This window comes from Cupriavidus basilensis (assembly GCF_029335485.1).
GTDB lineage: Bacteria > Pseudomonadota > Gammaproteobacteria > Burkholderiales > Burkholderiaceae > Cupriavidus > Cupriavidus basilensis_E.
In genome coordinates this window covers 1-57,671 of sequence record NZ_JARJLM010000464.1, presented here as the reverse complement: position 1 = coordinate 57,671, position 57,671 = coordinate 1, and the positions used below count along the sequence as shown (strand labels likewise).

The 57,671-nt window shown below is 60.5% G+C and carries 45 protein-coding genes and 9 pseudogenes (1 of these 54 running past the window's edge); 42 read left to right on the top strand and 12 right to left on the bottom strand.

Going from position 1 to position 57,671, the window contains the following annotated elements:
- From P3W85_RS28425 to P3W85_RS28415, 3 genes and pseudogenes are all read left to right on the top strand, one after another.
- Window positions 1-11,356, top strand: the 3' portion of a protein-coding gene (locus P3W85_RS28425) for a carbohydrate-binding domain-containing protein (RefSeq protein ID WP_276267203.1). Its footprint begins 4,679 nt before the window's first position; 11,356 of the gene's 16,035 nt are visible here — the last part of the coding sequence; its start codon lies beyond the left edge, outside the window; it ends in the stop codon at window positions 11,354-11,356.
- 5 nt (window positions 11,357-11,361) lie between these two features.
- Complete coding sequence (locus tag P3W85_RS28420) at window positions 11,362-11,847, top strand: hypothetical protein (RefSeq protein WP_276267202.1); 486 nt, start codon at window positions 11,362-11,364, stop codon at window positions 11,845-11,847.
- A 228-nt stretch (window positions 11,848-12,075) separates the two neighbouring features.
- Window positions 12,076-13,100 (top strand): annotated as a pseudogene (locus tag P3W85_RS28415) (IS630 family transposase).
- A gap of 102 nt (window positions 13,101-13,202) precedes the next feature.
- Here P3W85_RS28415 and P3W85_RS45365 read toward each other — a convergent pair.
- Together P3W85_RS45365 and P3W85_RS28410 are read right to left on the bottom strand one after the other, a co-directional pair.
- Complete coding sequence (locus tag P3W85_RS45365) at window positions 13,203-13,505, bottom strand: hypothetical protein (RefSeq protein ID WP_346430296.1); 303 nt, start codon at window positions 13,503-13,505, stop codon at window positions 13,203-13,205.
- Window positions 13,506-14,125: 620 nt separating this feature from the next.
- Window positions 14,126-15,247, bottom strand: coding sequence for a tetratricopeptide repeat protein (locus P3W85_RS28410; RefSeq protein WP_276267201.1), 1,122 nt, complete (start codon window positions 15,245-15,247; stop codon window positions 14,126-14,128).
- 233 nt (window positions 15,248-15,480) lie between these two features.
- Between P3W85_RS28410 and P3W85_RS28405 the strand changes: the two genes are divergently transcribed.
- The 29 genes and pseudogenes from P3W85_RS28405 to P3W85_RS28265 all read left to right on the top strand — a co-directional run.
- Complete coding sequence (locus P3W85_RS28405) at window positions 15,481-15,747, top strand: flagellar biosynthetic protein FliQ (protein WP_276267200.1); 267 nt, start codon at window positions 15,481-15,483, stop codon at window positions 15,745-15,747.
- Between the two features lie 9 nt (window positions 15,748-15,756).
- Window positions 15,757-16,512, top strand: coding sequence for a flagellar biosynthetic protein FliR (locus P3W85_RS28400; RefSeq protein WP_276267199.1), 756 nt, complete (start codon window positions 15,757-15,759; stop codon window positions 16,510-16,512).
- A 3-nt stretch (window positions 16,513-16,515) separates the two neighbouring features.
- Window positions 16,516-17,580, top strand: a complete 1,065-nt coding sequence (locus P3W85_RS28395; protein ID WP_276267198.1) for an EscU/YscU/HrcU family type III secretion system export apparatus switch protein — start codon at window positions 16,516-16,518, stop codon at window positions 17,578-17,580.
- An 18-nt stretch (window positions 17,581-17,598) separates the two neighbouring features.
- Entirely contained in the window at window positions 17,599-19,671 is a 2,073-nt protein-coding gene (locus P3W85_RS28390; RefSeq protein ID WP_276267197.1) for a flagellar biosynthesis protein FlhA, read from the top strand.
- A gap of 78 nt (window positions 19,672-19,749) precedes the next feature.
- A complete protein-coding gene (locus P3W85_RS28385) occupies window positions 19,750-19,890 on the top strand; it encodes a hypothetical protein (RefSeq protein WP_276267196.1) in 141 nt (46 codons plus the stop codon).
- 258 nt (window positions 19,891-20,148) lie between these two features.
- Window positions 20,149-20,892 (top strand): flagellar hook-basal body protein, encoded by a 744-nt coding sequence (locus P3W85_RS28380; RefSeq protein ID WP_276267195.1) that lies wholly within the window; start codon window positions 20,149-20,151, stop codon window positions 20,890-20,892.
- On the top strand, window positions 20,889-21,668 hold the full coding sequence (locus P3W85_RS28375; RefSeq protein WP_276267194.1) for a flagellar hook-basal body protein: 780 nt from the start codon (window positions 20,889-20,891) through the stop codon (window positions 21,666-21,668). Before P3W85_RS28380 ends, P3W85_RS28375 begins: the two co-directional genes overlap by 4 nt.
- Before the next feature lie 43 nt (window positions 21,669-21,711).
- Window positions 21,712-22,395 (top strand): hypothetical protein, encoded by a 684-nt coding sequence (locus tag P3W85_RS28370; protein WP_276267193.1) that lies wholly within the window; start codon window positions 21,712-21,714, stop codon window positions 22,393-22,395.
- The gene (locus P3W85_RS28365; RefSeq protein ID WP_276267192.1) at window positions 22,392-22,985 is read left to right on the top strand and encodes a flagellar basal body L-ring protein FlgH; all 594 of its coding nucleotides are present in this window, start codon (window positions 22,392-22,394) and stop codon (window positions 22,983-22,985) included. Before P3W85_RS28370 ends, P3W85_RS28365 begins: the two co-directional genes overlap by 4 nt.
- Window positions 22,986-22,990: 5 nt before the next feature.
- The gene (locus tag P3W85_RS28360; RefSeq protein WP_276267191.1) at window positions 22,991-24,100 is read left to right on the top strand and encodes a flagellar basal body P-ring protein FlgI; all 1,110 of its coding nucleotides are present in this window, start codon (window positions 22,991-22,993) and stop codon (window positions 24,098-24,100) included.
- 5 nt (window positions 24,101-24,105) lie between these two features.
- The gene (locus P3W85_RS28355; protein ID WP_276267190.1) at window positions 24,106-24,468 is read left to right on the top strand and encodes a hypothetical protein; all 363 of its coding nucleotides are present in this window, start codon (window positions 24,106-24,108) and stop codon (window positions 24,466-24,468) included.
- Window positions 24,465-24,902, top strand: coding sequence for a flagellar basal body rod protein FlgC (flgC, locus tag P3W85_RS28350; RefSeq protein ID WP_276267189.1), 438 nt, complete (start codon window positions 24,465-24,467; stop codon window positions 24,900-24,902). Before P3W85_RS28355 ends, flgC begins: the two co-directional genes overlap by 4 nt.
- Window positions 24,899-25,234 (top strand): flagellar hook-basal body complex protein FliE, encoded by a 336-nt coding sequence (gene fliE, locus P3W85_RS28345; RefSeq protein ID WP_276267188.1) that lies wholly within the window; start codon window positions 24,899-24,901, stop codon window positions 25,232-25,234. The genes flgC and fliE overlap by 4 nt, the downstream gene beginning before the upstream one ends.
- Before the next feature lie 12 nt (window positions 25,235-25,246).
- The gene (gene fliF, locus P3W85_RS28340) at window positions 25,247-26,686 is read left to right on the top strand and encodes a flagellar basal-body MS-ring/collar protein FliF (protein WP_276267187.1); all 1,440 of its coding nucleotides are present in this window, start codon (window positions 25,247-25,249) and stop codon (window positions 26,684-26,686) included.
- Window positions 26,683-27,219 carry a hypothetical protein gene (locus P3W85_RS28335; RefSeq protein ID WP_276267186.1) on the top strand — a complete coding sequence of 179 codons (537 nt, stop codon included), beginning with the start codon at window positions 26,683-26,685 and terminating at the stop codon, window positions 27,217-27,219. Before fliF ends, P3W85_RS28335 begins: the two co-directional genes overlap by 4 nt.
- On the top strand, window positions 27,216-28,040 hold the full coding sequence (locus P3W85_RS28330; RefSeq protein ID WP_276267185.1) for a hypothetical protein: 825 nt from the start codon (window positions 27,216-27,218) through the stop codon (window positions 28,038-28,040). Before P3W85_RS28335 ends, P3W85_RS28330 begins: the two co-directional genes overlap by 4 nt.
- Complete coding sequence (locus P3W85_RS28325; protein WP_276267184.1) at window positions 28,037-29,392, top strand: FliI/YscN family ATPase; 1,356 nt, start codon at window positions 28,037-28,039, stop codon at window positions 29,390-29,392. Before P3W85_RS28330 ends, P3W85_RS28325 begins: the two co-directional genes overlap by 4 nt.
- Window positions 29,389-29,841 (top strand): hypothetical protein, encoded by a 453-nt coding sequence (locus P3W85_RS28320; RefSeq protein ID WP_276267183.1) that lies wholly within the window; start codon window positions 29,389-29,391, stop codon window positions 29,839-29,841. The genes P3W85_RS28325 and P3W85_RS28320 overlap by 4 nt, the downstream gene beginning before the upstream one ends.
- The gene (locus tag P3W85_RS28315; RefSeq protein WP_276267182.1) at window positions 29,838-30,488 is read left to right on the top strand and encodes a hypothetical protein; all 651 of its coding nucleotides are present in this window, start codon (window positions 29,838-29,840) and stop codon (window positions 30,486-30,488) included. The genes P3W85_RS28320 and P3W85_RS28315 overlap by 4 nt, the downstream gene beginning before the upstream one ends.
- Before the next feature lie 13 nt (window positions 30,489-30,501).
- Window positions 30,502-30,909, top strand: coding sequence for a flagellar hook assembly protein FlgD (locus tag P3W85_RS28310; protein WP_276267181.1), 408 nt, complete (start codon window positions 30,502-30,504; stop codon window positions 30,907-30,909).
- A 17-nt stretch (window positions 30,910-30,926) separates the two neighbouring features.
- Window positions 30,927-32,123, top strand: a complete 1,197-nt coding sequence (locus P3W85_RS28305) for a flagellar hook-basal body complex protein (protein ID WP_276267180.1) — start codon at window positions 30,927-30,929, stop codon at window positions 32,121-32,123.
- A 41-nt stretch (window positions 32,124-32,164) separates the two neighbouring features.
- The gene (locus P3W85_RS28300) at window positions 32,165-32,947 is read left to right on the top strand and encodes a FliM/FliN family flagellar motor switch protein (protein WP_276267179.1); all 783 of its coding nucleotides are present in this window, start codon (window positions 32,165-32,167) and stop codon (window positions 32,945-32,947) included.
- The gene (locus P3W85_RS28295) at window positions 32,944-33,288 is read left to right on the top strand and encodes a FliM/FliN family flagellar motor switch protein (protein WP_276267178.1); all 345 of its coding nucleotides are present in this window, start codon (window positions 32,944-32,946) and stop codon (window positions 33,286-33,288) included. The genes P3W85_RS28300 and P3W85_RS28295 overlap by 4 nt, the downstream gene beginning before the upstream one ends.
- A gap of 19 nt (window positions 33,289-33,307) precedes the next feature.
- Window positions 33,308-33,580: a hypothetical protein gene (locus P3W85_RS28290; protein ID WP_276267177.1), complete on the top strand. Its 273-nt coding sequence runs from the start codon at window positions 33,308-33,310 to the stop codon at window positions 33,578-33,580.
- 4 nt (window positions 33,581-33,584) lie between these two features.
- Window positions 33,585-34,376 carry a flagellar type III secretion system pore protein FliP gene (fliP, locus tag P3W85_RS28285; RefSeq protein WP_276267176.1) on the top strand — a complete coding sequence of 264 codons (792 nt, stop codon included), beginning with the start codon at window positions 33,585-33,587 and terminating at the stop codon, window positions 34,374-34,376.
- Window positions 34,373-35,140, top strand: a complete 768-nt coding sequence (locus P3W85_RS28280; RefSeq protein ID WP_276267175.1) for a sigma-70 family RNA polymerase sigma factor — start codon at window positions 34,373-34,375, stop codon at window positions 35,138-35,140. The genes fliP and P3W85_RS28280 overlap by 4 nt, the downstream gene beginning before the upstream one ends.
- A complete protein-coding gene (locus tag P3W85_RS28275; RefSeq protein ID WP_276267174.1) occupies window positions 35,097-35,720 on the top strand; it encodes a tetratricopeptide repeat protein in 624 nt (207 codons plus the stop codon). Before P3W85_RS28280 ends, P3W85_RS28275 begins: the two co-directional genes overlap by 44 nt.
- Window positions 35,721-35,729: 9 nt before the next feature.
- Complete coding sequence (locus tag P3W85_RS28270; protein ID WP_276267173.1) at window positions 35,730-36,095, top strand: hypothetical protein; 366 nt, start codon at window positions 35,730-35,732, stop codon at window positions 36,093-36,095.
- An 82-nt stretch (window positions 36,096-36,177) separates the two neighbouring features.
- Window positions 36,178-36,528 (top strand): annotated as a pseudogene (locus P3W85_RS28265) (L-serine ammonia-lyase, iron-sulfur-dependent, subunit alpha); the annotation flags it as partial.
- A gap of 405 nt (window positions 36,529-36,933) precedes the next feature.
- Here the strand turns inward: P3W85_RS28265 and P3W85_RS28260 are convergent.
- The 3 genes from P3W85_RS28260 to P3W85_RS28250 form a co-directional block, all read right to left on the bottom strand.
- Window positions 36,934-37,059: a hypothetical protein gene (locus P3W85_RS28260; protein WP_276267172.1), complete on the bottom strand. Its 126-nt coding sequence runs from the start codon at window positions 37,057-37,059 to the stop codon at window positions 36,934-36,936.
- Between the two features lie 291 nt (window positions 37,060-37,350).
- Window positions 37,351-37,671, bottom strand: a complete 321-nt coding sequence (locus tag P3W85_RS28255; RefSeq protein ID WP_276267171.1) for a hypothetical protein — start codon at window positions 37,669-37,671, stop codon at window positions 37,351-37,353.
- A gap of 129 nt (window positions 37,672-37,800) precedes the next feature.
- Window positions 37,801-38,073, bottom strand: coding sequence for a hypothetical protein (locus tag P3W85_RS28250; RefSeq protein ID WP_276267170.1), 273 nt, complete (start codon window positions 38,071-38,073; stop codon window positions 37,801-37,803).
- A gap of 192 nt (window positions 38,074-38,265) precedes the next feature.
- On the opposite strand from P3W85_RS28250, the pseudogene P3W85_RS28245 reads away from it, so the two are divergent.
- Window positions 38,266-38,860 (top strand): annotated as a pseudogene (locus P3W85_RS28245) (hypothetical protein); the annotation flags it as partial.
- Between the two features lie 2,007 nt (window positions 38,861-40,867).
- Here the strand turns inward: P3W85_RS28245 and P3W85_RS28240 are convergent.
- Window positions 40,868-41,320, bottom strand: a pseudogene (locus P3W85_RS28240) (transposase); the annotation flags it as partial.
- 158 nt (window positions 41,321-41,478) lie between these two features.
- Here P3W85_RS28240 and P3W85_RS28235 point away from each other — a divergent pair.
- Window positions 41,479-41,745 (top strand): annotated as a pseudogene (locus P3W85_RS28235) (helix-turn-helix domain-containing protein); the annotation flags it as partial.
- A 168-nt stretch (window positions 41,746-41,913) separates the two neighbouring features.
- Here the strand turns inward: P3W85_RS28235 and P3W85_RS28230 are convergent.
- Window positions 41,914-43,347: an IS4 family transposase gene (locus P3W85_RS28230; protein WP_276267169.1), complete on the bottom strand. Its 1,434-nt coding sequence runs from the start codon at window positions 43,345-43,347 to the stop codon at window positions 41,914-41,916.
- A gap of 100 nt (window positions 43,348-43,447) precedes the next feature.
- On the opposite strand from P3W85_RS28230, the pseudogene P3W85_RS28225 reads away from it, so the two are divergent.
- Window positions 43,448-44,773, top strand: a pseudogene (locus P3W85_RS28225) (IS4 family transposase).
- 729 nt (window positions 44,774-45,502) lie between these two features.
- On the opposite strand, the gene P3W85_RS28220 reads toward P3W85_RS28225, so the two are convergent.
- The 4 genes from P3W85_RS28220 to P3W85_RS28200 form a co-directional block, all read right to left on the bottom strand.
- Entirely contained in the window at window positions 45,503-46,678 is a 1,176-nt protein-coding gene (locus P3W85_RS28220; RefSeq protein ID WP_276267168.1) for an integrase domain-containing protein, read from the bottom strand.
- Between the two features lie 21 nt (window positions 46,679-46,699).
- Window positions 46,700-47,335, bottom strand: coding sequence for a hypothetical protein (locus tag P3W85_RS28215; protein ID WP_276267167.1), 636 nt, complete (start codon window positions 47,333-47,335; stop codon window positions 46,700-46,702).
- A gap of 124 nt (window positions 47,336-47,459) precedes the next feature.
- Window positions 47,460-48,254 carry an RRXRR domain-containing protein gene (locus P3W85_RS45625; protein ID WP_430869632.1) on the bottom strand — a complete coding sequence of 265 codons (795 nt, stop codon included), beginning with the start codon at window positions 48,252-48,254 and terminating at the stop codon, window positions 47,460-47,462.
- Window positions 48,255-48,472: 218 nt separating this feature from the next.
- Window positions 48,473-49,222, bottom strand: a complete 750-nt coding sequence (locus P3W85_RS28200; protein WP_276267166.1) for a BRO-N domain-containing protein — start codon at window positions 49,220-49,222, stop codon at window positions 48,473-48,475.
- Between the two features lie 1,116 nt (window positions 49,223-50,338).
- Here P3W85_RS28200 and P3W85_RS28195 point away from each other — a divergent pair.
- From P3W85_RS28195 to P3W85_RS28185, 3 genes and pseudogenes are all read left to right on the top strand, one after another.
- Window positions 50,339-50,934 (top strand): annotated as a pseudogene (locus P3W85_RS28195) (IS5 family transposase); the annotation flags it as partial.
- A gap of 13 nt (window positions 50,935-50,947) precedes the next feature.
- The gene (locus P3W85_RS28190) at window positions 50,948-51,187 is read left to right on the top strand and encodes a hypothetical protein (RefSeq protein WP_276267165.1); all 240 of its coding nucleotides are present in this window, start codon (window positions 50,948-50,950) and stop codon (window positions 51,185-51,187) included.
- 54 nt (window positions 51,188-51,241) lie between these two features.
- Entirely contained in the window at window positions 51,242-51,718 is a 477-nt protein-coding gene (locus P3W85_RS28185) for a hypothetical protein (RefSeq protein WP_276267164.1), read from the top strand.
- Between the two features lie 1,305 nt (window positions 51,719-53,023).
- On the opposite strand, the pseudogene P3W85_RS28180 reads toward P3W85_RS28185, so the two are convergent.
- Window positions 53,024-53,829 (bottom strand): annotated as a pseudogene (locus P3W85_RS28180) (IS5 family transposase); the annotation flags it as partial.
- A gap of 85 nt (window positions 53,830-53,914) precedes the next feature.
- Here P3W85_RS28180 and P3W85_RS28175 point away from each other — a divergent pair.
- The 4 genes and pseudogenes from P3W85_RS28175 to P3W85_RS28160 all read left to right on the top strand — a co-directional run.
- A pseudogene (locus P3W85_RS28175) lies at window positions 53,915-54,773 on the top strand (transposase); the annotation flags it as partial.
- 13 nt (window positions 54,774-54,786) lie between these two features.
- Window positions 54,787-55,122, top strand: a complete 336-nt coding sequence (locus P3W85_RS28170; RefSeq protein ID WP_276267163.1) for a helix-turn-helix transcriptional regulator — start codon at window positions 54,787-54,789, stop codon at window positions 55,120-55,122.
- A gap of 319 nt (window positions 55,123-55,441) precedes the next feature.
- On the top strand, window positions 55,442-55,813 hold the full coding sequence (locus P3W85_RS28165) for a hypothetical protein (protein ID WP_276267162.1): 372 nt from the start codon (window positions 55,442-55,444) through the stop codon (window positions 55,811-55,813).
- Between the two features lie 387 nt (window positions 55,814-56,200).
- A complete protein-coding gene (locus P3W85_RS28160) occupies window positions 56,201-57,517 on the top strand; it encodes an FG-GAP repeat domain-containing protein (protein WP_276267161.1) in 1,317 nt (438 codons plus the stop codon).
- Window positions 57,518-57,671 lie beyond the last annotated feature (154 nt).

Below are 57,671 nucleotides of genomic sequence, written 5' to 3'. Positions count from 1 at the left end.
GTTCGGCACGGTCGAAGCGAAGATAACGCAATACGTCTACGACAAGGCGAACCGTCGCACGCTCATGCAGGTGGACCCTGCCGGGCTGAACCTGAAGACGGCATACGCGTACGACAAGGCGGGCAACGTGGCGTCGATGACCGATGCGAACGGGAATCAGACGCGCTACTTCTACAATGCGGAGAGCCGGCTCATCTACACGGTGGACGGGTTGGGCAATACCATCCGCCGCGACTACGACGACGAAGGGCGGCTAGCGGGGACCTTGGCGTACGCACGGCAGATCGCGCTCACGGGGCTGACGGATGCAACGCCGCGCACGGAGATCGAGGCACGTACGGCACCGCTGGCGGCGGATGCGGGCAACCGACTGACACGGTACGCGTACGACGGCAACGGGCGGCTGCGCTACACGGTCGATCCCGGAAACTACGTGACCGAGCAGCGCTATGATGCGGCCGGTAATGTGACGCAGGTCGTGCGATATGCCAGGCCGATCAGTGCGCCCACTGTGGGCAGCATCGACAGCAGGACGATTACGCTGACCGGCAGTTCCGATCGTCTGGGCGGCGCCCAGCCAAGCCCGATCGATACGAACAAGACCTACATCATCAGGGCGCGGCTACGGCAGGTGACTGGAGAAGGCAGCATTTACATTGGCGTCGGCACCCGGGATGCCAACGGCAAGGAGATTGTCAATAGCACGGGTGCCAGTTTCTCGTACACCGCTGCCAGCAATGTGAGACTCACCGCATCCATGGGTTGGCAGACCTTCGAGGCGCAAATCACGGGCGAATATACGCCAGCGGCCGGCGTGTACGATGCCAAGAAGTTCTTTGCTGGCTCGAAGAGCGCTGCCCCGCTGCTGCTTTACAACTACTACAACAATGGGGGTGAGGACAGCAGTCGGACAGTGGAAGTGGACTATCTGGAGCTAGTGGATGCCGCAACCGGTCAGGTGCTGAACGCCAACAGCAACATGGCGGACGGTACCGCGTCATGGACAGACTACCGGAACGCACCGATCAAGGCCAATGCTGCGGACGCTGTACTGACGGTCGCCCAACTTCAGTCTTTGTTGCACGCTGATGGTACGCAGGATGCAACCGAGCGCAGGGTCTACGACGCAGCCAACCGGGTTTCATACAGTGTCGATGCGAAGGGCTACGTCACTAACTACACCTACGATGGCAACGGCAACGTCATCAAGACGATTCGCTATGCCAAGGCTGTCAGTGTGCCGGCGGACGATACCCGGCAGGGCAAGACGATTGCGCTGAGTGGCAACACCGACCGGCTAGTCGGGGCCCAACCCGCCCCAATCGATACAAGCAAGACCTACATCGTCCGGGCGCGGGTAAGGCAAGTTACCGGCGAAGGCAGTATCTACATTGGTGTCAGCACTCGGGATGCTAGCGGCAAGGAAATTGTCAATAGCGCGGGTGGCAACTTTTCCTATGCCGCCGCGAGCAATGTGCGACTCACGCCATCGATGGGTTGGCAGACCTTCGAGGCAAGAATTACTGGTGAATACACGCCAGCGGCCGGCGTGTACGACGCCAAGAAATTCTTCGCCGGCTCGCAGAGCGCTGTTCCGCTGCTGCTCTACAACTACGGCAGCAATGGAGGTGCGGACAGCAGCCGGACGGTGGAAGTGGACTATCTGGAACTGGTGGATGCCGCGAACGGCCAGGTACTCAACGCCAACGGCAACATGGAAGGCGGCGCCACGTCCTGGACAGACATCCAGAATGTACCGATCAAGGCCAATGCCGCCGATACGGAGCTGACCGCAGCGGCGCTGCAGGGGCTGTTGCACGTCGACGCCGCCAATGATGTGGTCGAGCGCAATCTCTACGACAAGGCCAGCCGCAAGGTGTTCAGCGTGGACGGCATGAGCTACGTTACGCAGATTACCTACGATGGCGTGGGTCGGCAGAGCAAGGTCATCCGTTACGCCACGACGACGACGGTGACCGACAGCACCACCACCGCAGCGCTGCAGACTACGCTGCCTGCGGCCATGCCGCCGGCAACTGCCGCCGTGACCGAGACTCGCTACGACCGCGCCGGCCGCGTCTTCGAGACGGTCGATGCGGGGGCAATCGTTACCCGCCATATGCTCGATGCGCTGGGTCAGGCTACGCAGGTCATCCGGGCTTATGGCACCACCGACCAGACCACGACTGCACGAGCCTACGACAAGGTCGGCCGCCTACTGAGCGAGACGCGCGCGTACGGCACGGCGGCGGCCGCCACTACCCTGTACCGGTATCGCTTCGAAGCCACTGGCGTAGTCAAGGAAACCATCGATCCGCGCGGCGCCGAACTGGTCACGAGTGATTCGGATTGGGCCAAGGCCGTGCGTAGCGACATCCTGAAGAAAGAAACCACGGTCGCCACATTGACTGCCGCCGACAAGGAGACGTTGCTCAAGGCTTTTGCGACGATCACCAGCTACGACAAGATCGGGCGGGTAAGCAGTGTCAAGGACCCGCTGGGCGGCGAGACGCTGACCGAGTACGACGCCTTTGGCAATGCGGTCAAGGTAACGGATCCGCGTCGCAATGTTGGGCTCTTCTACTTCGACGCGCTCAACCGCAACATCGTGCAAGTGGACCCGGAAGGGTACGTGACGCAGACTGAGTACAACGCCACGGGCAAGCCGGTAATGGTGAGGCGATTTGCCAGCAAGATCAACGGTACCGTGACCACCAACGTATTGCCGGAAGTCCTCGCGAAGGCCCCGGATTCTCCCGCTGGGCGGGTCTACGTGCTAGGCAATGATGCCCTGGACGCGAAAACCGCTTTCCAGTACGACAAGTTGGGTCGACTGACGTTGACGACCGATGCAGAAGGCGGCACCGAGGCGATTACCTACGACGCCTTCAGCAACAAGGCGACTTTCAAGAACAAGCTGGAAGGGGTGACAGCCTATCAGTACGACAAGCGTGGGCTGCTGATCCGGGAAACGCTTCCGGTGAAGTCGAAGAATCAGGCCAATGTCTTGATCGATGTGGTGAACGCGTACGAGTATGATGCACGCGGCAACCGGATCAAGACCATCGAGGCGCTTGGCCTAGGCGAGCAGCGCATTACGCAGTTCACGTACAACCTGCTGGACCAATTGACGCAGACGCAAAAAGAGGCGATGCGTACATTTGCGCTGGACGTGGGCTGGAAGGACAACGTCATTCCGACGGAAACCCGCCAGTACGACAAGCGGGGCAACCTGACGGTGGTCACGGCGGCGAATGGTGGCGTCACGCGCATGTACTACGATGCGGCGAATCGCAAGGCGGCCGAACTCAATCCAGCCGGAACGCTGACGCAGTTCACCTACGACAAGACAGGCAATGCAATCACGACACGCACGTACGCGGAAGTGTACGGGGAGTCGATCTTGGGCGTGGCCCCCATCCCATCTTCGATAGCGAAGTTCAGGGAGGTGAAATACAAGTTCGACGCGAACAGCAGAATGATTGAGTCGCGCATATCGGGGACCGTTAGCGTGTGGCGAGACAACTTGACCGGCAGCCTAGGCGTGGGGACGGGAGACATTGTCCGTCAATGGACATACGATTTGGGTGGTCTGAAGATAAGGGAAGTCGATCCGAATCGTGGCGAGATCTATACCTTCTACGACAAATTGGGACGTCAGGTCCTGGGAGTCGATCAAGAAGGTTACGCAATTGCCTGGGCGAGGGACACCAATGGAAACGTCTTGCAGGAAACGAAGTACGCAAGACGCCGAGATGCGTCAATTCAAATCGGACCAGAAACGAAGCCGCAAGATCTCAAGCTGGAATCCGATCCTATCAATGATCGCGTGACCGTCTACACCTATGACCGGAACGGAAAGGTCAGCTCCGAATCGAAGTTGAACGTGCGTTACACCACTGCACAGCCGGGTCTGGCGGGCACAGAAATCACCGGTACGGTTAAGGTGGAATTTGGTTATGACAAGGCCGGGAATCTGACTCAAAAAACGGATGCACTGGGTAAAAAGACAGATCTCCAGTACGACATGCTCGGCCGCCAGATCAGGCAGCAGTTGCCGCAGATGGTCGATGTGCGTGGCTTTGCTGTGCGATCGAAGACGGACTACGAGTACGACGGCCTGGGCAATACCATCCGGATCATTCGCCGCGGAGAGAACGATGCTGCGGAAGGGGACGATCAGATTCAACGCTTCGTGTATGGCGCGAACGGGTTGGTGGCGAGCGAGTTCGACGCGCTCAATCGCGAGCGCAAGTACGGCCACGACGCGTCGGGCAACACCACCTATGTGGAATATACGAGGCTGGATGCGGACGGCGCGGCGCGGATCGAAGCCACACAATTGAAATACGACACGAACAATAGGGAAGTCGCGAGGGTCAACGCCTGGCGATTGACGGAAGCGACGCCGTGGACGTACGGCGACAGGCAGGAGATCCGTTACAACCAGTTTAGCGAAATGATCGGCCGAAAGACCGGCGCGGGTGGCCCCAGTGGGACTTGGCAGACGACGTACGAGTATGACGACGTAGGGAGGGTGTGGCGTACCAATGCGGACCAGGGCGTCTACCGCATGTTCATGTACGACGCGAGCGGCAATGCAACGGTCAAGATGGAGTCGCAGGCGAACGATTTGTCCACGATGACGCTCGATACGGTCAAGGCCGAGCTCGGCAATCCAACCGGACCGTCCCTCTTCCAGGTGACGGTGACGCTCTTTGACAAGCGCAATCAGGTTATTGACGTCATCCAGCCGGATTTTACGAAGTCGGACCGGGTGCCAGGCGGGGTGACCTATACGAACCTGAATATCGCGGCGGGTGAGCGGTATGGGCGGGCGAGCGTCGTGCGAGGGGCGGCCGTCAATGAGCCAGTACCGCTGCCCTCGTTGGAGAGCAATGCCAAGGCCCCTGCCATCACCGGGAACCTGGTCATGACGGGGCAGATGACCGGGACGGTTCGGGGCGGGCAGCAGTTGATTGTGAATCTCCCCGAACTGGCGCGCGTGTATGGTAACTACGATATCTACGTTGAGGTGGACGATGAAGGCTCGATGTTTTCGGCGCTGCCGTTCCCGCAGTCGCGCCCGTTCAAACGTCAGAGCATTCCGGGGTACGCTTACGATAGGCCGCGTCAGGCGGTGGTTAATCTGCCGGCCGTCGCCGAAGGAAATCTGTCTGGCTTCTATCGCTATACCGCACGTGTGTATCTGCAAAGCGGGGGGCAGAGGACGCTGCTTGGGAACTGGAGTCGATCCTGGGTGGGTTCGACATTGAGCAATCCCGATGGTCCAGAATATGATGCGGCGATCCGCTCGGTAGAGCAGCAGACGCTCTCCGAAGGGGCGAACCGGCTGATGCTGTCGGACGCCGGACTGTCCGCGCAGAACTCGGAGTTGCGTCTGTACGCGCGGACCTCCTCCAATGCGGTGTTCCAGGATATGTCTAATCTGTTGCGCACCGAGCGCGGCACGATCGTTGCGGGGCTGGATGGCTTGTCTGGCGAGTACGAGTTCCTCTTCGTGGCGGTGAGCAAGAGTTCCGGCGAGTTGCAGCGCTTCACCCGTTTCAATGCGACTGTGGCGCGCGCCGACGGGGAGGTCAGGATCGCGTGGCGTTTCGGCGACGACAGTGCGAGCCTGACGGCCAATGGTGCTTTCGTGTGGGTCGGGGGTGGTATCGACATCTATCGCCTGGGGTTGTCGAGTGATGCGAGCGCGAAGGTTAAGGTGAGCTACAAGCTGACCGGATCGTCTGGTGCTTGGCAGTCGAAGTGGTTGACATCGGCCAGCGCTAAGGATGCTTGGCGCTGGGACCTGCAGGGGTTGTCGGGGAACTACGACGTATTGATCGAGCACTTCGATGCGCAGGACCGGCAACTTGCAGCACTCACGGGAACGCTGTCGACAGGCAATCGCACGCTCGAATTGAAGGATCCGGTGACAGATCCAACGACGGTGATCTTCAAGAGCCTGCCGCGTGGGAAGCTGAAGGTAACCTATCGGCCCTTGACGCAGATTGGTGTCGCGCCAAGAACGATTGAGATCGACGCGCAAGGCGATGGGCGATATCTGTGGAACGTCGTAGCGAGTGGTGTCCCGTGGGGGCATCTCTACGCTCTCGAGTACGAGGTCGTGGACACGAGCGGACAGGTGCTGATGCGAGGCATGGATCATGTGAACCTGGAGTTTGGGGACATCGATTGGAGTCGCTTTCCGTGGACGGATGGAGTGGAGATTGGTGACTACTGGGTCAAATTTACAAACGTTCCGCCGGAATCGCCTAAAAAGGCGGACCGGATGCAAGTGACCGTGACCTTGCCGACTTACACTCCATCGTTCAGAACAGTCACGATTCTGGCGGATGCCGCAGGTATTCTCAAATGGCACATAGATGACCTACAGATTTTTGAAACTAGACTTGATTTCTTCCAACTGGACTTCAAGTTCTACAAGGATGGGGTGCTCTTGGAGGAGTTGGAGGGTTCATACGCTCGCCGAGCAGGTGACGATTTCAACGTTATACGGCTACGTACCTACCTCATTCCGCCGAGGACCCTCATCCGTGAGCAGTACGGCCGCTTTGATGTGATGTTCAATCCAGCTGCACCCGCTGCGAAGCGCATGGAATTGCGCTATCGGCTGAATGGAAAGTATGTGGAGGATTTTGCAGCGGCATCGTTGACGGCAGACGCGCAGGGAAAATTCAAGTTCGACGGCATGATGCTGCGCGATGGGGAATATGAGTTTTACTACGACCTGTTCGATGCTGGTGGAAAGAACCTCGGCCGTCATACTGGATACTTCGTACGCAATGAGGATCCTCAGTCGGTGTCATATAACCGTGATATCCAATGGGTAATCAGTATTCCGGCAAACGGTGGCGCCATTCATCGCCGCCAGGAGCGCAACGCCTTCGGGGATGTCATCTCCGAGATGGATGGTCGTGGCTCGCCTGGCGATGGCGGGGCGTACACCACCTCAATGGTCTATAACACTCTGGGCAAGCTGATCGACCGGATCGGGCCCGAGTCGTCCATCTACCCGAGCAATGACACTCCGGTACGGCTTAGGCCAACCACGCACTATGGCTACGACGCCAACGGCAACCTGACTTTGGTCAAAGATGCCAACGGCAACTCAAACTGGCAGGACTGGGAATACGGTTTGGAGAAGGCCGCGGTGCGCTCCGAACTGCATGCCGATGGCGGCGGGCGAACGAACCTGTACGATATCCTGGGAAACCGGAGTGCGACGACTGATGTCGTTGACAGGAATGCGGCAGGGGTCGTGACGGTCGCGCGCCGTACTGATTACGTTTATGACCTGATGGGGCAATTAAAGCAGGTCCTGCGGCCGGTAGACCCGAACAAGGGCTATGCGCGCAGCATAGACGGATATGAGTACGACATCCTGGGCAACCGGATTGCCGTAACGAATGCCCTGAATTTCCGTACGCGGACGTACTACGATGTCGATGGGCGAGTAGTACGTACCGTGTCAGCGGATGGTTTGGCGACGAACATCTCGTATACCTATGACAGTGTTATCGGCACGGTGGGTGCTCGCAGCATCGGAGGCTGGCGCCGGACAACCCAGATCGAGAATGAGACCCGCAAACTGGTAGACGATCTCGACATCTACGGGAGGACGGTGAAGCATATCGATCTGGGCGGCCATGCGTTCACCTATCAGTTCAACAACGCGGGGCTGATCAAGAGCCAGACCGGGTCATCCGGACAGAACATCCTGTACGAGTATTTCGCCAATGGCATGGTCCGTTCGATCGAGGACAAGGCGACAGGTCTGCTGAGCCTATTTCAGTACGACAGGAATGGTAACCGGATCTTCGAAGGCGTGAAGTCAACGTTCAATGGCTATGCCTTCCAGCAATCGAATACCGAATACGATGCGCTCAACCGCATCACGAAGATCACCGATCCGCGCTACACGATCGAATACTGGTACGACGCCGTCGGCAATCGCCGGCGCATGCTGAGCCAGTACTATGACGGGACGGGAATTCGGCAGGAGCGTCAAGAGTACTGGTACAAGTACGATGCGATGAACCGGTTTACGGTGACGATGGGGCAGTTGGTCAACAAGGAGATTGTCCAGGGGGCTTCCGGCGATGGCGTGGCGCTGACCTACAACAAGCTCGGCGAGCGCACTAGTTCGCTCAAGGCCGACAAAGGACGAGCCGAAATTTATGGATACGATGTCAACGGCTCCCTAACGACGGTGCATACCAGCGGAAAGCTCACCAGCCAACGGGAGAATGATGCGGCCGGCCGGGTCACGACCTATACCGAGTGGGATGAGAACAGTCCGGCCTCCGTGACCCGCAAGCTGATTCGGACCTGGAGCAAGGACAACCTGCTGATGCAGGAGCATGACAGCAAAAATGACCGAGGGACGAACTATGCCTACAACCGGGATGGCGCCATTCGCTCGGCACAGACTTATGACAACGTACCCGCCAAGCCCGGGGAATCGAAAACAACCACGCTGACGGAGTACAGCTATGATTACTGGGATACGGCCAAGCAGAGTCGTATCATGGTAACCGCGAGCAATCCGAACGCTCCGGGGTGGAAACCTGGCTTGTCGGATTTTACTTATGATGTCAATGGTCGCCTGAAGACCACGGTGGACGCCAATTCCGACACCGACAAGCGGCGGAGCTTTACTTATCAGGTGGATGCGGACGGGCAGATCCTACAGCGCGATGAGTTGCTGGGCGGGACGGTCGATCCGGCTACGCGCCAACTGATCGGCGCACGCTCGAACCGCTGGCATTCGTATTACTTCTTCGACGGCAAGCGCGTGGGCAACATCGGCAACGATGGGCTCGAGCGGGTGGACTATGCGCTGGAACTGGCGCGGCGCGAGCAGACAGAGGTCAAATCGGACGACAGGTACAGGCGCTTCACTCCGGTCAAGGCAGCGGACTTCGACGAGAACTACCAGCCCATCAACAGCACCTATCCTGGGGCCGTGAGCGGAACCCATACGGTGCGATCTGGCGAGACGCTTGGCAGCATCGCATCGACACTCTGGGGCGATGCCTCGCTCTGGTACGTTCTGGCCGAAGCCAATGGCTATCTGTCGCCCGACGTGGCGTTGCCAGCCGGCATGATGCTGGTGGTCCCGAACAAGGTCACCAACATCCACAACAATGCGTCGACCTTCAAGGTATATGACGCCGGCAAGGCGATTGGCGATACCAGCCCGACCTTGCCGGACCCTCCGCCTCCGCCGCCTCTCCCGCCCGCAGCCAAGGGAGGTGGCGGGTGCGGCGGAATCGGCATGGTCATAGCGATTGTGGTCGCAGTTGTCGCAACGATCGTGACAGCTGGGGCCGCTGCGACTGCAATGGGTGCCACCAGCGGCATTTGGTCGGCGGGGATCGCGGCGGTGACGGGGAATATAGCGGTGCTGGGCACCGCCGTCGGGTGGGCAGGCGCGATCGGATCGGCCGCCATTGGCGGCGCGATTGGCTCGATTGCAAGCCAGGGTGTGATGATGGCGGCCGGCTTGCAGGATAAGTTCAGTTGGAAGGGCGTGGCGCTGGGGGCGGTCGGAGCGGGCGTGGCGTCAGGGCTTGGGGTAAGCGGACTTGCGAGCTCGCTCAAGGATCTGGGCAACGCTGGCGGAGCGATCGCCACGGGAGCGATCCGCTCAACTGTGACGCAGGGCATCGGAGTGGTGACGGGGCTGCAGCGCAGCTTCGACTGGCAAGGCGTGGCGGCATCGGCAGTGGCGGCCGGCGTGGGCTACGGCGTGCAACAGGCCGTGGGGTCGCAGTTGTTCGACAACTGGTCAGGCAAGACAGCACAGGCGTTGATGGCGGCCAACCCAGGAAAGGCGTTCGGGATAGATGCGTTTTCCGGACTTGCAGCGGGCACGGCCAGCGCGGCGGTGCGGGGCAATCTGAATGGGAACATTGGCAACATCGCCATAGACGCGATCAGTTCGAGCGTCGGCAATCGGATTGCCGAAATGCTGGCTCAGCGATCCTCTTACACTGTTGGCAATGCGCTGGGGGCCAGCGTTGCGGGAAGCAATTCGAGCAGCAGCGGCAGGACCAGCCAGGACCAAGCGCTCGCGCAGGCCCAGGGCAGCGCGATGAACTTCGGCAGCGTCTATGGCAATGCCGATGGACCGAGCTACCTGAGCAGTACGCCCACGACCGGGATGTTCGACGGGCTGACCATTGCCTCAGACACGCGGTTCTCCACTTTGGGCAGCGGCATCGCCGGCGGTGCCTCGGGCTCAGAAGCGGGTGGCCGGCAAAGGGAAAATGAGCTGGCCCGATTGCGGCTGGAAGCGGGCTATGACCGGGCCGAGCTTCAGGGCCGTAGCCGTGCCGAGTTCCAAGTTGGCCCCGTTTTGAACGTGGAAATCAATGGGGTCGGTATTGGCGGCGCTGATCCGGTGAGAAGTGATTTGGAGGTTGCACCGGGCTTCTTTGCACAACGCTATGGGATGGCGACGACTATGATGACGGACCCATCCCTCTCGTTGGGTCAGCGCGCAGGCGCACTTGGCCTAGCGACGGCGGTAGCGCCGTTGATGATTGGCGAAGAGGCTGTGCGCGGTATGCTCAACATTCCGGCGCACCTTAGCGAGGGTGTTCAATATCTGGACCGAGCCGCGAAGGCCCAGACGGTGGGGGACTCTTTCCGTAACGCCGACATGGCAGCCGGTCGCTTCCTGGAGGCTGGGCTGAACACGGTTGGCTTGGGGTCATTGGCCAAGGCTGGTGCCGCGCAGCTTGCGGGGCCGCTTGCAGAGTTTGCGTCTCGCGCGAGTACGATAAACTTCGTAGGTTCATCGGGGGGCTTTTCCGGTTTGCGTACGCAGGCCGGTTCGGTTAATCCCGCAGCGTTCGTCGGTGAAGTCGATACGATTGCCTCGAGCAGCAAAACGATTACCGCGACGCGACTTGGCAATAGGAGGTTGCCAGATGGCGACATGCCGTGGGTTTCGTACCAGAAGCACGTGACAGGGAGGAGTTACGAGGAGCTTTGGCAAGTCAACCAGGAACGGGTGGCTCTCGATGGGCGTAGGGCGGGGTATACAATTGAAGCAAAATGGACCGGCCGAAACGATGCCGCTTGGGACGCGTCGCCCTATAATCCAAGTCATCGATATTACAATGAAGGAAAAATCGTTGATCAAGCGACTAGGCAAATTGAGTTGAATGCTGCCACGAGTGGAAATGGTGTGCGCTTTGCCGTATCGAATGAGGCAGCCCAACAGCGCTTTACAACATTGTTCCAACAGCATTTTCCGACCCAAATGGGGGACGGAACCTTGCGGGTGTGGCACGTTCCCGGAAATGGAATGAGGTGATACGCATGAGAAGCATCAAGGCACTAGCGGAAAAATTGTCACAGATTGACTGGCAGTGGGACCAGTTGTGGTGGGAGCACGTTGCCCAAGATTTGGCCTTAAGGAAGAAAGAGGCGATCGCAGGAAGATTAACGTATGCCGATACGGATGGTGAGCTTTGGGATGTGTATTTGAAAGGTGGAGAAATTATCTTTGTGGAGATAAATTTCGATGTCTTTGACGATATAGAATCTTTGTCAGATTCTGATTATGAGGACAAGATTGATGAATATTTTAAGAAATTTGAGGTCTGTGTTGATGATCTAGCCCCGGTTCTTGGAAAGCCAAAATTTGCTGACGGAGCTGCGGCCAGAGGCTTTCCTGAAGACCAAGAAGCGAACTGGCTCGCATTATGGGAGGGAAAGAATAGTCGACTGATGTTGCAGCAAAAACATGAATCTCGAGACTTTCCGCTCCGCTTGTGCATCGTTGTTGCGCCGATCGCGCTGTAAGGCGTTAATGGGATGGACGCCCCTACCCGTCACGGCATTGGTATGTCAAGGTGGGAGCGCATAGCAAACCCTATGTACCGAGCAGGAGTGTCCACCATGAAGACTGCGACGATTGGAATCGACTTGGAAGGGACTCGCCTTATCTGGAGGCGGTGTCCGGTCAAAGGCTAAACCCTAGTGGATCGTAACGTTTAAATGGGAAATATCATTATGCTCACGGAGGGCATGATGAAACTGACCGATAGGGAGCGCGTGGATCTTGAGAAACGGGCCAGAGCAAGGACGGCTCGCGCAGATTCCTCGCGTCGGGCACGACTGGTCTTGCTGCTGGTAGATGGTGTCACCTGGGCCGAGATTCGGGCTGAGCTGCGACTGCAGTGACAGCTACATTGATCGTTGGCGCAAGCGCTCTAACGCGGAGCGATTGGCTGGCTTGTTCACTCGCCATGCCGGGCGTGAGCGCTATAAGGTGACCGACTGTGTCGAGGCCCGTGTGTTGACACGGACCATCAAACACAAGCCCGCCGGCGGTTCGACACACTGGTCCTCGCGAAAACTGGCCGCCGAACTGGGCGACATCTCGCGCATGACTGTCGCGCGCATTTGGGCCAAGCACGGCATCAAACCGCATCGACTTGAGGGCTATCTCGCTTCCAACGATTCGAACTTCGAAGCCAAGGCGGCTGACGTAGGCCGTGTTCTGCGTCGACGAGAACGCCGCGATTCAGGCGTTGGATCGCAAAGATCCAGTGTTGCCGCTGTCGCCGGGCAGGGCTGAGCGTCATGGCTTCGAATACTTCCGGCACGGCACGTTGCCGCTGTATACGGCGTTCAACACGAGGACGGGCGAAGTGCTTGGCAAGACGAGACGGCAGTGCGGCACACTTCGGCAGATTTCGTCGCCTTCCTGCCTGACATCGTGGCCAATCAACCCCACGGCAAAGAGATACACGTCATCGCCGATAACCTCTCTACCCACAAGATCAAGCAGGTCGATGCTTTTCTGGTCGAACACAGCAACGTGCATATACATTTCACTCCAACGTACTCGTCCTGGCTAAATCAGGTGCTGCGTTTCGCCAAGATCGAGCGTGATGTCATTGCCCGCGGTGTCTTCACCTCGGTGACAGATCTCAAGCGCAAGCTCATGCGCTATATCCGCCACTACAACAAACAGCCGAAACCTGTGAAATGGAAATGCTTCGATTTTTTTTCGGCGAGTTACTTCCAATTCAAACGTTACGGCCCACTAGTCGCTTGTTCTTGGCGTAGATCTGCACGTGCGGGTCTGCCGAGCCACGGCACGCCCTTGAAGGGTTCAGTGCCGGGTTCGTTACACCTCGCATCCCCACTCGTCAGGAGTCATGGATGTTCGCCTCGAAGCCAGCCCTCAAGGGCCCTGCAGAGAGAATATACATCCCTGCAATCGCTGATTGCGGCGCATTCGCGCCGGAGATCCCCGCTGCAGCGGTCCACAAAGCGACCACGCCCACTGCTGGCGCCGCTTCACTGGCCGGCATGTGGAGCAGGTTCATCAAGGCGCGGGTGGCGCCGCGCAAGTACGTCGGCAGTGTATCAAGCTGGTGGCCTACGCGAGCAGGCCGGGTCTGCCCCCGGTGCATCCGGCGCCTGGCACGCAGCGGTGTGGCGGCTGCCATTGCGCTATCCTGCTCCAGCGGCGCCGCTGCCGGCGCTGGACGATGAGGCCGACGACGATAACGAACTAGGTGTCGCCGAGCTCTGAACCCCTCCCGATTGGTCGCCTGCGGCCCCAAAAGCGCACTTCGGGGCTTCCGACCCAAGAAACGGCCTTCCTGCGGTCATATCACGGCTTGGAAAGGCGCGTCCGCTAAGGAATAGCGGGCGATAGGGGTACGACTTCGCCTCGGACCTGTTGCGTTTGGCAATGCGCTGGGTGGGAGCCTCGTCAGTAACTCAGGTAGTGCCAGAAGCTCTCAGGAGGATGTGCTGGGCGACACAATTGCGGAACTGCAACGCTCGCCTATCTGGAGCGACTCGCCGGTGGTACAGCCGGGATTTGGCAGCGACGCGGCGTACATCCAGTTGGTTGGTGTGTTTGGAGAGTCGCGCGGAGGGTATGGAGTCCGTGGAACTGGCGACGCTATGGGTGGCCTGGTTCAACAATCATCGCTTGATGGTACTCTGGGATACCTGTCGCCGACCGAATACGAGGCCGCTACTATCACCAACTTGAGCAGCAGGCCATGTCGGCCTGACACAAGCCAAGGGGTCTCCACGAAACTGGGGCAGTTCAGGATCAATGCCGCCGCTGCCCTGGCGCACTCGCAATCCGCGCCAGCACGTCGGATACTGTCGCTCCCGTTCCATCCCCGATAGGCAGATCCAGTGCGGTACGCAACGCACGCTGCGCCGCTTTTGAATCCCCATGTGCTTGCAGCACTAGGCTCTTCGCGAAGATCGCCGAGAGGCTGTGCGGATCGAGTCGCGTGCCGATTTCCGCCGACCGCTGCGCGACATCGAGATTGCCTTCCTTGACGGCGAGAACCGCGAGGCTGCCGTGGGTGTCGGCGAAGTTGCGGTCGATATCCAGTGCCTTTTCGAATCGCGCCCGCGCTTCGGGTAGCTTGTCCATCAGCATATATGTCCAGCCGGCGGCCACCCAACTGCCGGCATGCGTGCCGAGCAGCGCTGCAGCATGGTCGAGTTTTTCGGCGGCGGTATCCATGACCTGGTAGCGCAGGTCGGTGAGACCGGCGCCGAGCCAGGCGCGGCCGCTGCGTGGGTTCTGTTCCAGCGCCTGGGCGAAGAGGGCGTGGGCGATGTCCGGTTGCTGTTGTTGCAGGGCGTCCATGCCGGCGACAACCTTGCCGTTGGCAGAGGCGCTGCCGAGCGTTGCATAGTGCCGCCCCTTGTCGAAGTCGTTGGCATCGAGCGCAATCAGGGCTAATGCACCGGCCAGTTCCGGGTCGCCGGTGACCTGATTCTCGTGCTGCGCGCCTTCGGCCAGGGCCTCGTCCAGGCGGCCGAGGTAGTGTAGCAGCCGGGTGCGGAGCAGCCGCGCTGACGAACTGGCATCATCGTCGAGATCGCCCAGCGTCTGCAGAGCGTCGCCATACGCACCGGCCAGCGACAGGGCATAAGCAAGGTTGTAGCGCAGAACGGGGTTGCTCGGCGCCTGCGTGAGCAGTGTCTGGAGCAACGGTATCGCGCCGGCGGCATCGCCCGACTCCATGCGCGCGAGTGCGCCGATGTGGAGGAGCGCGGGTGCGGCGTCGTCGCTGGCTTGCGCGACGAGGTCCTTGCACAGATCGTAGTTGCCGCCGTCGTAGGCAGCCTGCGCGGCGTCGAGACGCAGGCGGGCATTGCCGGGGTCGATTTCCAGAAAGCGGAGCAGGCGGTCGAGCGTTGCGTCGGACATGATGCAGTGGCGCGCGCTAGGGGCGCTGCGGGGGATGCGGTTAAGCAACGGCCGATCGCCCGCGTGAGATGGTGCAGATCGGCAACCTGCGGAGAGTAGCGGTATAGCGCGGGCAAGTCTAGTGCAGTGTCGCAATCCGCTGCATCAGCTTACCGCCCATCCGGGGGGTGGAGATATTCGTCACCTCCGTAGCACAGTGGACGTATACTCCACGTGAATCCAATGATGTAAGCATGACTCCCGATCTCGCCCAGCAACTGATTTCCAGCATGCTGTGGAACGCGTTCCTGATCGCGTTGCCGCTGCTCGGCGTTACGCTACTCGTCGGTTTGCTGGTGAGCGTGGTGCAGGTGGTGACGCAATTGCAGGAGATGAGCCTGAGCTACATCCCCAAGCTGGTCGCCACGCTGCTGGTGATGGTGGTGCTCGGGCCGTGGATGCTGAGCCGGCTCACCACCTATGCCACCGATGTGATCAAGATGATTTCCACCTTGAACTGAGCGCGGGTCATGGAGTTGTCTACCGGATTGGCCCTTGCATCGTTGCTGATAGCCTTGCGGCTGGGCCCGGCGCTTTTCTTTGCGCCACCGTTTACCTTGGTGGCGGTGCCTGCGCGCGTGCGTATCCTGCTGGCGCTGGCGATGTCCGCCTGCCTCGCGGCGGGCGTGGTGACATATCCGTCGGTTGACATGGTGGCGATGGACAATGCCGTGCTGGTCCGGGCGATGGGCTCCGAGCTGCTGATCGGCATCTCCATCGCACTGGTTCTGCAATTGTGTTTTGCCGCGTTGTATATCGTGGGCCGCACGATCGACATCCAGGCGGGCTACGGTCTGGCCTTGCTAATCGATCCGACCACGCGGGCGCAGACGCCGCTGTTTGGCACGATGTTCGCGCTGCTTGCGGGCATCGTGTTCTTCGCGATTAACGGGCACCACGATCTGTTGCGGCTAGTGGCAGCATCGCTGGAGTTTGTGCCACTGGGTGCGCAGGGTATGCTGTTTGAGCCAGAGCGCATCTTTGTACTGCTGGGGGGGGCGATGACGCTGGCGTTGGGTATCGGTGCTGCGCTGATGGCAACCCTGTTCGCGGCGGATGTGGGGCTGGCGCTGTTGTCGCGCGCGCTGCCGCAGATGAACGTGCTGATCCTCGGTCTGCAGGTCAAGGGCATCCTGGCCATCGTGGTTGGCGCCACTTCGATGCTGTTCACCGCGCCGCGCCTGGTGGAGCTGGTGCGCATGATGTTCCGGTTCTTCGCAGGCTGAGCCATGGCCGAGCAGGAACAGGCACGCAGCGAGAACGCGACACCTTACAAGCTGGAGCAGGCGCGCAAGAAAGGCACCGTCGTGCGCAGCCAGGATGTGGGGCTGGTGGTCGCTGTGCTGACCGCCGGCGGCTGGCTGTGGGCCAAGGGTGACGCTGCGGCGCTGGCCGTGGCGATGGCCTGCAGCAAGGCATTTGCCGCTCTGCCCACGCTGGCGGGTGCGCCGGCCGCGACGGTGGAGGTAATGTTCCGACTGGTGCGCGACATTGCGCTGGCCGTGGCACCGATGATCGGCGTGGTGGCGGCCGCAGTGTTGGCTGCCGGGCTGCTGCAGACGCGCTTTCTGTTCGCGCCGGCAGCGCTCAAGCCGGACATGACGCGCATCAACCCGATGGAAGGATTCAAGCGTCTGTTCTCGATGCAGGTTCTGATCGAGGCGACCAAGGCCTGCCTCAAGCTGGTGGTGTACGGCGCGGTACTTTATCTCTGCATCCGCGAGATTCCGGTGGTGGCCGCGCAGTTGCCGGCGGACGGCCGCAGCGTGGCGGGTGCGCTGTTCCGGCACGGTCTGCGGGTGATCGCCTGGTTTGGCGCGGCGGCGTTGGTGTTCATGGTGCTCGATCAGGTGCTCGTGCGCTGGCAGTTCGCGCGCCGCATGCAGATGAGCCGCCGCGAGGTTAAGGAAGAGGTGCGCCATCGAGAAGGCGATCCGCGCATCAAGCAGCGCCGCAAACATCTGCAGCTCGAGATGCTAGGGCGGGCGCGCAGTCTACGCAATGTGCGGGGCGCGGACGTGCTGATCGCCAACCCAACGCACGTTGCCGTCTGCCTGCAGTACCAGCCGGCGTCGATGGCGGCGCCGAAGATCGTGACGAAGGGGACGGGCGAATTTGCGCAGCGCATCAAGCGGTTGGCGCTGGTGTATGGGGTGCCGGTGGTCGAGAACCGGCAGTTGGCGCGGGAACTGCACGCACAGGGCCGGTTAGAGGAAGAGATTCCCGCAGGCCTGTATACGTCGGTAGCGGCGGTATATCGCCGCCTGCGCGCGCGAGAAGACAAGGGAGACTAGGCCTGGGCGGGCGCGGTCATGGAACAATTCAAGTCATTGTTGGGTCGCCAGAGCGACCTCGTGCTGGTTCTGGGTGTGATCGGGATCCTGTTGATCCTGTTCGCACCGGTGCCGCCTTCCGCGCTGGATTTGCTGATCATCGTGAACTTCGCGTTCGCGATGACTATTCTGCTGCTGACGTTCTACGTCGACCGACCGGTGGATTTCTCCACCTTCCCATCGCTGCTGCTGCTGGCCACGCTGTTCCGGCTGTCGCTTAATGTGGCGGCGACGCGTCTGATCCTGTCCAGCGCGAACGGAGGTGAGGTCATCGGCGCGGTCGGCGCCTTTGTCGTGCAGGGCAATTTCGTCATCGGGCTGATCGTCTTCTTCATCTTGGTGGTTGTGCAGTATGTCGTGGTCACCAGCGGTGCTCAGCGCGTGTCCGAGGTGGCGGCGCGCTTCACGTTGGACGCGATGCCCGGCCAGCAGATGAGCATCGACGCCGACCTCAACATGGGCCTCATCACGCAGGACGAGGCCAAAGCACGCCGCAAGAGCCTGGAGAAAGAGGCCGGCTTCTACGGCGCGATGGATGGAGCAAGCAAGTTCGTGAAGGGCGATGCGATTGCCGGCATCGTTATCCTGCTGATCAACATCATCGGCGGCTTGGTCATCGGCGTGATGCAAATGGGCATGCCCTGGCAGGAGGCGCTGCAGCGCTTCACGCTGCTTACCATCGGCGACGGTATCGTCACCCAGGTGCCGGCGCTGATCATCTCGGTGGCCACCGGCATCATCGTCACCCGTTCCGCCGCCGACCAGAAACTGAGTTCCGAGGTGCTGCGCCAGCTCGTGCGGTTTCCCAAGATCCAGCTCGTGGTCATGGCCACGCTGATCGCGCTGTTCGCCCTGCCAGGCATGCCGAAATGGCCGGTGGCGATTCTGCTGGTCGTGGTGATAGGCGTGTGGCTACTGGCGCGGCGGCGCGCCGGCACCTTCGAGGAAGCGCTGGCGGAAGGCGGTGCGGAGGCGGGCGAAGGTAGTGACGCCGATGTGCCGGTCGTGGCCACCGGCATCGAGGTCACCTTCGCCAAGGGCCTGGCTGATACCTGGCTGCCAATGCGGCAGGTGTTGATAGAACGCGTGGCAAGTCTGCGCCGCCAGCATGCGCGGGACACAGGCATCACCATCCCTGCCGTAACGTTCGCTGAGGCGACATTGGAAGGGTATTTCGATTACCAGATCCTGCTGCGCGGCGACCGCTACGGCGCAGGCACGCTCTATCCGGACAAGACGCTCGCCATTCGCGCGTCGACGCGCGGCGATTCCATCGAGGGCGTTGCAACGCGGGATCCTGCGTTCCAGCTGCCGGCGGTCTGGATCGATCCCGCGCAGGCCGAGGCCGCACAGGTGAAAGGCTATACGCTCGTCGATCCGATAACGGTGCTGGTCACACACCTGACCGAGGTCATCCGCAACCATGGCGACCAGTTGCTCTCGCGCAATGAAGTCGTACAATTGCTCGAAGGCACGCGCGGCCGGCAGCCGGGGCTCGTGGAAGAGCTGGTACCGAATGTGCTCGCCATCAGCGATGTGCAGCGTGTATTGCAACATCTGGTGGCGGAGCATGTGTCGGTACGCAATATCGACGTCATCATTGAGGTGCTGGCCGACGCCGGCCGCCATCAGAAGGATCCCGCTCTGTTGGCGGAAGCCGTGCGCGGCAAGCTCGGCCTGTCGATCTGCCAGCGGCTGGCGGTGGGGGACGATACGCTGTCGGTGCTGACGCTGGATCCCGCGCTCGAATCTTCCATCGTGCAGAACCTGCAGCAAGCCGACGGCGGCGCGCCCGGCTTCGTGCTGGAGTCACGGCTAGCTGAAGGGTTTTTGTCGCGGCTCATGTCTCTAACTGAAAATATGATGCGACAGAATCTGATGCCCGTACTGCTGTGCAGTCCGGAAATTCGGCGTCAGATCAAGGTGTTTTCGGGGCGTGCGGTGCCGCGTTTGTCGGTACTCTCCATCGGTGAAATACCGGGCTCGATGAAGCTCAAGTCATTCGCTGTGGTTTCTTTACAGAATTCCGTGGATGGTGGAAAGCTGGCGTGAGAGTATTTCTGATAAAGAAATAAAGCAAAAAATACGTATAAGATTTCATAAAAACGTCACAAATAAAAGGCGTTTTTTATGGATAATCTTCTTGATGTGGTGTCCGCGATTGTTCGTCTCGAAAGTCATCGTCTGGAAATTGCCGGGCAAATCATCGTAAATCTCGATGGAGCCGCAGCTAGCAGAAGGGTTCTTGTCGCGGCTCATGTCTCTAGCTGAAAATATGATGCGACAGGATCGGATGCCTGTGCTGCCGGGCAGTCAAGAAATCCGGCGCCAGATCAAGACGTTTTTGAGGCGTGCGGTGCCGCATCTGTATCGGTGAAATACCGGTCTCGATGAAGCTCACGCTATTCGCTGTAGTTTCTTTGCAAAATCCAATAAATGGTGTCAAACTGGCGCGAGAGATTTTTTAGATAAAAAATCAAAGTTAAAAAATAGATGTCATAAAATCGTCATAAATTAAAGGGGCATTTCGTGGCGCATCTTCTTGATGTGGCGTCCGCGATTGTTGGTCTTGAAGGTCGTCGTCTGGAAATTGCCGGGCAAAACATCGCGAATATCGCGACCACCGGTTACAAGCGGCAGCTTCCTTTCTCTCAATTGCTTTCCGCCCCGGCATCGCCTGCAGGCGTCTTGCCGCAAGCAGCCTTGCACTCTCAGATCGGCGCGCTCGTGCCGGCCCTGGGGGTTGCCACGGACTTTAGGCCGGCACCGTTGCGCGCGACCGGCGTGCCGACGCATCTCGCCATTTCCGGCGAAGGGTTCTTCCAGGTCGCCACTCCGGACGGTATCGGCTACACGCGCTATGGGACGTTCGCTCTGGACGACAACGGCCATTTTGTCACGCCGCAAGGCTGGGTGCTCCAGGGCGCGGGCGGCGGCGATCTTGTCGTGCGCGAGAAAACCTGGCGCTTCGAAAGCGACGGCACGCTGATCGCCGACGGTCGGCCGGCCGGCCGAGCCGCAGTGATGACATTCCGCAATCCCGCCGCGCTCGAGCGGGCGACGCTCAATCTTTTCCGCGCGCGAGAGCGTGGCATCGATGCCGACAACCCACAGCTGCGCACCGGGTTCGTCGAGAGTGCAAATGTGTCTACGGCAGCCGATTTCGTTTCGATTATGGAGTCTGTGCGCCGGGCCGAAATGGGGCAGAAGTTCGTGCATGCCTACGACGACATGATGGGTCGGGCCCTGAGGCAGTTGGGAGAAGCCGCATGAACAACGTCTTCTACATCGGCGCCACGGGGCTGCAGGCCCAGCAGGGCGCCGTCAGCGTGGTGTCGAACAATATCACCAACATGAACACCGCCGGCTATAAGCGTGCGCTCGTTTCCTTCGCGGAGATGGTGGCGCCGGCGACGTTGCCGGGCTATCGCAGTGGTGCGCTGCCGGTGAGAGGGCAGGACATTCTGCAAGGTGTCGCATTCGATGGCACGACACGCGTCTTCACGCCCGGTGATCTGCGGCAGACCGGCAACCCCTTCGACATCGCCATCAAGGGTGAAGGATTTCTCGAAATCATGGCGCCGGGCGGGCAGACCTTGCTCACCCGTGGCGGCACGCTGCGCATCAACGAAGACGGTTATCTCTCCGTGGCCAACGGCATGCCGCTGAAGCCCGCGATTTCCGTGCCGGTGGATGCGACGTCGCTGTCGATTGCCACCACCGGCAAAGTCTATGTCGTCACCAGCGGCCAGCCGACGCCGACCGAGATCGGTCAGCTAGAACTCGTGTCGGTCGCCGATACCCGCCGGCTGCTGACCGGAGGCAACGGCTTGTACCGGCTAGATGAGAATGCGCGCGACGTCACGCGCGGCCTGGCTGGCGAAGACGGTCTCGGTTCCTTTTCGCAGGCATCGCTTGAAACGTCCAACGTTCAACTCACCGAAGAATTGGTTTCCCTACTGCTGCTGCAGCGCGCCTATGGCGCAAGCGCCAAGGTCGTGCAGGCAGGCGATGAACTGATGGGCATCGTCAATGGCCTCAAGCGCTGAACACGTGGCACGCGCCGCCGTTGCTCTTGCCAGCATCTGTGCGATGTCGTTCGCGCAGGCGCAGGTGACGCTGTGGGATCGCGTCGAGGTGCGCGGCGCCGAGATCACGCTTGGGCAGATGGCAGATCTGTCCGCCTTGCCCGAGGCGTTGCGTCTCGCAGCGGCGCCGGTGATCGTGGCCCGCATGGGAAACCGCGCGGAGACGCTGCGTGTGCCGAAGGCCGAGATCGCGGAGCACGTCCGTCTCGCCGTGCCCGCAATGCGCGACCGCATCGTCGAATCCGGGACGCCCGAAGTTTCCGTATCACGGATCGGTGGACGTGAGGATCGCGCTTCGATGGCCGTGCACAGCCCCGCAGATGTCACTCGTCAGTGCGTGGAACTGGTGCATGCGCTGTCCGCCGGCGAAGCCGTCGGCGTGGCGGACGTCGCGCCTGTGGCGTGCCAGGCTGATCCGGCGCCCGGTGCTCTGTATTACGATGCTCTGCATCGCGTGGCCCGAGCCCGTCGCGACATGTTGGCGGGCGAGCGGGTCGTTTCCCCCTGGATTGCGACGCTCGCAGCCTACAAGCGCGGCGAGACGAAAGAAGTTGCCGTGAAGGCCGGGCCTGTTGTCGTGTCGCGGCACGCGACAGCGTTGCAGGACGTGCCGCGTGGGGTGCCGTTGTTTATGGCCACGGCCGAGGGCCACGCCTTGGTCGCCCGACCGGAGCGAGGTGTTCAATGATTGCAGGATGGCGGGTGCACCTTGCACGCCTGGCGCTTCTCGCCTGTTTCGGCCTGGCTGTCGGCGCGCGGGCAGCGAATCTATTCGACGCGAACAATCCCCTTTCGCTCGGGAGTGATCGCAGGGCCGCCAAAGTGGGCGACGCGGTCACCGTGCTCGTTGTCGAAAGCTCTAGCGCGTCAAATACGGCCGATACGTCCACCAGTGCCGGTGCCAACATAAACGCCAAGTTCGGTAGTTCATGGGGGCAGACGCAGCAGATGACGCTTGGGGTCGGTGACGACTACGGCGGCAAGGGTCGCATCCAGCGCTCGGGCAAGCTGCTGGCGCAGATCAGCACCACGATCAAGGACGTGCTGCCTAACGGCGACTTCGTCATCGCTGGCAGCCAGACCATCAACATGAACGGCGAGAAGACCAGCATCGCGCTGGAGGGACGCATCCGTCCAATGGATATCGGGGACTCGAACACCATCCTCTCAAGCCGGCTAGCGGACGCGAAGATCGACTACGTCGGTGACGGCTTCCTGACCGATCGCTCCAAGCCCGGACTGATCCCCCGCATTCTCGGATGGCTCGGACTATGGTGAGTGGCATGCTGAAACGTTTCGCACTACTGGCCATTGGGCTGCTGCTGGTCGTGCCGTCGCATGGAAACGAGGTGCGGCTGAAGGAACTTGGCCGCTTTCTCGGCTGGCGCGACAATATGCTGGTCGGTTACGGCATCGTGACCGGTCTCGCCGGCTCGGGCGATTCGCCGCGCAACCGCGCGACCCGGCAGGCGCTATCCAATGCGCTGTCACAGTTCGACTTTGCGATTCCTGCGGACCAGGTCCAGAGTCGCAACGTGGCCGTGGTGATGATCTCGGCAAGCTTGCCGCCGACCGCAAACGTTGGCGACAAGCTTGACGTGACCGTGACGTCGATCGGCGATGCGCGCAGCCTCGCCGGCGGCTCTCTGATGATGACTGCGCTCAAGGCCCCGGACAAGCGCGTCTACGCATTGGCGCAGGGACCCGTCTCGGTCGGCGGCTACCGCTACGAGGCCAACGGTAACTTGGTGCAGAAAAATCACCCGACGGTCGGCATGGTACCGTCCGGCGGCACCGTGGAAATTCCGATCCAGGCCGATATCGTGGCCGACAACGGTTACTTGACCTTCGTGCTGAAGGATGCGGACGTTACCACGGCCGAGCGCATCGCAGCACGCCTGAACGCGGCGTTTGGCAGGGACACAGCCTATTCGAAGGACGCAACCGCCGTCGCCATCCGCGCGCCTGCATCGCGAGCACAGATGAACCAGTGGCTCGCGCGCATCGAGGGGCTGACCGTGATGCCCGATCGCAATGCTCGGGTGGTGGTCAATGAACGGACGGGGACGGTTGTGGCGGGCAGCGATGTACGCATCGACGCGATCTCGCTGTCCCACGGTGACATCCGCGTCACGGTGGAAACCGAGTACACCGCCTCGCAGCCGAACTTTATCGGCTATGCCGGACCCGAGGTGCGCAGCCTCATCATCGGCAACAGCAAGCTGACGGTCGACGAGAAGACAAAGGCCGCGGTAGCGACCTTCCCGAACACGACCGTATCGGATCTGGTGCATGGCCTGTCGAAGATGAATGTCGGTACCCGAGACACCATTGCAATTCTCCAGGCGCTCAAGGCGGCGGGCGCCTTGCATGCCGAACTTATCATCCAATGACGATCATGGCACTGACGACAGAACTCGTGGGCAAGGTACTGGACGGGCTGTTCGCGCGACAGATCACCCACGCCCAGAACATCGCGAACGTCACCGCGGAGCGGCCGCAGTTCCACGCCGTGAGCTTCGAGCAGGAGCTCAGCGCGCTGATGCGCGAACCGGCCAGCGAATCCGAGCGCTTGGCGCGCATCCGCGGGTTCCAGCCGATTGTGACGCTGGTTGCCCAGCCCGCGCAGGGCGACTTCCGCGCTGATCTCGAAGTCTCCAAGGCTGGCGAAAACACGCTTCGCTACCAGATGCTCGTGTCTATGCTCGATCGCACACTGCAACTCCATCACTCAGCATTGACCGAGGGCCGCTCGCGATGACCGCCAGCGTTTTCGAGATCAGCCGTTCCGGCATGGACGTCGAGTGGCTCCGCGTCACCACCATCGCGCAGAACGTCGCAAACATGAACACCACGCGCACCGGCAACGGGCTGCCGTATCAGCCGGTGCGGCTTGTATCCGGGCCAAAGGCCGTCTTTTCGCTGGAAGAGCCCCGCCGTCTGGGAGGTCCGACAGGGCTGTCCGGCGTGCAGGTCTATGGCGTGGAGCGCCTGCGCGTGCCGCCACGGATGGTGCACGAGCCCAGCCATCCGCACGCGGATGCCAACGGTTTCGTTGCCTACCCCGGCGTTGACCATGCCGGCGAGATGACGCTGATGGTTAAGAGCCTGCGGATCTACGAAGCCAACGTCGCCATGGCCAACGCAGCGAAGCAGATGTACACCAAGGCGCTAGAAATCGGGAGCAGGGGATGATGAGCGTCGCAGGTATCGAAGCAGTCGCAGTTGCACTTCAAGCAATTGGTATCGGTGCGGCATCGGCCGCCGGGTCCACGCCCGCCTCGCCGGCAGCTGCCCCTGCGGACCGGCAAGGCTTTGCCGACATGCTGCTCGGCGGCGTAGAGCGTCTCGACGTCACGTCGTCGCAGGCCGAGGACATGGTGCGGCGATTCTCGCTTGGCGGAGACCTGCCACCGCACCAGGTCATGCTCGCGCTTGAGGAAGCCCGATTGACCATGCAATTCGCGCTGCAGGTGCGCTCGCGGCTGGTCGAAGGCTATCAGGAACTCATGCGCATGCAGATGTAAGGCGGCATACCCGTGGCAACTTTTTCCGGTTTTCTTCGTGATCGTCCGCGCGGTCAACAACTGGCCATCACGTTCGCGGTGATGGCGTTACTCGTCGTCCTGCTGGTGGTCGCCTACATCGTATGGCGTCCGACTTATGGACTGCTGTTCTCCGGGCTCAAGCCGGCGGATGCGGCTGCCATCGTCCGGCATCTCGAGAAAGAAAAGACACCCTATCGTCTGGCAGACGGCGGCTCGACCATTCTCGTACCGCAGGAAAATGTTCACGCAGCGCGGCTGCGGGTGATGAGCGAGGACATCCCACTCAAGGGCAGCGTCGGGTTCGAGCTGTTCAACAATTCCGATCTTGGCATGACCGAGTTCACGCAGAAGGTGAATTACCAGCGCGCCTTGCAGGGCGAACTGACCCGTACGATTCTCAGCCTGCGAGAGATCGAGAGCGCGCGCGTGCATCTCGCGATTCCCGAAGCCTCCATCTTCCGCAAGAACGCCAGCCGCCCGAAGGCCTCGATCGTAGTCTCGACGCGCGAAGGCACTGTGCTCTCCACTTCCCGCATCCGCAGCATCCAGCGCTTGGTTGGCGCAGCGATCCCGGAGTTGGATCCCGCCGAAGTCACGGTGACGGATCAGCGGCTCACGGCCGGAGGCGAAGGGGCGGCCGCTGCCATGATCTCGGATCCGAAGTTGGAGTTGAAAGCCGAGTTGGAACGCTACTACGCCGGCAAGGTGCGCGAGCAGCTTGGTTCGCTGGTCGGCAAGCAGCTCGCATCGGTTGCGGTGGACGTGCAGGTCAACTATGACCGGTTGCAGGTGTCGAATGAAGTGACGCGGACGCGTCGTCCCGTCGTGTCTGCCATACGTCCCGCGTCCGAAGCCGGTACCGACGCGAATTCGTCTCTGATCGAACCCGCACGCATCCCACGTGCCAAGGCGATTTCCGCCGAGACGGGTGTCGAAGAAACGTCGCGCCGCGTGGAGCAGGCGGTGACCGAGCCGGGGTCGATCCGCCGCCTGTCGGTTGCCGTGGTGCTCAATGCGCCGCCGGGCGTAGTCGCGCTCAGTAAGGTGCAGGAGTTGGCGTCCGCAGCGGTCGGATTGAACACGTCGCGGGGCGATACCGTGTCCGTCGCGGTGCGGGAAGGTTTTCCACAACTGGCCACGCCGGCGCTGCCGGCTGCGCCGGCTACGGCCCCGTCTTCTCAGTCCGAATTCGTCGAGGAGGAGATTATGTCCGCTTCGCCGGTCGGGCCTTCTTCGCTTGACATGCCGAGGAAGATCGTGGTTGTCCTGGCGGGCCTGGCCCTGCTTGCGATCGTCTTTGCCGCCGGTGTTGCCTTCGGCGGCAAGCGGCGCGATGCCGATGGCGCGCCACGCCGTCTGACGCGCGAGGAGCGCGATGCCTATACGCGTCGCCTGCAGGAGCTGCTTGGCAAGGAGGCGGTGTCGCAATGAACGCGCCCGGCAACCCTTCCGCACAGCTTCGCCGTGTTGTGCTAAGCCTTGCCGAACTGGCAGAGGAAGACAAGCGCGCCATCCTTGAGGGGTTACCCCCGAGCGACCGGGAAGCGGTTGTCTCGCTGTTGCAGGAAATGCAGACAGCAGGCGCTGATGACAATGCTTTCAAGGCGCAACTCGAGCCTGCTGACTTATGCCTCGCTGGCGTGTTCGAACCCGACGGCAGCAAGGCTGGTTGTGGGGCCGCCGCATATCCGGATCGAATCGTCGCCGCGCTGCTGGCGCCATTGGCACCGGCACAACGGGCACGTCATCTCGCCGCGTTTCCGCCGGCACGGCGCGATGCGATCGTACGGCTTGCCGACTGTACCCGCGTCACGCCGATGGTTGCACGCGCATTGGCCGAAGAAATCGAAGCTGTGTGTGATGCGCCCGTTTCACCAATAACGCAGGCGAACGCAGCCCCGCAGGGCGGCTCATGGCTTCGGCGGTTGCTGGCCGGCGCCCGGTCTTTTGCAAGGAGCGCATGATGCGGTTGCTCAAGGCGCAGACCGTCCGCCACGCCGAAGAGCGTGTGAGGGCCGGCGCGCGCCGGGAAATGCCGAACGCTGCACCCGTGGTGGCAGCCACCACCAAAGGCAACGCCGCGTTCCAAGGCCCACATTCCGCCCCTTCGGCTTCAGGGCAGCCATCTGTGATGCACCTTGCGGGACCATCCTTGCTGGCCGAGCTCGATCTGCTGAAGAACGAGTTGATCGCTGCCCGTTCAGCGTTGGCCGAGAGCGACGCGAAGATGAGTGCCCGTGTGGCGGGCGAGGCCCGGGCTTCATACGCCAAGGGTCGGAACGAAGGCTACGAGGAAGGTCACAAAGACGGCCACAAGGCCGGCTTGCGAGACGGCGCAACGGCTGCTATACGCGACGATGCAGCTCGCACGCGCAGCCTCGTCGAGGCATTGCAGGCATTTCGCGAGACATTGGACGAGCGCATGCAAGAGACATCGGCATTCGCCGTATCGGTTGCGCTGGGCGCCATCGAAAAAATCGCTGGCGATGCAACAAACCGGCGCGACCTCGTGGCAGGCGCCGTGAATGCCAGTTTGGCCGACATCGAGGCCTCGACGGTTCTTGCTCTGACCGTTTCCGCCAGGGATTTCGCCGATGAAGGGGCATTGCGTATTGCCGTCGGCGCGGCTCTGCCATTGGATCGCATTGCATGTCATATCGATGCCAATGCTTCGGCCGGACACTGCGTGCTCAAGCTGCGGCTCGGAAGTATCGATCTCAGCCTTCCCGCGCAGATAGGAAAATTGCGGCAGGCCTTGGGCGATCTGCTGGAGGAGGAGACATGACGCCCGCGCCCATGCCATCCACGTGCCGATGCGACGCCCCGGACTCGCAGGCCATTCTCGCTCGTATACAGGCGCTGGATCTGCGCGCCTACGAAGGCCGCGTCACGCGCGTGATGCCAACCTTTCTCGAGGCAGACGGTCCGGGGCTCCCGGTCGGTTCGCTGTGCGAGATCCAGCTGGCCAGCGGCAGCGTGATTGCCGAAATCGCAGGTGTCGATATGGGTCGTGTGACGCTCGTGCCTTACACCGGTATCGGCGGCGTCCATGTGGGCGCGCGCGTGGCGGCTGTCAGCCAAGGCGCGGATATGGCGGTTGGCCCCGAAATGCTCGGCCGCGTGATCGACGCACTCGGGCGGGCAATCGATGGCGGCCCTGCAATGGCGCCTAGCGAGCATCGTCCTCTGCACGGCACGGTCGGCAACCCGCTGGCGCGCGCCCGTGCCGACAAGCCGATCGAGACCGGTGTGCGCGCCATCGATACGCTGCTCACGCTGGCCGTCGGGCAGCGCGTCGGCATCTTTGCTGGCAGCGGGGTTGGCAAGTCGACTCTCCTGTCCACCATTGCAGCGAATACGGAAGCCGACTGCTGCGTGCTCTGCCTGGTAGGCGAGCGCGGCAGGGAGGCGCAGGAATTCTGGCAGCACAATCTGTCCGCGGAGGACCGCGCCCGCTCCGTGATGGTCGTGGCGACCTCCGACCAATCGGCCGTGATGCGCGCGCGCAGTGTGCTTGCCGCACTGACTGTTGCCGAGTATCTGCGCGACACCGGAGGTCGCGTGCTGTTCATGCTGGACTCCGTCACCCGTTACGCGATGGCGCTGCGCGAGATCGGCCTCGCCGCGGGCGAGCCACCCACCGCGCGTGCCTATACGCCGGGGGTGTTCGCCGCGTTGCCGCGCGTTGTGGAGCGGTGCGGGGCCTTCCAGGATGGTGGCGCGATTACTGCGATCATGACGGTCCTCACCGAGTCGGACAACGCTGACGACCCACTGGCCGATACGATGCGCGCGCTGCTCGACGGGCATATCGTGCTGTCGCGCAAGCTGGCGGAACAGGGGCATTATCCGGCGATCGACGTATCGCGCAGCATGAGCCGGCTGTTTCGGCACGTCGTTGCTCCGGACGAAGGCGCTGCTGCCGCGGATGCCACACGCCTGCTGTCCATCTACAACGAATCGCGGGTGCTTGTCGAAGCCGGTCTCTACAAAGCTGGCGAAAATCCCGAACTGGATCGCGCGATTCGTCTGCGCGACAGCCTCAACGCGTTCCTGCGGCAATCGCCCGATGTGCGGACGGGGCGTACCGAGGCCGTTGTTCAGCTAAAGTATCTGCTCGAAGGGCACAGGTCATGAGCACGCCCGAACTGGTCGAACAATTGACGGCCGTTCGGGCCGTCCGACAGGCACAGGCGGCTGGCGCCCGTGCGAAGACGATTGCGCGTTCCAATGAGGCCAGCCTGACCTTAGCGCTGCTGGACGATGCGCGGGCCGCGGCGGCACAGACGGCCGACGAAGACGTTGCGCGCGCGCGCGCGGGTGCCGTGCTCGATCCGGCATGTCTGGCGAATGCGGTGCGCCTGTCGCTGCGGTACGCGGCTGCCGTGCGGGAGGCGGAGCGCAGCCATACGGATGCACGTACGGCACTGGCTGAGGCAGAAGCCAGCTGCCGGGCTGCACTGCATCAGGTCGATATCACGGATGACTTGCTGGCGGATGCACGCGATGCGCTACGCGATATCCGGGGGACGCAACTCGACCGTGCCATCGAGTCCTATGCGCTACTGAGATGGAGGGCGCAATGACAATGCGCATCGTTCCGGAAGGCAGCCTGACGAAGCCTGGCGACGGAGCAGCCCGCAGGGTGTCCGACGCGGCGAATGGCTCGTTTCAGCAACAGCTGGCCCAAGCGGAGCGAATGCTGGAGCCGGTTGTGCGCGCCATTTCCATGCGGGGACCGGGTGCGGCTGCCGTAACGGCACAGGTGGGAATCCCAGCGGCTCATGTGGTTGCGCAAGCGATCGAGTCCACGGGGGAGGCCATGCCGACCAATGCGGTACGCCAGCCGACGGCCATACCGGCAGGCATCGGGCAGCGGGCCATCGCTGGCAGTGGGACGGTGGCAAGGCCGCAGATGCAAAGTGCGATCGCAATGCACGTCTTTCAGCCATCGGCTGAAGGCGGCAGCATTGACGATGTGACACGCGCGGCGGCATTGCCGCGGGAGGCTGCCGGCGTGCCCTGGCGTTCCCGAGCTCGCCGCGGCGACCTAGCTGTGCGTATCGATGATGGCGTGACGCAGCCGACCGTCGTGGTGGCGCACGTGATGCGCGAAGGGGACGAAGGCGATGTGTCGCTGCGGGAGCGCATCGCCGGTGAACTGGCGCGGCATGGGCTGGATACGTATGCATTGATGATCAACGGCCGCCGCGACGAACGCGGGCGGCCGTAGAAGGAGCAAGACAATGGCAGGAGAGTCGATTGGTGCAATTGCCAGCGCCGATACGCGGTCACAGGCGCTGGGGCTGGACATCCAGTCCCTGCTCAAGATCATCTTGACGCAGCTGACCTATCAGGATCCGCTCAAGCCAATGGACAACTTCGAGTTCGTGTCCCAGCTGGCGCAATTCACCACACTTGAGCAGACGCGCCAGCAGACCGAGCGCATCGAGACGCTGCTGTCCGTACAGGCATCGACCCAGGCGATCAGCCTGCTCGGCAAGAAGGTCGACGTCACCGTCAATTCGAGCACGCTGACCGGCACCGTATCGGCCGTCGCATTCAACCGGAACCAGCAGGAACTGACGCTGCAGACGCCGGACGGCCAGGTCGTGCCGAACATCCTGCTGTCGCAGATTACCCAGGTACGCTGAGGATCAAGGAGAACACCATGCTGGGTGCAATTTTCAGTGGTTTGAGCGGCCTGAATGCTTTTTCCGGCGGCCTGAAGACCATTAGCAACAACGTGGCGAACTTGAACACGCCGGGCTTCAAGTCGTCGGTGCTACAGTTCAATGAGCTCGTCTATCCTGAGGCCTACCCTGGCGCGGCGACGCGCCAGCCGGTACGCGGCGCGGGAGTGAGCTTCTCCGGCACGCACTTCAACATGCGCCAGGGCGACATCCGCGGCTCTGACGGGCAGCTCGACTTCGCAGTCGGCGGCGACGGATATCTCGTGCTGCAAGGAGAGGAAGGTAACCGTTATACGCGGACGGCGCGGTTTACGGTGGCTGATTCTGGCAAGATCGTGGATCGCGAGACCGGCAGGGCGCTGGGCATCTATGATGGCAGCAACTCGGTCAAATCCGCCTCAGTGGAGAGCCTGCGCAACAATCCGCCCAAGGCAACTTCCAGCCTGCGTCTCACCGGCAACATCACGTCCACGCCACCGAGCACACCAACGCCGACCGATGTAATTGCCACCATCTCGAACGTTGAGATATTTGATGTCAACGGCGGCCGGCGCGTCATGTCGATCCAATTCAAGAAAAGTGCCATCGCAGGGAGGATGGACGTTCTGGTGCTCGACGAAAGCAGCTCCACCGTGGGCCAGGGTGAGCTGGAATTCATCGGCATGTTGCCGATGCCAGGCCGCGAAGCGACAACGATTTCGCTGCGCCTTGGCACCACGCCGCAGAAAGTGGTATTCGATTTCACGAGCGTCACAAATCAGCCGCTCGGCACGAGTTCCGACGTGCGCGTCGCGGAAAAGGACGGTTATGGGCATGGCACTATCAGCACCATCGCGCTCGACGACACCGGCAGCATCGTGCTGAATTACTCCAACGGGCAGAAGGCGACGGTCGGTACGGTCGCGGTCGCGCGGTTTCCGCGTCCGGAAGCCATCAACCAGCTTGGCCACGGTCTGGTGGAGTACATCGGTGCCGGTGCGCCGGCGATCGCCGCGAGCGGCAAGGATGGGGCGGGCAAGGTGACGGGCGCCTCGTTCGAAGCTTCGAACGTCGATCTCTCGCAGGAATTTGGCGATCTGATTCTGGTGCAGCGCGGTTTCCAGGCATCGTCGCAGATCATCAATGCAACCAATGAGATGATTCAGCAGCTCTTCGATCTGCGGGGCCGTTCCTGATGTCTGCGTATCGGTCCTGGCGCCCCGTCGGCGAAAGCGATTTGACGCGCTTCCGCGATGCGCTGCAGCCCGTTGTCCTGCGCTGGGTGCAGACGTGGTTTGGCGATGCCGAGTATGAAATCGCGCAGGAAGATGCCGGCGGCAGCGCGTGCCGTTCGAAGGCTGACCCATACCCGCTGGGCGCACTACTAGCCATCGATGGCGTGCGAGCCTCGCATTCGATCGGCGAGTTCCTGCTCGGCAGTCGTGCGCGCACCGAATCCGCCGGCTCGAAGACACGCGCGCTGATGGAACGGCTCGGCCAGCGTGCGCTAGACGATCTGTGCGTCGTGCTCGGCGAGTTTGCCGATGAGAAAACATCATCACCTGGCGCTGCTGCGTCTCAGCCTGGCCATGCTGCCTATGTCGCGGCGGTGCATGCCACAAGGCATGACGATGTAGAGCCATGGCGTTTTACGCTGCGTGTCGACGGATGGCACGTGACCACGCTCTGTGTCGGCCGCGCTGCGCTGGCATCGTGGATGCCGCCGGTAGAGGCGCTGCCCAATGCGAAGCCATTGCGCTCACGCACGGAAGCCATGTCTCCGCAGGTCGTGCGGGCCCGCGTCTATCTCGGCGAAGTGTCCCTTCCAGTGGCCGATCTCAAGGACCTCGCCGTGGGCGATGTCCTGGTGCTAGGCCGTCTGCTGGAGGATCGTGTGGATATTCGCCTGTCCGGCAAGGACACCAACATACTGACCGGCGCCCTGTGCGCGGCTGACGGCGAGATAGCCGTGCAGCTCGCCACGCGCGATGGCGGTTCCACCAATGCGAGGACATTGTGAAACCCGAACATGACGAACTGAAATTGGCCGTGCACGGCGTCGACCTGCCCGACCCGGAGCCCGCCGCGGCCGGCGCACGCAAGCTCGCGCTGGCGCGCGAGGCGTTGCTCAAGGATATCGCGGTCGACCTGAAGGTCTTTGTCGGCGAGGCAAAGATTACGCTGCAGGAGTTGTTCGATCTCAAGGAAGGCGCGGTGCTGCCGCTGCAGCGCGCGCTGACGCACCCCGCCGACGTCGAGCTCAACGGCAAGGTGGTCGCCCGTGCGGAAGTCGTCGCCGTCGGGCAGCACTACGGCGTGCGCATCACCGAAATCCTGCCGGCCCAGGCCGACGGCGCGTGATTGGCCGCGACGCATTGCAATGCACATCGACTGGCTCCGGATCTTTGCGGCATTTATTGCCTGCCTGCTGGCCGGCATGGGTGCGATCTTCGTGCTGCATAAGCAACTCGCGGCGCGGGGACGGTTGCCCGCCAACACCGGGGCGCCGTCGCGCATCCGCTTGCTGGAAGTCAGCCGCATTCATGCGCCGAACCCTCTGTATCTGATTGAAGTCGACGGGCAGAAACTGCTGCTGGTGCGCAATGCGCAAGGCCTGCAGTTGATTAGTCCGATTGCACCTACCCAGGAATGACATCATGCGCCGAACGGGCGTGATCCGCCTGCTGGCCGGCTGGATGCTGGCCCTCGCCTGTCTTGCCGCCTTGCCTGCGCTCGCCGCGACGGCGGGCGTCGATGCGAAAGGCACCACATCTTCGGCGCTGTCTTCCCTGCCTTCGCGCGTGCTGCCTGGCGAAGCGCAGGGTGTGTCGGACGCTGTGCGCGCCATCGTGCTGCTGACCTTGTTGAGCCTCGGCCCGGCACTGGTGATCTCGATGACCGCGTTCATTCGCATCGTCATCGTGCTCGCCATGCTTCGGCATGCGTTCGGCATGCCGGAAACGCCGCCCACGCCAGTGCTCGTCAGCCTGGGGTTGTTCATGACCGCATTCGTGATGATGCCGGCCGCCGAGGTGATCAACCACGATGCCGTGCAGCCGTTTCTCGACCGGCAGATCGGCGTGCGTGAGTTCGTTGACAGAAGTACGCCGCCGCTGAAAACCTTCATGCTCAAGCAGGTACGCGAGGACGACGTCAAGCTCATGTACGAGTTGTCGCACAAGCCCGTGCCGGAAGACAAGAACGATGTCGGTCTGTTCCAGTTGATTCCGGCCTTCATGCTGAACGAGCTTCGGGTCGCGTTCCAGATCGGCTTCGTGATCCTGCTTCCCTTCCTGCTGATCGACCTGGTGATCTCCAGCGTGCTGCTTGCCCTCGGCATGCTGATGGTGCCGCCGGCCACGATCGCGCTGCCACTTAAGATCCTGATGTTCGTGCTGATTGACGGATGGAGCCTGGTGCTGCGCGGTTTGCTGGGCAGTTTCCGGTGACGATCATACCCGGGCTCGTGCTGTCGGCGGCTGAACGGCAGGACTCAGACGATGCCAAGGCGGAGGCCGTGCTCTGGCAACAGCCGCCGGCCGCGCGCGACGCAGGTTGGCGCGAACAGGTCGTACTGCGTTACCTGCCATATACCCGCAGTATCGCTGCGCGGTTGTTCGCCGGCCGCCTGCTTGACGATCTCGATTTTGCTGATCTGTACCAGCTCGCATGCATCGGGCTGCTCGAATGCATCGACCGCTTTGATCCGGCCCGGGGCGTGAGCTTCGTCACCTACTGCACGCCCCGGATCGAGGGAAACGTATTGAGCGGGCTTCAACGCCTATCGGACGGGCAGGAGCAGATCTCGCTGCGCAGGCGCATGCGGCGGGATCGTCTTGCGTCGCTCCGGCAGCAGGATGGTGAGCGCGCCATCGGACTAGAGCGGCTAGCCGAGGTCTCGGTAGGCCTTGCCATCGGTTTCATGCTGGATGGCACGTCGATGTACGGAGATGCCGACCAAACCGGGCAGGATACGGGGTATGACAGCCTGTTGTGGAAACAGACGCGCAATAGGCTGCTCGGATGTGTCAAACTGCTTCCCGCGCGGGAGCAGAAAGTGCTGATGTTCCACTACTTCCATCATTTGCAGTTCGATCAGATCGCCCTGATCATGATGCTCACGAAAGGGCGCATCTCTCAGCTCCATCGCGGCGGCCTCGACAAGCTGCGTGGAATGGTGGGACCTGACGACCGTAGATCATCATCAATTTAGCCGGGGAGTGTTCATGGTTCAACAGTGCGATGCCGAAACCCTGCAGGCCTTGCTGGCCCAGCTGGAATCGGGCGAAGACGCTGGCGTGCGTACGCTGAATGTGCTGACGACCCGTTTTCCCTCCGATGCGCGCTTGCTATTCCTGCGCGGCTCGACGCTCGCTGGGCGCGGCGATTTGAATGGTGCACGCCAGGACATGACGGCCGCGCTAGCGCTGGAACCTGATTATGCCATCCTGCGCTATCAGCTCGGCTTTCTGGAATACACGTCCGGCAAGGTGCCCGAGGCAGAGACTATCTGGCAGGCGTTCGATGCACTGGAGGCAGGGCATACTTTCCGTGTGCTGCGCGATGGCTGGCTTGCGCTGGCGCGCGACGACGTGCCGCTCGCCGTCCGCCTGTTGTCGGAAGGCAGGGACCGGATGTCTGAGTTTCCCCCGATTGCCCGCGACGTGTCACTCGCCTTGTCGCGGCTGAATGAGATACAGAACAAGGCTTCGCAGGAGGATGACGGAGCCGCCGGGGGCGAGGACGATACTCATTTGCTGATTTCCGGCTACACCACCAAGCGCAGGCACTGACGATCGTTCATGGATCCGATCAACAAACTCGATCGCGCGCTGGGATTGTTGCGCGTCCGCCTTGCCGAAAACCAGGCAAAGGCGCAAGCGGGTACGGCGGCACGGCAAGACCAGGTACTGCAATCCGACCCGCAGCGCTCCCGCAAGACGGACCGCGCTGGCCTGCTGAAACGCATTGAAACCCTGCGGCAGTTCGGCGTGTTGGATGAAGCCGAGCTGCAGCGTGCGGCTGTCGGATATCTGCTGAGCGAACAGTTCGGCGATGCGTTCGTCAACGTTCCAGAGTTCCAGCTTGTTGTCTCGATGGTGCATGAGGAACTGACCAGGGATACTGAACTCGGTGCGGCGCTCGATACCCTGATCACCGGCCGTTAGTTGTTGCAACCGCTGTGCCCTGCACGGCGGATGTCTGCCCGCCAGCGATCGCATACTCCAGGCGCGGACATTACCGCATTGCGGCTGTCAAGGAGAAGTGGGCGTCGCCTGTTCGATGGCGGCAGGTGTATTGTGCGCCGTGCTCGGTGGCAATCCTGAGCAGGTCGAGAACGCGGCCGAAATTGGCATGGTGCATCACCTTGGACTGACGTGCGACCCGGTTGGTGGCCTGGTACAGATACCGTACATCGAGAGGAATGCCGTAGTCTCCATCAAGGCGATCAACGCTGCCCGCATGGTCATGCGCGGAGATGGCACGCATCACGTGAGACTGGACAAGGGCATCAAGACAATGCGTGAGACTGGCGTCGACATGCTGACCAAGTACAAAGAGACCTCGCGTGGTGGCCTAGTGCTCAATATTGTTGAGTGCTGGCGGGCAAAATTGTTCAGAAGGTCGCTCCTGGCGCTTCTCGTTGCCGAAAGACGCAAGGCTCCTTCGCACCAACTCGCCAAGGAAGGGCCGGGCGGGCGTGCCACACAGAACGGCATAGCGGCGGCGGTTAGCAGAAATCAACGACGCCATCATTGTCAATCAGGTGTGTCGAGTTCTGCGTTTTGCCACTCGCGTGGCATCGCTACTTGCTGGGATCCCGCAGTACATTGCTGCCTGCAGGAAAAGCATCAGTGATGCTGGCCGGGATCGCGTGGAGCCGGTGAGCGGTATTGAGGGATTTCGCGCACTGGGAACTTCCCCCTGCCCGCATGCAGGAAGTAGCGTGGTTCGCCGGTCCGAGGGGCCGCTTATGCGCCGGACGGGATTCCGCTGGTTTCGGGATCACGTCGGCGTTTCCTTGTCTTCGCCGACTATTGTTTTAAGCAAGCGATATTGGGCGTAGGCGCCGATGGCGAGAAAGACCATATAGGCTAGCGAGGTAACGACGAGAGCGGTGTAACAGGTCATGCCGTGGCTGCGAGGTGGTTCTTGATGCCGAAGTACACGACGATCCGGCACGCGACTAGGTCGAAAGTAGCGTTGTGCGCGTTGACTAGCTAAGTGCCGATGAAATGCATTGCGTTCGCCACGAAGTCGTCGCACAGGGTCATGCCGCCTTGCGATTCCTCTTGCGCAGCATGCCAATCGAGGAGCTGCGGCGGCGCTCGATCCTATGTCCGTGGCGGGCCCCTCTGTCAATATCGTAGTAGCGGACTTCGAGCCACGAACTCCTTCGTAGTTGCGTGTCGCCTTCAGCGTTCAACTGCGGTCGCTCAGGGATTTCTCGCCCTTTCTGGGCAAAGTGCAGCAGCCTCTACAGTCGGCGACGCAGTGGCGCAATGTGATGGGCGCCTGAGCGGTAACCGCCGGTGGCACCGCGTTAGCTCGATCCTTCCCGAAGCTTGCATTGGCCTTCGCAACCAAGGAGTCAAGCAGTTGAATGTAGTGGTTGAGCTGGACGATGGGACACTTGATCTTGCTCGTCCGGGTCCACTCTATCCTGTCGATGGCAATGAAGGCGGCCAGGGCTTGGGTCCGTTCTTCTGGGTGAATTCGGCTCACAATCTCTTCAGGTGTCATCTCGCGCTCCATCGAAAGGTCTTGATGTAGTTGGGAAGCGGTACCGTGCGCGTGAATCGCCGGCCGGGTGCTTCACGAATGCGATCCCGGCTTTGGCGCCATAGCTACTGGTGGTTTCGGTGCTCGCGCTCATGCCATGGGCCTCCGATCGTCAGCCAGCGATTCGGCTGCGTGCGCTTCGATCTGCTCAATGAACGCTTTAGCGAAGATGTGCAGCATCGGTGCGGATTCGCTGCCGTCGTCATTCACAAGACGGATATCGGTGGCGATGAAAGCAGGCGCGCTGCCGGGTGACGGGGTAGTTAAATTGCCCCTGATAGACCAATACAGGCCCGCTGATAGGACGATGCTGCGAGCCGTCTCGGCGCGGAAAGGTGGCTGGCGTGGTTCGGGGGAGGGCATTGCGGTCTCCATCGAGTGGCGCTTGTGGTGCATCAATGTACTCAATTAAACATTACGTTTATCTGTTTGTCAAACATCATGTTTAATTTTGTTGTAGTGATACCTGATCTCGATTGACCCAATCTGGGAGCAGCAGGGTCAGAGTGAACGGGTGCCTATTCACCAGAGAGAAAGGAAGCGCTGTCGCGCCGCATGATGCACTCGAGAGCGCGGTGGTTTCGGCGCTGGCAAGGGGGGGGGCTTGGACGACAGAATTGGTGGTGGTGCTGGAAACGGCGCCGCCCAATGAGGCGGAAGCGGCCAAGTATTGCCCGCAAGGGTCTTTCGGCTGAGCGGTTCGCTGGCCGGAGAGAGGTCTGTCTGCTGATTGGCCAAGGCCAGCGAAGGCAAACAGGCGCGAATGCAGCGGCTTCAGTCGAAAGTTGACAAGAAGCACATCCTGCAGCTTGGAGGGGGTTGCCGCGAAAGGAGAGGGCGCAGGCGGAAAAGTCCGCGATGCTCATCTGGGGAAAAGGAGCCCGGGCGATCTGCGGCGACAAGAAAGACGACTGCTCAGCGTTACAGTTCGCCGGTTGTGTATTTTGTCGTTGTTTCGGGAGGCAGAACGTTCAGACTGCCAACTGGCACGGGTCTGTGACAAGTTGGGTCGTAGCCTCGAACTTTCCAGCGCTGGGTTCTGGATGGCAACGAGGGGGTCGCAGATGTCCGCGTCACCACTGAGCGGCCAGCGCCAGCCAACAAACTACGCGAAACCGGAACGCCGATAGTATTGCGCTATGCTCGGAATCAGGTGGCGGACCCATCATCGTTGCATGACTTTCTTCCATTCTTGGCCAGGTCAGTTTAGCGATTTCGGGCCCGTGCTCGTCACCCCTCAGATAGGCGAAAAGCGCCTCTGGCAGCAGGCCAGTCGCGCTATGTGGAGGGCTTAATTTTTCGCGTGAACGGGCTTTGGGGGGCTCTCATGTGTGGTGGCGACTGAGTTTCGAATGGCCCCAAGTGCGTACGCTTCGACATTCTCACGCACGTAGGCAGGGGCGTTATCCCATTCGTCCTGACGAATCAGGCGGAATGGCCATGGCCCACCGCTGCCATCCCCCGCGGCCAACGCTACATTGGGTTTCGGGGATTCAGCCGCGAGGTGGCGACTCGACGACTCACCGACGCCCGTGCGCAGCCACGTTGCGCTGCATTCAAAGACTTCCTCTGCTTGCAATAGTCCGGCCATGGAAATGCCTCGGCGCTCCCAGTTGTTTACAACCTGCGGGGAGATGTTCAGGTGGTTGGCCACAGCCGTTGGGCCGTCTAGGCCTCGAAGTTTAGCGACCTCGTAGAGTCGCACCATCGTTTTGTGCATGGGCTGAATCGTCGCACATGTAAACGTTTTGTTGATAAACATGGTGTTGCTTTTAGAGTAAACATAGTGTTTAATTGCAGCATGGAACCGACTACTTCTCGTCTCGAAGCCGATCGAGCCCTGATTGACAGTCTTGGGGGCGCAGCTAAGGTCGCAAAGCTACTGGGCTATGCGAGTCCGGGGGGCGTCCAGCGCGTCCACAACTGGAAGGTGCGGGGTATTCCTGCTGCGGTGAAGCTTGAGCGCCCAGAGCTTTTCCTAGTGGGGCGCCAGGCCACCCACCAGTCCGCCAAGCCCTGACCCGGACTCGTCTGGGATAAACTTGGACAGAAATGTAGGGCAAGGTGCGTGAGTGGCGTAGCGAATGTTTTAAGGGAGAGACATGTCCAGTTAGTCTGTAGAGCGAGTGGTGCGGCAATTTGCCAGGAGCGAGAATCCGCTCAAGCGATTCTCAGAATGTGCCTCAACGGCCATGTAATATCGACGCCGTACAACCCTGCGTGGATAGCATCAGGCGGGATGTTCGGCTTACCGATATACATGTTGACAGTCGGACAAAACTGATTGTCGCCGCACACGAGGCGATGAGCAGTCGACCGCGAAGCAGGACAAGGCAGGTGACTCAGAAATCAGGCTCGCGCCAACGAGACTTTGGCAGATCGGGTGAGATCCACGCCGGCACGGTTTGCCAGCGCTTAGCGCATCTTGAACTCAATGCGCGACTTGGCTCCGGCTTTGGGCACCTTGCTCAGGTCGACGCGACGCTCGCTGTGCCCAGCCACCCGTCTGGCCAGCCCGGTGAGTGACATTCCGCGCTGACGGACCGCTGACCGCACCACACAGACCTTGCTCGGGCCGTCAGGTTGCCTGAATTCACCGTTACCTATTGCGCCCAAACCAATCCTCCAGGCTAGACCTCGTCCGCGGCCGGGCGTTAAACTGACGCTCTCGCATCCCATATCCCTTAGGATCGGCTCTGACTATGTCGCAGGACCTCACAAACGCCGTGATTGGAGTGTGTATGGGCACTTTGATCGTCGGCCTGTTCGCCTGGATGGCCATCCACTCCCTGAACCTTCGACCGGCGTCGCGCAACTGGTCGGACTGCGACTAGTACAGCATCCCGTAAATAGATTTAATAATCATCGGGCTGTTAATTCGGTTGCAGGAGCGTGACGATCACCTGGGCCATCTTGGCGATGGACCGGCGCTTGGCAGAGGTTCCAACGTCCGCTTTGGGGGCAAAAAACGGCGCCATAACGATGGCGGCCGAGTTCGGTCAGCCAGCCACCACGATCGGTTCCTCCTCGTCCAGAGGTTTGATCATTAGGTGACGCCCGTAAGCTTGCGTGACGATCTGCTCGTGGCCGAGCAGGCTGTGCGCAGTTGCCGCTGCTCTTCGGCAGGGTCATATTTGGTGGGTAAAGCTGGCATGTCAATCCTCGATTGCGATGAGCCGGTTTGCAACGGATAGTCCCGGAGACTCCACTTGAACGGGCGTGCCGCCTGATTTGCGCGCGCGGATAAACTGCTCGGTGCGCTCGCGCAGGTGCGCGGTGCTGGTGTGGCTCGCATGGCGTAACACCCCTCGGGAGCAAACCAGAGTTCGATCTGATTGCCCCAACTCGTGTGCAGCGGCGTGAAGTGGAAGAGAAGCCGCTCATCGTGCCGCGCGTTGAACGACTGCCAGACGGCTAGGGCGCGGTGCGTGTTCAGGTTGTTCCAGAAAGTGTGCACCTGCTTGCCGGGGTACGCGATTGCCACGCGCTCGATGAAGGCCACCAGATCGTCGTGGGTGCGCCGCTCGCGGCAGTCTGCCAGCACCTGTCCGGTATGCACATGCCGCGCGGCGATCAGCGCCTGGATGCCGTGACGAATGTACCGTGATTCCGACTGTGCGCCTCATTGTGGCGCCTCGGTATGGGCTCGGAACTGGTGTTGTCCGGCGAAAGAACCCAGTCGCCCGAGCCGGTACACCGGCGCTGCTGAACTGGTGGCCTATTTTGCGCCTCCCGGCCGTTCTCTTGCAGGCCTCACCCTCGAAGCCGATGCCGCGTTCTCCCGCGCGCTTCCGCGATCGGGTCCGCGCTGGACGGATGCTATTAGCGAACAAGCCGGTCGCGGAGATTGCGGCTGCGGTGGGCGTGGCACGGTAGACTGTGTACACGTGGACGGCGCGACTGGACGAAGGCGGCACCGACGCGCTGCGCGCCATGGCCCGTGGACGGCCGTTGTTGCTCGACGATGCCCAGTTCGAGCAGTTGTGTCGTGCCTTGCTGCAGCGACCCACCGAGCATAGCTTTGGCACCGAACTATGAACGCTCAAACGAGTGCGTCTACTCATCGAGCAACGCTTCGGGGTGCCGATGGCACTCCGATGCATCTCGCTATACAGAAGTGATGGCTGCATCTGGACTACATGCGGCCGGAAACTGATGGAATTCGGACGCAGGGGGTTGTAAACATGCGTGGACTCCTTGCGATTACCCACATTTTTCACGCCCCAGACAGTATCCCAGTTCAATGTCGATAAGGCGATGCATGCCGCACCAGATGACCTTATTGCCCGGTGGTGGATCATTGGCGCGTGCGAGATAGCCGCCCAGTTGTGCGAGCTTGATGAGGCTGCGTGACAGGGCAGGCGCCTGCGCGGTGCGTGCCGTATCCTTGACGAGCTGATCAAGAAGCGCAACCTCGGTTTCGGTAAGCGCCACCCCCGGTGGGGCCTCTGGTGCAGATCGATTGATCTCAGTCAGCCAGAATACTCGCCAGGCAAGGATACAGAAGATAGCGATCAGGTTGGTCAACCGGCAGGCTGTACGCAACTGCGACTCTTCAGCCTTGCAGCCGGACTTCAGGTTCTTGTGAAACGTCTCTATTTTCCGGCGCATTGCGTACCAGTCGATCTTTTCGATTGCGTCGACACGTGAGTTCACCGACAGATCAGTTACAGGCGTCCATTCGATACGCGGCCGGCCCGCTGGCTCGCTGCGCTCCGTCGCATGAATGACGGTCAGCCTGAGCGCCGGGTAGTGCCGCTGTTTGCTGACGGGCGGTAAGATCGTAATGCGCCGGTACCGGATTTCCAGAAGCGCCTGCTGGGGCCGCCCTTTCGAGTCGCAAAATTCGATCCGACGCAATCCCTTCACTCGCGCTTCCGACATTTCATCTGCAACGGTAAGCTCGCCGTCCCCGGCTAACCTGTTAGTGCAGGTACGTACCAGAAAATGTGTTCCAAGCTCACATGCAGCGCAGAGCAGTTCAAAGATGTCACTCTCCCGGTCACCAATATGCACACAGAGATCCGGATCGCCTAGTCGAGACGTTGACTGCCGCAGATTCTCAATCCAGCGAAAGCTTTCTTTTTTCTCGATCGGTATGCGTGTGAAATTGACTTTGCTCCGCAACGCCGCCGTGTCTTTGAACTCCTTGCGGCTCCAGAACTTGATGGCTGTCAGCCCGAGCGGCAGTCCTTGCGGCGTCACCGCGAGGCTTGAATGCATCAGGATGCCGCATTGCGAGCTTGCCTTGTCGCGACCGTATCGCTCGGCTGCGGTCAATGTGTTGCTCGCATAACCGATAAGCTCGGGATGCTCCCTTTCGTACGAAAACGTAGTGGTGTCCTGCAGTACAAGAATCGGGCCATCGGTCGTGGAAAAACGCTGCGCAGTTGCCTCGAAATGCCCACTCAGAATGTGCTGCTCACTGACGCGTTCATTGTCCATGAACCGATAGGCTGCCTTGGTATTGGCCCAGTCCTGGCAGGCAAGCGGAATGGTCTGCCCCATACCCTTCCAAAATCGCTCAAGCAGCAGTCCAAACCGCTTGCGAAACCTGACGTCCCGGAACTCGCTTCCCGCAATTTCCTGATCCAGCCATGACTCATCTTCTGACTGTTTTTTCCCGCCATTCGTCATGTGGTTTTTCTAAACGGCGGCAGGTTAACAGAATTTCTCGCTAAGATGTGGGTAATCACAAGGCATGGACTCGCGTTTACTCTCGACTTTTTTAGTGCGAATGGACAACGAGTCGGGGGCGTGGGTGGACGAAGAATTTGAGTGGCTGAATCTAGGCGATCCCAGGCGGGACCGGCGGGCGAAGGAATTGCTCAAGCGGTTTGCAGCCAAGCCGACGGTGAGCATTCCGGGCGCCTGCGATGGATGGTCGGAGACCATGGCGGCGTATCGATTTCTCGGCAACGAGGAGATCGAATGGACGAATGTGATGCAGCCCCATTGGGAACGTACAGCAGCCAGAGCTGGCCAATTCCCGGTGGTGCTGTGCATCGCTGACACGACCGAGTTGAACTTCAACGGCCAGGAGATGGACGGACTGGGGCCGTTGAGCTTTGCGGCCCAGAGGGGAATGTATTTGCATCCGACGTACGCTGTGACGCCGGATTGGGAACCGCTGGGCGTGATGGATGCATGGATGTGGGCCCGGGAGCCTCGGGACGGTAACGGACAGCGTGGCGGCATCAAGGAAAGCATCCGGTGGATCGAAGGGTACGAACGGGTTGCGGAGCAAGCGGCGTTGCTACCCCAGACCCGCCTGGTCTATGTGACGGATCGAGAAGGCGACATCGCGGCGCTGATGGCTCGTGCCAATGAACTCGGTCAGCCCGCTGACTGGCTGATCCGTTCCCAATACAACCGCAACCTTGCCGAGGCAGGCAAGCTGTGGGACAAGGTCGACGCCAGCCAGGCGCTTGGGGAGATCGCCTTTATCCTGCCGGGGCGCGCAGGCCAGAAGGCGCGGGAGGTCAAGCAGGAATTACGCGCACAACGTGTGAAGCTGCCGGGTCAAGCGGGCTCGGTTACGTGCGTGGTGGCCCAAGAGATCGGTGCACCGGCGGGCATCACACCTGTGGTGTGGCGGCTGCTGACCAATCGCGAGGCGCAGGACACGGATGCCATTGTAGAATTAGTCGATTGGTATCGAGCCCGCTGGGAGATCGAGATGTTCTTCCACGTCCTGAAGACCGGATGCAAGGTCGAGGCGCTGCAGCTATCACAGATGGAACGTGTGGAGCGAGCCCTGGTGTTGTACATGGTGGTGGCATAGCGCATTGCCCGGCTGATGCGACTGGGCAGAACCTGCCCTGAGTTGGACGCGTCGCTGTTCTCCGACGCTGACGAGGTACGAGGTGCATACGTGCTCGCGAAAAAGGCTCGTCCAAAGACACCAGTTACGCTCAATTAGATGATTCGTCTGGTGGCCTCTCTGGGCGGATTCCTTGGGCGCAAGAGTGATGGCGAACCCGGCGCCAAAACGATCTGGATCGGCATGCAGCGAACAATGGATGCGGCCTTCATGATTCAGGCGCTGCGGGGGGACTCATGAGTTCTGTATAACGAGATGACTCCGATGGGCATCAACGACCATCACATCCATCCGGCAGGGCTTCGGATATTCCGGATGGGCGTTCCATCGACCTTCTAGGGGCGAAGCCGCAGTAGAGCGGGATCCGTGCTCGGGTTCTACATCCCGACGGTAACCGCTCAGGGAAGCAATTCTTCGATCCGATTGACGGGATGAGTCAGCGACGTGCGCCTGCACATGGCGCAGGTAGGAGGCCGTTCAATGTTGCCGAGCCGATAAGCGTGTACATGGCTGCGGCTGCCGTAGAAGCGGGTGAGGGGTCTGGATCGTCCCACGGTGCGATGTCGCATGGAGCCACGAGAATCTATCAGACATTCGCACGGCCATCCCGGCGACGTGGCCTGGACGCCATTCCATCGAGCTGGCGTTGTAGGCATGATGGGCTTATTGCCATATTGTCGTGTTTATAGCGTCTGTCTCAGGCACAGGTACGTTCCGATATCAACCGTTCGCGCCCGTCCCCAGAAAATTCTCCTGCGTGCGGTGAAGCCCCGTCCTTCAGGGGCCTGAAGGGGAGGGGCTGCCACGCATCCGATCAAGACAGGTCGAGTCCCTATCGACGGTCTACATTGATATCGCGGCGGATTCCGTCTGTGTTCCGGTCTGGCCAACGGAAGAAGGAATCGTCGGCCTGGCCAGAGGCAATATTGGGCGGCGCCTTCGGGGGCGCCGCTTCCGCGATGCATGGCTCTATTCGTCCGCTTCCTCCTCCACACCGTTCGTCCGGTGCGCGACGGCCGCCTGGGAGCGCGCGCCATCTAGTATGCGATACAGCGCCTGTCGCGAGATTCCCAGAGCGGCGGCAGCCGCCTTCTTCTCCTGTCCGGATTTTTCCAGCGCCGCCCGGACCTCCTCGATCGTCGGCCGCTTTCGCTTCACCGCCCCGTGCCGGCCGAGATAAGCCTCGCTCTTGGTCGCCCGGGAATGACCCGCCGCCTCCACGATCCGTTTCATGCCCAGCTCATGAAGTGCGTCGGCCGGCTTCGCTCCGCCCTGAATGGCCGAGCGTTCGCCGGTGATTCGGTGGTAGAGGCCGTTCAGGTACTGGTGCCGCAGCCCATGCGCCGTCACACGCAAAGCGCCCTTGGTCACGCCATGCGTCCGTAGCACGTGGTAGAAGTGATTCCTCCACCGGTCCAGAGTGTAGCCGAGCGGAATGGTGGTTCGGCTCTTGCTATTGGCCAGCCGGCATGCCGATGCTAGTAGCACGTACTGCGCCTCAAACTCGATCTGGACGTCGCGTTTGAGGCCGCCCTTGGTACCGGCGTCTACCAGCAGAGCACCGTCAACGGTCACTCGGTGTGGCCGTAGGAGGAACGATTCCTTTGCGCGCAAGCCGAACGCCGCCTGCAGTTTTAGCTGGATCGCAACAAAGCGGTCTGTGCGCTCTATCTCCGCCAGCAGCGCGGCGATTTCCACGCCTTGGGCTTCCCAAGTCTTCTCCACTTCGGTGGAATAGGTCCGGCGATACTCTTCCGGCCGCTCGACGTAGTCGTCGAGCTTCCCGACCAGATTGGGCTTACCCATCCAGGCTGCAATGGTGCGCAGATAGGTCAGCTTGTTCTCCACGGTTCCAGGCGCCTGGTTCAGCTTGAGCACCCACTTCCTGACTAGGTGAGTAACGTGCTTCTGCTTCAGATTCCACGGGCTGGTCAGCTTGTAGCCGTCCTCCCGCAGCTCTCGGAATGCGGCTAACAAGTTCACCACGCGTCGATACTGTGTTTCAAACGAAACCGGTTTGTCACTCAGCCGAGACGGGCTCCGGATCTTCCGGAGATGCTTTGCTGCCAGCACTTTAAAGGCCTCGATGAACTCTGGGGGGAGGCCAGAGCGTTCGGCAATGCCTGCGTAATCGATAGTCATCATGATAGCGACTCGGTTCTGAGGTTACGGCTTTTCGTGTAGCCAGCGCTTCCAGCTCGGAATTGGGCTCCTGTTTTCTGGCTTAGCATGAGCCTCCGACATTGGCTCGGTGGCTTGCCTCGAATCGGACGCCCAAAAGTCACGCTGGCTGCGCTTGATCTCTCGAATCTTGGCGAGCACGTCGAGAGCGGACGGGAGCTGTGGTCCAGTCAGCATAGAGTTGAACGCTATCTGACCTTCCGGCTGGTCACGGTTTTGCCCCCTTTCCATTTCATTTTCCTTCTTGACGGACTCCGCGAGATCGTCCATCGCCCACGCCAAGTAGGACGTGGATTCGGGGGTGTTGCACCGAACGATCAAGTACCGGAGGTTGTCCTGCCTCAGATAGAGCATCGCAAAGAGTGTCTCCTCCTGCGTGGTCACATTTAGCATTAGTCCGCTCTGCGACTCACAAAGCTCTGTCACGGCCGGCGCCACAGAAATGCCGCCGAGGAGTGCGCAGACGTCCGCCGCGCAGTACCACAGCTTTTCATTCCCGTCCCGAAAGCCGCGAACGGTTTTGACGGCATCTTGACCAAACGGCAATGGCTCGACGTGATGATTGGCCACACCACCTTCACGATTCGGAATCGCTAGCTTAGGCAATATTTCCTGTGTCATTAGTCTGCGCGGGAACCACGGCCTTCGTGCCGGGGAGGGATAGCGCGCGACGCGAAGCGTCGCCCCTGTGCCCGCTCTCCTTTGTAGAGTGCGCTACGAGTGAATAACAGTATCCGGCGCCGCGCTACAGGCTCCTGCAATAGCGGTGGGACACGCCCTGGGTGGCGCCAGCTGACGTCTGAATGTTGAACGAGTCGGTAGCGTGGACCGCCACTCGGCCGAACTGGGTGCCAGCTTCCTTTCCTATCAGTACCTTGGCGTGAACCAGGTCGCCCATCTGGAAGCCCTTCGTCTGCTTGCAGCGTACAAGGTAGCCGCGCGACGGTGGCGAGTCGCGTGCGGCGCATCTGACGGGCTGTGCCAGTACCTGCCTATGCCAGATCGTTACGACAGCGCCCATGCACCGTGCAACGATAGCGCGGGTCTTGGGCAGATCAAGACGTCGCCAGTTGTACTCGGTGCGCGAACCCAAGCCATTGCCGTGTCGATATGGTGCTGCAGTCGGGGCACCAGCCAGCCTCCGGGCCAGCGCTGATTGTCGAACTGAGCGGCGCAATAGCGGGGCTTGCGACTGCGGCGCGGTTGGTGCATCGTGCCTGCTCGCGCCGAGATTCAATCGGATCAGCAGGCCGCGGTGGATCAGCTGAGCCAGGAATAACGCGACTGCGTGGCACCTCAGTACAGCGGCATTGGCATCGACTTCGCGCACAACAGCAACGCCAGTAACTTTGCAGTCTGGGTCGAGTTCGACGCGCCTCGGCTGGATGATCCAATCCGCTTGGTGGCGGTCGTCCAATCGGATGGCGAGCGGTATCAGGCGGTGCTCACATGCGCGACCTCGCTCGGATGGTTGATGGGCTCGCTTCTCGCTGGACGGCATCGACGCTTGGCCGCTTCTGTCCAACACGATGATTGCCATGGTAATTCCCCTCATTGTTACGGGCCTGGAAAGGCCTCTCTCCCGAGAGGTCTCCCCTAGGCAATGTTACGAACTGGCGATGTGCCAGGATCCGTTTTGTGCTTACCCTGTGGCTTGTCTGCAATCTGGGTTTCCGGAAGTTGGGATTGCGTGAAGCATCCCAACTTCGATCTTGCCCCTGCTCACAACGGAGCAGGCCTGACCTAGAATTCCGCCGTTCAGGGCAGCGTTGCCTGCTGCAAAGCCGGAACCAAATTCAGTTCCGAAAGCGTCTCCCAAGTGACAACCATCCTTTGGGCTAAGTCGAGGTCAGTTCCCAGCAAGTGCGCGATGTCCGCATAGCCGCGCCCCCTCGCATGCAGCATCGCTGCATGGTGAAGCGCCGCCAGACGGATCCTCACCGTTGTTTCCCGGCGGCCTCTCTCGGCCTCGAGCGCTGAGATGCGGAAGTCCTTCTCCACAAGTTTGAGGTGGAGGCGCTGAATGTCATACGCGAGAATGCGGTTCACTTCCGGAAGCTTGGCGACAGTCCGACAAGCTTCCTCAAGGGCCTTGGTGGAAACGTGGCTGAAGGCTCGTGTCTGGACTTCCGGCGTACAGACTTCACGTGACCGCAGCGCCGGTAACACTTCGCGCGTAATCCATACCCGGAACGACTTGACCGCTGCGAGCTTGCTGCCGCAGATCAGCATATAGAGATTGGCTTCGCTGATATAAGCCAAGCTCTGAACTCCGCTGCTCGTAGGCGTGTCGAACTTCGCTCTCCCCTCCGCATCCTCACAAAGCTTTTCGACTGCCGACATCGAGTTGTTGTAGCCAAGGACTCCGCAAAGGTCTGTCACGCAAAACCAGGATTGGCCATCCTTGTCAATCAGAGCACGGACAGCTTGTTCCTGATACGTGAATTGGACTATGTCCTGGGATGGTGGCCGCCGGTCGGCCATGGTGCCAAATACCTCACCATACATAAATAACCTCCTTTCTCGGGTTTCCAAGAGCGCTAATAGATCCCGCGCCAACTAGGCCGCCGTATTCGGCACGCCTTCCAATATTTATACAAGGCGGTTTGTGTCACGCAACAACCGAATTCACCTGTGATTTTGATTGAATTTGGGGTTCGCTCACTTCTGCGTACGCGTTCAATCCAATAGCTCCGTCCTTTAGCGATTTCGCCGACTAGCCTGGTGCGTGGAGCAGACGCAACCTGACCATCGCAGCAACGTTTCCGTCGCTGCGCCCACGCACCCTACCTCTGGCCGTGGATTCTGTTTTGGCATTCTTGTGCAGGCTGCCACAGGCCTGTGTTGTCGGCTGAACCGCGGGTAATACGTATGCGGCCACCCCACATGACCCGACTATCCCGCCGCTGTGTGTTGGGCTTCGTGATCGGTGTCCTCGCCTCCTGGCGATCGGGGTGTTTTGATCTTGAGTGTCTTCTTTCGCGTGTCCGTGCCCGGACAAACTGTGTTCCATCGCGCCGCATAGGCCAAAACCGCCCGCAGAGCTAGAAGCCGCCATGCGTCCGGCGTCCTCAGTACTGGCAATCGTAGGTTCGCTAATAATCGGAAGAAAGCCAGTCACCATGGGATCCCGGCACGAGTGTGCGGCGTCCACAAAAGACTGGCTTTGGAGGTCGCTGCTCCGCGTCTGCTGAGCGGGCGACGTGATTTTGAGTACAACTGCCGTTGAGGTCGGCACCTTTAAATTCTGGGCCCGTCGTTACCCGGGCATGTGGCAATGATCGCCGATTTTACGCTGCTTATGCAAGAAAATATCGTGATGCTTCCGTATTGGTTTCTCAATAAATTGGAGGCTGATTGTTCAATGCTAAGAGCATGGTCATATATAATTTTTATTGTTGATAACAATTTGTCGTAAATCAGATCTTGCTTCGATGCTGCTCATAGCATTGTCACACTATGTGATTTTTTTAGGGAATATACAAAATTTCTTGTGGAAAGTCGCGACGTTGTTGCGTAAATCCGGTGTCTGGTAGCGGCCTGACATTTGCGCGCAACGGTCGAGGCGGTGCCTCTGTTAAGGAAGGTCTGCATAAGTCCACGTTTTGATGTCCTCGAACGTTGATGCGAGGAACCACTGAAAAGGGCGAACAAGATGAAACAGGCCACCCTTGGACTGACCTGTCGACCAAGCGCACTCACAAGCGCGAGTTCCTGGATAAGATGGATCAAGTGGTTCCCTGGGCGGAGCTGACATTGCTGATAGAGCCGTACTACCCAAAAGGTAAGACTGGCCGTCCTCGATTTGGGAGGCTTGTGAAGTTGCGCATTCACTTCCTTCAACACTGGTTCGGACTATCTGCCCCGGCCATGGAAGATGCGTTGCATGATATTCCCCTGTATCGGGATTCGCCTGACTGGATGAAGGCATGATGTGGCTTCCGGATGAGATCACTATCCGTCGCTTCCGGCACCTCCTGGAAGCGCACGATCTGAGCAACAAGATGTTTGCCATAGTCAGCGATCTCCTCAGCGCTAAAGGCCCGATGCTGAAGACTGGCACGGCAGTGGATGCGACGTTCATCTCGGCACCCAACTCCAGCAAGAACGCTGGTGGCGAGCGCGACCCGGAAATGCACTCGACCCAGAAGAGCGGGAACTGGTACTTCGGGATGAAGGCGCATGTGGGTACTGAAAGTAGCAAGAGTTTCTGTTTCACGAGGTAAGGTATTGATGAAACCGGTTGTTCCATCAACCGCATCATCGAGCAAGCCAAATGTGCTGACAGGCTTGAGCCAAAACGGCAAGCGGCAAGATGTGGCCCCTGTGAGCTGGGCCATCATCGACAGAATGCCGCCGGCGAATAGGAAAGATCCGACTCGCTTTGAAACTCATGTGGAACAGGGTAAGCCCGTAACGCTGCCTCTCCAGGCAGGCGAATCGCAAGGAACCTTGTTGGTGTTGCGCGTATAGGAACACGGAAAAGGCGAAGGCCTTTCTGTAATGGGAAGGATACCGACTGCGACATTGTCGGACGCGAAAGAGGGCAGACTGCGGACCACGAAGGTCTGGCGACTACGAACGGCGCCGTCAAGCTCGGACTTCGCGAAGGCATCGTTTCCGTACCAGATCGATGTCGAGGTGAAGGAATATCACGCCGACGGCTCGTACTTCGAAGCGCAATACCAGGGCGTGTCAGTTGGCGTGCCGATGGCGCCCGCTCACGCGCGCAGGCTCGACGGCCAAACGAAGCTCACGGTTCAAGGTCAGTTGCGTGTGCTCGACGACGACTTTGTGATCATGCGCAACGCGTCGGACAAAACGGCGGACGGCACGACTATCCCGGTGCCGGAAACGAAAGTACCCGCACGGTGCACGCCGACTGTTGCCTCCAGCGCGGCGCTGAAGGGCGGTGATTTGGGCGGGTCGACGCGATTTGCCGGCGCTGGTGCCGGCTCTGGCGGCGTGCTGGCGAGCAAGACAGGCGGCTCGTGCACTCGATAACGGTCCATCCAGCATTCAGCAGATGAAGAACGGGACGCTGCCGCTCCGGTTCCCCTGTGTCGGGATCCACAATGCAGCCGTCTGCGCCTACATCATGAACAAATGGGGGGCTCAGTTTTACCGTGAGGCGAAGGCGAAGTTGAGCCAGTGCGTCTGGTTTGATGAAGCCTCGCGCAGTTCCTTTTGCGCAAATGGCCCCCTCACGGGGCTAGTGGAACACAACGTTTAAATGGGAAGTATCATTATGTCCATGGAGGGCTTGATGAAACTGACCGATAGCGAACGCGTGGAACTTGAGAAACAGGCCAAAGCAAGGACGGGTCGCGCAGATTCCTCGCGCCGGGCGCGACTGGTCTTGCTGCGGGCAGATGGTCTCACCTGGGCCAGAACTCATTCCAAGTGCGACACGTGTCGCCGTCCGCCGCGCGTGAAGCGGCATGAAGTTGGGATGGCAAAGCTCTTTCTTGCCTTGTCACATTCGACAACAAAAGTTGAAGCTGTGACCTGCTGTACGACCAGCAGTTGCCTACCTGGACATGCGCGATGGGTAACCGTTGGGTGTGAAGCTCCAGGGACAATGTACTTCTTGAAGACGGAACGTCTTGGTGACAAGATCGGCCGACACTGCCAGCCGCCGTGCGGTGTGAAGGCTAGGCAAGTTCCGTATGCACAACGTAAGTGAACTGTCGTTGGAATCCTCGTTAAGTTCGAAGAGCCAAAGCTGCTGACAGGCTCTGACCAAAATGGCAAATGGCCGGTTGCTTCTTTTTGAAATGGAGGCACGTCGTCAAGGCGCCATCGGGGAATAGACGGGTGCTAACCGGATAGGCTCGTCGGAATGACGGGTCGACAAGACTGGGAACGTGGTAAGCCCGATCCTTCGCCATGACTTCAGTGTATCGAAGCCGCGGCAGGGGACCCGCAAGGAAAACTGTTGCGGGAGCGGGTAAGAGAACGCGGAGAAAGCGAATGCTGGGCTGTAATGGTCCGGATAGGGGTTCGAACTTTGCCCCGGCCCGAAAGGGCGCAGACTTCCGCGAGGTAGTAGCTGGCGTGGGCCAGTATCTGAGGCTTGTTTGCAGGGCAGCTTGGAAGAGACTGTCGCAAGGCAGTTCAGCGCCTTGCTCCCAGTGCTGGGGGAGCTAACGATAGGACGTTCGCGTAGGTCTCGTGCTGCGTGGAGCAAGACCGACATCGGCGCTAGGGTGTTTCAGCGAGGCCTGAGTTGTATGCGGGGAAACTCGCTCGTACAGTTCTTTGGGGAGGGAGCGGCGGTAACGCCGTTCTCTTACCCGCTAACGAAGGCTCCTCGCGCTGAAGGGTGCGCCAGCAAATGAGACAGCAGACCAGCTTGAGAAAGGCTTCGTGAATGTCTGCGCGACGCTCGAAGCGGGTGCGCAGACGACGGAATGCGTGCAGCCAGGCATGAGTACGCTCGACGACCCAGCGGATCTCGCCGAGTCCACTGCCGTGGGGCTGACCGCGCCGGGCGATCGAAGTCGGGATGCCAGCGGCGTGCCGCGGCCGGCGGTACTTGTCGTGGTCGTAGGCGCGATCGGCGTAGATCCGACCTAGCTTACGCTGGGGACGGCCTCGGCATCCCCGGATAGCGGGAATCGCTTCGATGAAGGGCAAGAGTTGGGTAATGTCGTCACGGTTCGCCCCGGCCAGGATGACCGCGATCGGCTTGCCGCTGGCGTCGGTGGCGACGTGGTGCTTGGAACCGGGTCGCGCGCGATCGGTGGGGTCCGGTCCTGTTCTTGGCCCGCCCCAACCGCTCGAACTGAAGAGGAGTCGATGATGGTGCGCGAGAAATCGATGCGATCAGCCGCACGCAGCTTTGCCAGCAGGATCTCGTGCAGCCGATCCCATACCCCCGCAATTTGCCAAGCGCGTAGCCGGCGCCAGCAACTGACTCCAGAGCCGCAACCCATTCCGCTGGGCAGTTCGTTCCAGCGGATGCCGCTTCTCAGCACAAACAGAATGCCGGTCAATGCGGCCCGATCCGACACCGGCATGCGTCCCGGATACCGGAATCGCCGCGGCTTGGCTGGCGGCAGAAGCGGTTCGATCAATGCCCACAATTCGTCGTCGATGATCGGCTTGCCCATCCTCTCTATCCTGTTGTCACAACGGACGAGGTTAACAGCTTCGCCTTGCGGTTAACAGTACCCAACTGGTCTTTTTGAAACAGGTTCTAAGCTCGACTGCAGTGACAGCTACATTGATCGTTGGAGCAAGCGCTTTAACGCGGAGCGATTGGCTGGCTTGTTCACTCGCCATGCCGGGCGTGAGCGCTATAAGGTGACCGACCGTGCTGAGGCCCGTGTTGACACGGGCCATCAAACACAAGCCCGCCGACGGTTCCACACACTGGTCCTCGCGAAAACTGGCCGCCGAACTGGGCGACATCTCGCACATGACTGTCGCGCGCATTTGGCCCAAGCACGGCATCAAACCGCATCGACTTGAGGGCTATCTCGCTTCCAACGATCCGAATTTCGAAACCAAGGCGGCTGACGTGATTGGGTTGTACTTGAATCCACCGGCGCACGCGGTCGTGTTCTGCGTCGACGAAAAGGCCGCGATTCAGGCGTTGGATCGCAAAGACCCGGTGTTGCCGCTGTATGCGGCGTTCAACACGAGGACGGGCGAAGTGCTTGGCAAGACGGCAGTGCGGCACACTTCGGCAGAATTCGTCCCCTTCCTGATTGGCATTGTGGCCAATCAACCCCACTGTAAAAAGATACATGTCATCGCCGATAACCTCTCTGCCCACAAGACCAAGCAGGTCGATGCGATTCTGGCCGAACACACCAACGTGCATATGCATTTCACTCCAACGTACTCGTCCTGGCTAGGTCAGGTGGAGCTGTGGTTCGCCAAGATTGAGCGTGATGTCGTTTCTCGCGGCGTCTTCACCTCGGTGACAGATCTCAAGCGCAAGCTCGTGCGCTATATCCGCCACTGCAAAAAACAGCCGAAACCTGTGAAATGGAAATACTTCGATCCTTCTCGGCGAGTTACTTCCAATTCAAACGTTACGGTCCACTAGAACGAAAGCGACAATGGCTTTGATGTGGGGCGAAACGCTCAGTTTGGATATCACGCCGTCGATTCCGCAGGTCCGACTGTCTGACGAGCCATTCGCGTTCGTACGCTTGCGCCGCAACAGCGCGTTCACCGGAGCCAATGTTGCAGGCCTAGTCTGCACTTTTTGCGTCACTCCCGATGAAGCCAGGGTCCTGGCCGGACTTGTCGCCGGCCTGAGTCCGGCAGAATTCGCAGCAGCCCATGATGTTTCCGAAAACACCGTGCGCAAGCAGATCGCCAACCAGTGGACAAAGATGCACTGCAACCGCGTCGTTGATTTGGTCAAGCTGGCAGTACTGGCGCAGTCGTGAGCCCCTGCTGACGGCTTCCTCGACGACAACGGAAAGCGCGAGCCGCTGTGCAGAAAAAGGCCTCTGTCGTGGTCGATCGTGTTGCCATTGTCGTTACTCTTACGGAGTCGGATATGGCTCGTCGGACAGGAGATGTTGTTCCCATCCAGTTCCCCCGATCCGGCTGCGGTCGAGACTAGTGTGTGGACAACATCGAGTCGACAACCCAGCCGATTTCGCCCGTCTCTACCGTCATCAAATCTGATGATGCGAATTGCCTGGGCGTGCTCCAAGATAGATACGCGCCGCCGCGTGCGGCGCTCTACCACAGGAGCCCATCATGCGCAAGACTAACCTATTTCTGGCTGGCGTTTTCGCCACCATCTCCGTCGCCGCTACCGCTGAACCCACCGTTCTGATCGGGGATGAATTGAAGACGACGTTCCTGGCCAAGCCGATTGTCTTTGTCCGGGACCGCGACAACCAGAAGGTGAGTTGGGATGTGCGCCCCGACGGCTACCTCTATGGCCAGAATCTCTCGCGCGGAACAACCGACCGCGCGAAGTGGGAGATCAAGGACGACCACCTCTGTGTTACCTGGTTCGGCAATAGCACTAACGATTGTTTCGGACTCACCAAGGACGGTGACACCCTGGCTCTCTATACAGGCGACAAAGCCGCGCCGAAGCATGTCGGGTCAGTCGAGAAGTAGGGCGGCGGTCGAACGGGCAGGTGCCGCTGCCCGAATCTGATTGGGGTCAGAATCGCTGCCGCAAGAGGCGAGCATAGCGGTCACGGTGGTCGAAATCAGCAACCCTCTCCCGACTCCTCCCTTTTTGGATAGATCGGCAGGGTGTATTACGGAAGCCTACCAGGTCGGCTAGCGATTGCCGTCATCAAAATTAGGTATGTATGCAGGTTTCGTCCGCACACCGCTGCGCGAGGAGTTGTTCACTGGCGCATAGAACGCAGCCCATGACATCACCAAACTTGATCATGTCATCGCCTCTCGGGTGGGCCGCGATACAAGTGGAATTACCTTCACGAGTAGGCTGCACTCATTCTCGGAATGAGATAACAGATACAGGGGAGAGCCACAATGATCGACAAGAACTGGTTGCGTCTGATGCCCGTGGCGGTGGCCGCTGCCGTAGTGTTCGGGTGCGGAGGGGGCGGAGATGGAGGGGGGACGGACCCCACGTCGGCGGCTACCCCAAGCGCCCCAGCCGTCCCCACAACGCCTCCGACGACGGGCCCCGCTACTCCGACCGGTGCCACGCGGACGATAGCCGCCATCGAGAAGAACAGTTCATACATCGTGGCACTCAGCAACGCGATGGCCGCGCTACGGACCTGGGACCAGTTCAGGCTGCAAGGAGAGTTCCTGACCGCACGGGCCATCGCTGACATGGACGGGGACGGTGTCAACGACGTCGTGGCGGCCGGAGGGGTTTTCCAGGTGACCACCGGGACACCAATGCGCTTCTACAAAGGCTCTGTGACCGGATTTCTTGACGCGACTGCGAAGACGATCACGGGTCCAGTCCCGTCGCTTGTCCATGCCCGGAAGATGATTCTCGGGGACTACAACGGCGATGGCTTCCTGGACGTTTTCGTGTGCGCTCACGGATACGATGCGCCGCCGTTCCCTGGCACCACCAATGCCATGCTTCTAAGTGCGGGCCAAGGAAAATGGACCGCCGCTAGCCAATCATGGAGCACCTATGTCGGGTTCAGCCACGGCTGCGCGTCCGGTGACGTGCGAGGCAACGGTTCAGCCGACATTTTCGTGACGGATAGCAACAACAAGTCCTACTTCCTGGCCAACGATGGGCGCGGCGTTTTCACGCAGGACACGAGCCGGCTGCCGGCGTCGCTGAGCAAGAAGATGCCCATCTTCACAGCCGAGATCATGGATGTCGATTCGGACGGCAACCTTGACCTGGTGGTGGGCGGGGTGGAGCCGGACCAAGGAGCCATGGTGTTTTGGGGCGATGGTACCGGCAGCTACAGCGATGCCCGCTCGACAGCGATTCCCGCTGTCGCGGGCTGGCAGAACCACCTGCACTTCGCCGCAGAGGATATCGATGCGGACGGTGTGAAGGAGCTCGTTGTAGGCCGCGTACCAGGACTAGCTGGCGCCCCGAATTTCTATCAGGGCCAGTATATTCAGGTCTTGAAAGTCAGTCCGACCCGCACTCTGACGGATGTCACTGCGGCGTGGGCGGGCGCGACCAATACGTCGGCGACTACAACGGTTGTCAACAACGCCAAGCCCACCTGGATTGAATGGGTCTACGTCGTCGATTACGACAAAGACGGGAAGCCCGATCTCGTTGGTTCCGACGAGTGGACCGGCAACTACTGGGCCAAGAATAACGGCACGTCGTTCGGTGCCTGGCAAAAGATTCGGTAAGCGCGGTCGGCGCAAAAAGGGAAAACCGAGCGGTCGACGGATGCCGGCCGATTCTGTCCTGTGTGTCAACTGCGGCTCCGGCAATCACTAGACCGAAGCGTAGCCACTTGGGCCAGTCCATGCGGCTGACCTTCGATTGCATGGCAACCATCGC

Coding starts and splice junctions, on each gene's coding strand:
- P3W85_RS28420 (WP_276267202.1), top strand. CDS start 11,362: ATGAGAAGCATCAAGGCACTAGCGGAAAAATTGTCACAGATTGACTGG.
- P3W85_RS45365 (WP_346430296.1), bottom strand. CDS start 13,505: ATGGCAGCCGCCACACCGCTGCGTGCCAGGCGCCGGATGCACCGGGGG.
- P3W85_RS28410 (WP_276267201.1), bottom strand. CDS start 15,247: ATGTCCGACGCAACGCTCGACCGCCTGCTCCGCTTTCTGGAAATCGAC.
- P3W85_RS28405 (WP_276267200.1), top strand. CDS start 15,481: ATGACTCCCGATCTCGCCCAGCAACTGATTTCCAGCATGCTGTGGAAC.
- P3W85_RS28400 (WP_276267199.1), top strand. CDS start 15,757: ATGGAGTTGTCTACCGGATTGGCCCTTGCATCGTTGCTGATAGCCTTG.
- P3W85_RS28395 (WP_276267198.1), top strand. CDS start 16,516: ATGGCCGAGCAGGAACAGGCACGCAGCGAGAACGCGACACCTTACAAG.
- P3W85_RS28390 (WP_276267197.1), top strand. CDS start 17,599: ATGGAACAATTCAAGTCATTGTTGGGTCGCCAGAGCGACCTCGTGCTG.
- P3W85_RS28385 (WP_276267196.1), top strand. CDS start 19,750: ATGGATAATCTTCTTGATGTGGTGTCCGCGATTGTTCGTCTCGAAAGT.
- P3W85_RS28375 (WP_276267194.1), top strand. CDS start 20,889: ATGAACAACGTCTTCTACATCGGCGCCACGGGGCTGCAGGCCCAGCAG.
- P3W85_RS28370 (WP_276267193.1), top strand. CDS start 21,712: ATGTCGTTCGCGCAGGCGCAGGTGACGCTGTGGGATCGCGTCGAGGTG.
- P3W85_RS28365 (WP_276267192.1), top strand. CDS start 22,392: ATGATTGCAGGATGGCGGGTGCACCTTGCACGCCTGGCGCTTCTCGCC.
- P3W85_RS28360 (WP_276267191.1), top strand. CDS start 22,991: ATGCTGAAACGTTTCGCACTACTGGCCATTGGGCTGCTGCTGGTCGTG.
- P3W85_RS28355 (WP_276267190.1), top strand. CDS start 24,106: ATGGCACTGACGACAGAACTCGTGGGCAAGGTACTGGACGGGCTGTTC.
- flgC (WP_276267189.1), top strand. CDS start 24,465: ATGACCGCCAGCGTTTTCGAGATCAGCCGTTCCGGCATGGACGTCGAG.
- fliE (WP_276267188.1), top strand. CDS start 24,899: ATGATGAGCGTCGCAGGTATCGAAGCAGTCGCAGTTGCACTTCAAGCA.
- P3W85_RS28335 (WP_276267186.1), top strand. CDS start 26,683: ATGAACGCGCCCGGCAACCCTTCCGCACAGCTTCGCCGTGTTGTGCTA.
- P3W85_RS28330 (WP_276267185.1), top strand. CDS start 27,216: ATGATGCGGTTGCTCAAGGCGCAGACCGTCCGCCACGCCGAAGAGCGT.
- P3W85_RS28325 (WP_276267184.1), top strand. CDS start 28,037: ATGACGCCCGCGCCCATGCCATCCACGTGCCGATGCGACGCCCCGGAC.
- P3W85_RS28320 (WP_276267183.1), top strand. CDS start 29,389: ATGAGCACGCCCGAACTGGTCGAACAATTGACGGCCGTTCGGGCCGTC.
- P3W85_RS28315 (WP_276267182.1), top strand. CDS start 29,838: ATGACAATGCGCATCGTTCCGGAAGGCAGCCTGACGAAGCCTGGCGAC.
- P3W85_RS28310 (WP_276267181.1), top strand. CDS start 30,502: ATGGCAGGAGAGTCGATTGGTGCAATTGCCAGCGCCGATACGCGGTCA.
- P3W85_RS28305 (WP_276267180.1), top strand. CDS start 30,927: ATGCTGGGTGCAATTTTCAGTGGTTTGAGCGGCCTGAATGCTTTTTCC.
- P3W85_RS28290 (WP_276267177.1), top strand. CDS start 33,308: ATGCACATCGACTGGCTCCGGATCTTTGCGGCATTTATTGCCTGCCTG.
- fliP (WP_276267176.1), top strand. CDS start 33,585: ATGCGCCGAACGGGCGTGATCCGCCTGCTGGCCGGCTGGATGCTGGCC.
- P3W85_RS28270 (WP_276267173.1), top strand. CDS start 35,730: ATGGATCCGATCAACAAACTCGATCGCGCGCTGGGATTGTTGCGCGTC.
- P3W85_RS28260 (WP_276267172.1), bottom strand. CDS start 37,059: ATGACCTGTTACACCGCTCTCGTCGTTACCTCGCTAGCCTATATGGTC.
- P3W85_RS28255 (WP_276267171.1), bottom strand. CDS start 37,671: ATGACACCTGAAGAGATTGTGAGCCGAATTCACCCAGAAGAACGGACC.
- P3W85_RS28250 (WP_276267170.1), bottom strand. CDS start 38,073: ATGCCCTCCCCCGAACCACGCCAGCCACCTTTCCGCGCCGAGACGGCT.
- P3W85_RS28230 (WP_276267169.1), bottom strand. CDS start 43,347: ATGACGAATGGCGGGAAAAAACAGTCAGAAGATGAGTCATGGCTGGAT.
- P3W85_RS28220 (WP_276267168.1), bottom strand. CDS start 46,678: ATGATGACTATCGATTACGCAGGCATTGCCGAACGCTCTGGCCTCCCC.
- P3W85_RS28215 (WP_276267167.1), bottom strand. CDS start 47,335: ATGACACAGGAAATATTGCCTAAGCTAGCGATTCCGAATCGTGAAGGT.
- P3W85_RS45625 (WP_430869632.1), bottom strand. CDS start 48,254: ATGGCAATCATCGTGTTGGACAGAAGCGGCCAAGCGTCGATGCCGTCC.
- P3W85_RS28200 (WP_276267166.1), bottom strand. CDS start 49,222: ATGTATGGTGAGGTATTTGGCACCATGGCCGACCGGCGGCCACCATCC.
- P3W85_RS28190 (WP_276267165.1), top strand. CDS start 50,948: ATGAAACCGGTTGTTCCATCAACCGCATCATCGAGCAAGCCAAATGTG.
- P3W85_RS28170 (WP_276267163.1), top strand. CDS start 54,787: ATGGCTTTGATGTGGGGCGAAACGCTCAGTTTGGATATCACGCCGTCG.
- P3W85_RS28165 (WP_276267162.1), top strand. CDS start 55,442: ATGCGCAAGACTAACCTATTTCTGGCTGGCGTTTTCGCCACCATCTCC.
- P3W85_RS28160 (WP_276267161.1), top strand. CDS start 56,201: ATGATCGACAAGAACTGGTTGCGTCTGATGCCCGTGGCGGTGGCCGCT.